47 protein-coding genes and 3 pseudogenes (2 of these 50 cut by a window edge) are annotated in these 56,174 nt (G+C 73.1%); 28 read left to right on the plus strand and 22 right to left on the minus strand.

Annotated features, from left to right (window positions below; translation table 11 throughout):
- On the minus strand, positions 1–2,131 hold the 5' portion of the coding sequence (locus ACIBAI_RS21875; protein WP_399036566.1) for a hypothetical protein. The gene continues 464 nt to the left of window position 1, outside the view; the window shows 2,131 of its 2,595 coding nt (coding positions 1–2,131); it begins with the start codon at positions 2,129–2,131; its stop codon lies beyond the left edge, outside the window.
- A complete protein-coding gene (locus tag ACIBAI_RS21880; protein ID WP_399036568.1) occupies positions 2,128–2,769 on the minus strand; it encodes an SMI1/KNR4 family protein in 642 nt (213 codons plus the stop codon). The genes ACIBAI_RS21875 and ACIBAI_RS21880 overlap by 4 nt, the downstream gene beginning before the upstream one ends.
- A 366-nt stretch (positions 2,770–3,135) precedes the next feature.
- Between ACIBAI_RS21880 and ACIBAI_RS21885 the strand changes: the two genes are divergently transcribed.
- Genes ACIBAI_RS21885 through ACIBAI_RS21900 form a run of 4 tightly spaced genes read left to right on the plus strand, consistent with a single transcriptional unit; the run spans position 3,136 to position 6,943 of the window.
- Positions 3,136–4,134 (plus strand): siderophore ABC transporter substrate-binding protein, encoded by a 999-nt coding sequence (locus tag ACIBAI_RS21885; protein WP_399036570.1) that lies wholly within the window; start codon positions 3,136–3,138, stop codon positions 4,132–4,134.
- A 40-nt stretch (positions 4,135–4,174) separates the two neighbouring features.
- Positions 4,175–5,149 carry an ABC transporter permease gene (locus ACIBAI_RS21890; RefSeq protein WP_399036571.1) on the plus strand — a complete coding sequence of 325 codons (975 nt, stop codon included), beginning with the start codon at positions 4,175–4,177 and terminating at the stop codon, positions 5,147–5,149.
- Positions 5,142–6,188 (plus strand): iron chelate uptake ABC transporter family permease subunit, encoded by a 1,047-nt coding sequence (locus ACIBAI_RS21895; protein ID WP_399036573.1) that lies wholly within the window; start codon positions 5,142–5,144, stop codon positions 6,186–6,188. Before ACIBAI_RS21890 ends, ACIBAI_RS21895 begins: the two co-directional genes overlap by 8 nt.
- A complete protein-coding gene (locus ACIBAI_RS21900; RefSeq protein ID WP_399036574.1) occupies positions 6,185–6,943 on the plus strand; it encodes an ABC transporter ATP-binding protein in 759 nt (252 codons plus the stop codon). The genes ACIBAI_RS21895 and ACIBAI_RS21900 overlap by 4 nt, the downstream gene beginning before the upstream one ends.
- Positions 6,944–7,268: 325 nt before the next feature.
- Here the strand turns inward: ACIBAI_RS21900 and ACIBAI_RS21905 are convergent, their stop codons facing one another.
- Positions 7,269–8,699, minus strand: coding sequence for an endo-1,4-beta-xylanase (locus ACIBAI_RS21905; RefSeq protein WP_399036576.1), 1,431 nt, complete (start codon positions 8,697–8,699; stop codon positions 7,269–7,271).
- Positions 8,700–9,725: 1,026 nt separating this feature from the next.
- Here ACIBAI_RS21905 and ACIBAI_RS21910 point away from each other — a divergent pair.
- Positions 9,726–11,150, plus strand: a complete 1,425-nt coding sequence (locus ACIBAI_RS21910; protein WP_399036578.1) for a non-reducing end alpha-L-arabinofuranosidase family hydrolase — start codon at positions 9,726–9,728, stop codon at positions 11,148–11,150.
- A gap of 243 nt (positions 11,151–11,393) precedes the next feature.
- Here ACIBAI_RS21910 and ACIBAI_RS21915 read toward each other — a convergent pair whose 3' ends face one another.
- Both ACIBAI_RS21915 and ACIBAI_RS21920 read right to left on the minus strand, forming a co-directional pair.
- Positions 11,394–11,618 (minus strand): hypothetical protein, encoded by a 225-nt coding sequence (locus ACIBAI_RS21915; protein WP_399036580.1) that lies wholly within the window; start codon positions 11,616–11,618, stop codon positions 11,394–11,396.
- 240 nt (positions 11,619–11,858) lie between these two features.
- Positions 11,859–12,770, minus strand: a complete 912-nt coding sequence (locus ACIBAI_RS21920) for a helix-turn-helix domain-containing protein (protein WP_399036581.1) — start codon at positions 12,768–12,770, stop codon at positions 11,859–11,861.
- A 496-nt stretch (positions 12,771–13,266) separates the two neighbouring features.
- On the opposite strand from ACIBAI_RS21920, the gene ACIBAI_RS21925 reads away from it, so the two are divergent.
- Both ACIBAI_RS21925 and ACIBAI_RS21930 read left to right on the plus strand, forming a co-directional pair.
- On the plus strand, positions 13,267–14,190 hold the full coding sequence (locus ACIBAI_RS21925; RefSeq protein ID WP_399036583.1) for an MBL fold metallo-hydrolase: 924 nt from the start codon (positions 13,267–13,269) through the stop codon (positions 14,188–14,190).
- A gap of 22 nt (positions 14,191–14,212) precedes the next feature.
- Positions 14,213–15,706 carry a carboxylesterase/lipase family protein gene (locus tag ACIBAI_RS21930; RefSeq protein ID WP_399036585.1) on the plus strand — a complete coding sequence of 498 codons (1,494 nt, stop codon included), beginning with the start codon at positions 14,213–14,215 and terminating at the stop codon, positions 15,704–15,706.
- A gap of 269 nt (positions 15,707–15,975) precedes the next feature.
- On the opposite strand, the pseudogene ACIBAI_RS21935 reads toward ACIBAI_RS21930, so the two are convergent.
- The 3 genes and pseudogenes from ACIBAI_RS21935 to ACIBAI_RS21945 form a co-directional block, all read right to left on the minus strand.
- A pseudogene (locus tag ACIBAI_RS21935) lies at positions 15,976–16,149 on the minus strand (IS5/IS1182 family transposase); the annotation flags it as partial.
- 70 nt (positions 16,150–16,219) lie between these two features.
- Positions 16,220–16,762 carry a DUF4232 domain-containing protein gene (locus tag ACIBAI_RS21940; protein ID WP_399036587.1) on the minus strand — a complete coding sequence of 181 codons (543 nt, stop codon included), beginning with the start codon at positions 16,760–16,762 and terminating at the stop codon, positions 16,220–16,222.
- A gap of 552 nt (positions 16,763–17,314) precedes the next feature.
- Positions 17,315–18,463, minus strand: a complete 1,149-nt coding sequence (locus ACIBAI_RS21945) for an SGNH/GDSL hydrolase family protein (protein ID WP_399036589.1) — start codon at positions 18,461–18,463, stop codon at positions 17,315–17,317.
- Positions 18,464–18,867: 404 nt separating this feature from the next.
- Between ACIBAI_RS21945 and ACIBAI_RS21950 the strand changes: the two genes are divergently transcribed.
- On the plus strand, positions 18,868–19,947 hold the full coding sequence (locus ACIBAI_RS21950) for a serine hydrolase domain-containing protein (protein ID WP_399036590.1): 1,080 nt from the start codon (positions 18,868–18,870) through the stop codon (positions 19,945–19,947).
- Positions 19,948–19,996: 49 nt separating this feature from the next.
- Here ACIBAI_RS21950 and ACIBAI_RS21955 read toward each other — a convergent pair whose 3' ends face one another.
- Positions 19,997–20,314, minus strand: coding sequence for a hypothetical protein (locus ACIBAI_RS21955; RefSeq protein WP_399036592.1), 318 nt, complete (start codon positions 20,312–20,314; stop codon positions 19,997–19,999).
- A 118-nt stretch (positions 20,315–20,432) separates the two neighbouring features.
- Between ACIBAI_RS21955 and ACIBAI_RS21960 the strand changes: the two genes are divergently transcribed.
- Positions 20,433–21,179, plus strand: coding sequence for a vWA domain-containing protein (locus ACIBAI_RS21960; RefSeq protein ID WP_399036593.1), 747 nt, complete (start codon positions 20,433–20,435; stop codon positions 21,177–21,179).
- Positions 21,180–21,442: 263 nt separating this feature from the next.
- Positions 21,443–22,969: an IucA/IucC family protein gene (locus ACIBAI_RS21965; RefSeq protein WP_399036594.1), complete on the plus strand. Its 1,527-nt coding sequence runs from the start codon at positions 21,443–21,445 to the stop codon at positions 22,967–22,969.
- Between the two features lie 646 nt (positions 22,970–23,615).
- Here ACIBAI_RS21965 and ACIBAI_RS21970 read toward each other — a convergent pair.
- Positions 23,616–25,040 carry an erythromycin esterase family protein gene (locus ACIBAI_RS21970; RefSeq protein ID WP_399036595.1) on the minus strand — a complete coding sequence of 475 codons (1,425 nt, stop codon included), beginning with the start codon at positions 25,038–25,040 and terminating at the stop codon, positions 23,616–23,618.
- A 355-nt stretch (positions 25,041–25,395) separates the two neighbouring features.
- Complete coding sequence (locus ACIBAI_RS21975) at positions 25,396–26,766, minus strand: amidohydrolase (RefSeq protein WP_399036597.1); 1,371 nt, start codon at positions 26,764–26,766, stop codon at positions 25,396–25,398.
- A gap of 158 nt (positions 26,767–26,924) precedes the next feature.
- Here ACIBAI_RS21975 and ACIBAI_RS21980 point away from each other — a divergent pair.
- Positions 26,925–27,095 (plus strand): annotated as a pseudogene (locus tag ACIBAI_RS21980) (IS5/IS1182 family transposase); the annotation flags it as partial.
- A 167-nt stretch (positions 27,096–27,262) separates the two neighbouring features.
- On the opposite strand, the gene ACIBAI_RS21985 reads toward ACIBAI_RS21980, so the two are convergent.
- Positions 27,263–27,790, minus strand: coding sequence for a hypothetical protein (locus ACIBAI_RS21985; RefSeq protein ID WP_399036598.1), 528 nt, complete (start codon positions 27,788–27,790; stop codon positions 27,263–27,265).
- 221 nt (positions 27,791–28,011) lie between these two features.
- Here ACIBAI_RS21985 and ACIBAI_RS21990 point away from each other — a divergent pair, with 221 nt between their 5' ends.
- Both ACIBAI_RS21990 and ACIBAI_RS21995 read left to right on the plus strand, forming a co-directional pair.
- Positions 28,012–28,413, plus strand: coding sequence for a hypothetical protein (locus ACIBAI_RS21990; RefSeq protein WP_399036599.1), 402 nt, complete (start codon positions 28,012–28,014; stop codon positions 28,411–28,413).
- Positions 28,414–28,459: 46 nt separating this feature from the next.
- On the plus strand, positions 28,460–28,915 hold the full coding sequence (locus tag ACIBAI_RS21995) for a hypothetical protein (protein WP_399036601.1): 456 nt from the start codon (positions 28,460–28,462) through the stop codon (positions 28,913–28,915).
- Between the two features lie 229 nt (positions 28,916–29,144).
- Here the strand turns inward: ACIBAI_RS21995 and ACIBAI_RS22000 are convergent, their stop codons facing one another.
- Both ACIBAI_RS22000 and ACIBAI_RS22005 read right to left on the minus strand, forming a co-directional pair.
- Positions 29,145–29,801 carry a hypothetical protein gene (locus tag ACIBAI_RS22000; protein WP_399036603.1) on the minus strand — a complete coding sequence of 219 codons (657 nt, stop codon included), beginning with the start codon at positions 29,799–29,801 and terminating at the stop codon, positions 29,145–29,147.
- Complete coding sequence (locus tag ACIBAI_RS22005; RefSeq protein WP_399036605.1) at positions 29,798–30,619, minus strand: ATP-binding cassette domain-containing protein; 822 nt, start codon at positions 30,617–30,619, stop codon at positions 29,798–29,800. The genes ACIBAI_RS22000 and ACIBAI_RS22005 overlap by 4 nt, the downstream gene beginning before the upstream one ends.
- 220 nt (positions 30,620–30,839) lie before the next feature.
- On the opposite strand from ACIBAI_RS22005, the pseudogene ACIBAI_RS22010 reads away from it, so the two are divergent.
- Positions 30,840–31,382: pseudogene (locus ACIBAI_RS22010) on the plus strand (transposase family protein); the annotation flags it as partial.
- 193 nt (positions 31,383–31,575) lie between these two features.
- Here ACIBAI_RS22010 and ACIBAI_RS22015 read toward each other — a convergent pair.
- Positions 31,576–32,760: a lysostaphin resistance A-like protein gene (locus ACIBAI_RS22015; RefSeq protein ID WP_399036608.1), complete on the minus strand. Its 1,185-nt coding sequence runs from the start codon at positions 32,758–32,760 to the stop codon at positions 31,576–31,578.
- A gap of 493 nt (positions 32,761–33,253) precedes the next feature.
- Here ACIBAI_RS22015 and ACIBAI_RS22020 point away from each other — a divergent pair, with 493 nt between their 5' ends.
- From ACIBAI_RS22020 to ACIBAI_RS22045, 6 genes are all read left to right on the plus strand, one after another.
- Positions 33,254–34,345 (plus strand): substrate-binding domain-containing protein, encoded by a 1,092-nt coding sequence (locus tag ACIBAI_RS22020; RefSeq protein WP_399036611.1) that lies wholly within the window; start codon positions 33,254–33,256, stop codon positions 34,343–34,345.
- A 123-nt stretch (positions 34,346–34,468) separates the two neighbouring features.
- Positions 34,469–35,803, plus strand: coding sequence for an ABC transporter substrate-binding protein (locus tag ACIBAI_RS22025; RefSeq protein WP_399036613.1), 1,335 nt, complete (start codon positions 34,469–34,471; stop codon positions 35,801–35,803).
- 25 nt (positions 35,804–35,828) lie between these two features.
- Entirely contained in the window at positions 35,829–36,818 is a 990-nt protein-coding gene (locus tag ACIBAI_RS22030) for a carbohydrate ABC transporter permease (RefSeq protein ID WP_399036614.1), read from the plus strand.
- On the plus strand, positions 36,815–37,678 hold the full coding sequence (locus ACIBAI_RS22035) for a carbohydrate ABC transporter permease (protein ID WP_399036616.1): 864 nt from the start codon (positions 36,815–36,817) through the stop codon (positions 37,676–37,678). The genes ACIBAI_RS22030 and ACIBAI_RS22035 overlap by 4 nt, the downstream gene beginning before the upstream one ends.
- Before the next feature lie 47 nt (positions 37,679–37,725).
- Complete coding sequence (locus ACIBAI_RS22040; protein ID WP_399036701.1) at positions 37,726–38,706, plus strand: hydroxyacid dehydrogenase; 981 nt, start codon at positions 37,726–37,728, stop codon at positions 38,704–38,706.
- Complete coding sequence (locus ACIBAI_RS22045; protein WP_399036617.1) at positions 38,703–40,595, plus strand: DUF2264 domain-containing protein; 1,893 nt, start codon at positions 38,703–38,705, stop codon at positions 40,593–40,595. Before ACIBAI_RS22040 ends, ACIBAI_RS22045 begins: the two co-directional genes overlap by 4 nt.
- Positions 40,596–40,723: 128 nt before the next feature.
- Here ACIBAI_RS22045 and ACIBAI_RS22050 read toward each other — a convergent pair whose 3' ends face one another.
- Positions 40,724–41,257, minus strand: a complete 534-nt coding sequence (locus tag ACIBAI_RS22050; RefSeq protein WP_399036703.1) for an AAA family ATPase — start codon at positions 41,255–41,257, stop codon at positions 40,724–40,726.
- A gap of 399 nt (positions 41,258–41,656) precedes the next feature.
- On the opposite strand from ACIBAI_RS22050, the gene ACIBAI_RS22055 reads away from it, so the two are divergent.
- A complete protein-coding gene (locus tag ACIBAI_RS22055) occupies positions 41,657–42,961 on the plus strand; it encodes a sensor histidine kinase (RefSeq protein ID WP_399036619.1) in 1,305 nt (434 codons plus the stop codon).
- Positions 42,958–43,689, plus strand: a complete 732-nt coding sequence (locus ACIBAI_RS22060) for a response regulator (RefSeq protein ID WP_399036621.1) — start codon at positions 42,958–42,960, stop codon at positions 43,687–43,689. The genes ACIBAI_RS22055 and ACIBAI_RS22060 overlap by 4 nt, the downstream gene beginning before the upstream one ends.
- On the opposite strand, the gene ACIBAI_RS22065 is transcribed toward ACIBAI_RS22060, so the two are convergent.
- The 3 genes from ACIBAI_RS22065 to ACIBAI_RS22075 all read right to left on the minus strand — a co-directional run bounded on the left by ACIBAI_RS22065 (position 43,651) and on the right by ACIBAI_RS22075 (position 47,619).
- Complete coding sequence (locus ACIBAI_RS22065; protein ID WP_399036622.1) at positions 43,651–44,874, minus strand: FAD-dependent monooxygenase; 1,224 nt, start codon at positions 44,872–44,874, stop codon at positions 43,651–43,653. The genes ACIBAI_RS22060 and ACIBAI_RS22065 overlap by 39 nt on opposite strands.
- Positions 44,871–46,283: an MFS transporter gene (locus ACIBAI_RS22070; RefSeq protein ID WP_399036705.1), complete on the minus strand. Its 1,413-nt coding sequence runs from the start codon at positions 46,281–46,283 to the stop codon at positions 44,871–44,873. Before ACIBAI_RS22070 ends, ACIBAI_RS22065 begins: the two co-directional genes overlap by 4 nt.
- A 514-nt stretch (positions 46,284–46,797) precedes the next feature.
- The gene (locus ACIBAI_RS22075; protein WP_399036623.1) at positions 46,798–47,619 is read right to left on the minus strand and encodes a class I SAM-dependent methyltransferase; all 822 of its coding nucleotides are present in this window, start codon (positions 47,617–47,619) and stop codon (positions 46,798–46,800) included.
- A 73-nt stretch (positions 47,620–47,692) separates the two neighbouring features.
- Between ACIBAI_RS22075 and ACIBAI_RS22080 the strand changes: the two genes are divergently transcribed.
- Positions 47,693–48,295, plus strand: a complete 603-nt coding sequence (locus ACIBAI_RS22080) for a TetR/AcrR family transcriptional regulator (RefSeq protein WP_399036624.1) — start codon at positions 47,693–47,695, stop codon at positions 48,293–48,295.
- Between the two features lie 181 nt (positions 48,296–48,476).
- Here ACIBAI_RS22080 and ACIBAI_RS22085 read toward each other — a convergent pair whose 3' ends face one another.
- Both ACIBAI_RS22085 and ACIBAI_RS22090 read right to left on the minus strand, forming a co-directional pair.
- Positions 48,477–49,259 carry a hypothetical protein gene (locus ACIBAI_RS22085; RefSeq protein ID WP_399036625.1) on the minus strand — a complete coding sequence of 261 codons (783 nt, stop codon included), beginning with the start codon at positions 49,257–49,259 and terminating at the stop codon, positions 48,477–48,479.
- 39 nt (positions 49,260–49,298) lie between these two features.
- Positions 49,299–49,988: a DUF4097 family beta strand repeat-containing protein gene (locus ACIBAI_RS22090; RefSeq protein ID WP_399036626.1), complete on the minus strand. Its 690-nt coding sequence runs from the start codon at positions 49,986–49,988 to the stop codon at positions 49,299–49,301.
- A gap of 222 nt (positions 49,989–50,210) precedes the next feature.
- Between ACIBAI_RS22090 and ACIBAI_RS22095 the strand changes: the two genes are divergently transcribed.
- Entirely contained in the window at positions 50,211–50,957 is a 747-nt protein-coding gene (locus ACIBAI_RS22095) for a helix-turn-helix domain-containing protein (RefSeq protein WP_399036707.1), read from the plus strand.
- A 1,340-nt stretch (positions 50,958–52,297) separates the two neighbouring features.
- On the opposite strand, the gene ACIBAI_RS22100 is transcribed toward ACIBAI_RS22095, so the two are convergent.
- Positions 52,298–53,125 carry an asparagine synthase-related protein gene (locus ACIBAI_RS22100; protein ID WP_399036628.1) on the minus strand — a complete coding sequence of 276 codons (828 nt, stop codon included), beginning with the start codon at positions 53,123–53,125 and terminating at the stop codon, positions 52,298–52,300.
- 83 nt (positions 53,126–53,208) lie between these two features.
- On the opposite strand from ACIBAI_RS22100, the gene larB reads away from it, so the two are divergent.
- The 4 genes from larB to ACIBAI_RS22120 all read left to right on the plus strand — a co-directional run.
- Complete coding sequence (gene larB / locus ACIBAI_RS22105; RefSeq protein ID WP_399036630.1) at positions 53,209–54,087, plus strand: nickel pincer cofactor biosynthesis protein LarB; 879 nt, start codon at positions 53,209–53,211, stop codon at positions 54,085–54,087.
- Positions 54,080–55,369, plus strand: coding sequence for a nickel pincer cofactor biosynthesis protein LarC (gene larC / locus ACIBAI_RS22110; RefSeq protein WP_399036631.1), 1,290 nt, complete (start codon positions 54,080–54,082; stop codon positions 55,367–55,369). Before larB ends, larC begins: the two co-directional genes overlap by 8 nt.
- A 106-nt stretch (positions 55,370–55,475) precedes the next feature.
- Entirely contained in the window at positions 55,476–56,150 is a 675-nt protein-coding gene (locus ACIBAI_RS22115; protein WP_399036633.1) for a cyclase family protein, read from the plus strand.
- Positions 56,140–56,174: the beginning of a DUF362 domain-containing protein gene (locus ACIBAI_RS22120; protein WP_399036635.1), read on the plus strand. 1,177 nt of this gene lie beyond the right edge of the window; only the first 35 of its 1,212 coding nucleotides appear in the window; its start codon is at positions 56,140–56,142; its stop codon lies beyond the right edge, outside the window. The genes ACIBAI_RS22115 and ACIBAI_RS22120 overlap by 11 nt, the downstream gene beginning before the upstream one ends.

Raw genomic sequence — 56,174 nt, forward strand, 5'->3', positions numbered from 1 at the left:
GGATCTCCTGGAACGTGCCGCGGCACAGCTTGGCGAACGGCAGGACGCGTCCGTACAGGGCCGGTCCCCGGACGTGGTGTTCCTGCCCGTCGGCGTGCCAGACCACGGCCGGTTCCCGGCGCGTGCCGCCCAGGACGACCGCGGGATCGGTGTCGAACCGGGTGAGCCGCGGACGCCCGGCCCCGCGGGACGTCCGTGCCAGTGTGAGGAGCAGCAGGCGGGCCAGATCCCGGTAGTGCGAGGCTTCGGTCGTCTCCGGGCTTCCCCGCCTGCGGTGCGTGAGGGTGAAACCTCGCGGGGAGCGGCGTACCGTCCAGTCGAGTTCCATGTCGCCGACCCGGAGCAGCGCATCGTCGCGCGCGGGAAGGACGTGCGTCCCGGACTCCTCGGCCAGCAGGGCGGCCAGTGCCGGGGCGTGCGCCTCGTCCAGCGGGTCCGGCGCGGCCGGGGGCGGCTTGGGGAACCTCTCGGGTGCCGTGCGCGCGCCGGCGCGGAACTCGCGCACCCCGGTGTCGAAGTCGACCGCCGGGCCGGCGTAGTACACGGTGCGGTCCGCGGCGACGTAGACCTTCCCGCCGCCGCGGGCCTGCCGGGTGACGGCGACGGCGTCGTCGCCGAGGGGCACGACGGCGGTGCCCGCCTCGTCGGACGCGGTGCCGGTCCCGGCGGCGAGCCTCGTGAGCAGGGACCGGCCGTGCGCGGCGAGTTGCCGCTGCCGCGCGGTGAGTCCGTCGTCGGGCACGGGCCGGAACGCCGTCGCAGGGGCCTCCGGGCCGGCGGGCGGTTCCGGGGGGAGAGCCCGGACCGTCCCGTCGGCCGCGACGCACACCTTCTCGCCGGTCCGCGACGAGGTGACGGCGACGGCGTCCTCCTCGGGCAGCACGGTGACGGGGTGCAGGGCGCGGGAGTCACCGAACGCGGGCACTCTCTCCAGGAATCGCCGGCCTCGTTCGGCGAGCTGCCGCTGCCGCGGCGTCAGCGCGGCCCAGGAGAGCCGTACCCGCAGCCACGTCGGCTGCTTGCCGGGGTCGCGGGGGAACCGCGCCAGATCCCGCTCGTACGCCTCCGGGGCGGCAGGAGGCAGGAGGAGCGGCTCGTCGTCGTAGTCGAAGGCGGCCTTGGCGAGGTCGCCGGGGGTGAAGGTGAGCCGCACGGTGAACCACGTCCCGGAGCCGGGGGTGTACATGGCGGCGCGCAGTTCGGCGAGGGCTTCCTCGAACGCCGCCGTCGCCGCCGCGGCCGCCGGCACGGGCGCTCCGCCGTGCTCGGCCAGGCAGTGGGTCTGCGTGCGGCCGTCCACCACGGACGCGGTGAACCGGATGCGGTCCCACTCCCCCGGTTGGGCCGCGGCCAGCTCCGTCGCCAGTGTCTCGGTCAGCCGGTCCGGCACGGTGTACGGGGGCCGGGGCGCGGGCCCGGGTACCGTCTCCGTCCCGGCCGGGCGGAAGTGCTCCAGGGGCGTGCGGCGCCCGGAGCGGAAGACCTCGATCGCCTCGTGCGGCGCTGCGGCCGAGCCGGCGAACAGCGCGGTCCCGTCCGCGGCGACGTACACGCTCCCGCCGCCGCGCACGCGGTGGGCGACCATCACCGCGTCGTCCTCGGGCAGCGCGGTGACGGCGAGCGGCACGTCCCTGCCCGCGGCCCGCCGCAGGAGCACACGGCCGAGACCGGCGAGCCGCCGCTGCCGCGGGGTGAGCGCCGCGTCGGCGAGCCGTTCCCGCAGCCACGGGGGCTGCTTGTCGGTGTCGCGCGGGAACCGGGCCAGGTCGCGCGCGTACGCCTCCGGTCCCGGCGGGACCCGGAAGCCGGGTTCGTCGTCGTAGGAGAAGTCCGTGACGGCGCGGCCGGCCGCGGTGACCGTGAGCCTCATCGTGAACCAGGTGCCGGCTCCGGGGGTGTGCATGGCGGCGCGCAGTTCCGCGAGCGAGTCGGCCGACGGGCGGGGCGCGGGCGTGATCCGCGCCACCGTCCCTCCGCCGCGCACCACCCGGCACCGGGCGGCCGTGTACCGGTCCACCACGGACGCCTCGAGGTCGACGCGCTCCCACTCGCCCGGCACCGCCGCCGCCAGCTCCGTCGCCATCGTCCCGATCAGCCGGGCCCGGACGGAGAGCGGTGGTTCGTTCGTCATCGAAGGTCCTCCGTGCGGCCGGTCCGTGTGCGCGGTGCGGGCGTCAGCCCGTCCTCGGGGCGGACGTGCCGCGGCAGCTCCCAGCGCAGCTCGCCGTCCGGGGTCAGGTGGGGAGCTGCGAGGCCCACCGTGCCGCCGTGCTCCAGTACGTCGGCGACCTCGGTCAGGTAGGCGCCGAGCGAGGGCCAGGTGTCCTGGAGTCCGCCTTCGTCGTGGTGGACGGTGCCGATCCGGCCGTACGTCTCACCGGGGCGCAGGTCGACGACTTGGACGTCGCCGTCGCTCTCCGCCCACGGCACCCACAGCGGGTGCCAGTCCGGTTCGTCCCCGTCCATCGGGTGGCCCTGCCGTTCGGACCACTCCAGTAGCTCCATTCCCCGGCGCCGGAACTCCACGATCCCGGCCACGGACAGCGGCTGCTTCTCCGGCAGCGCCGTCCAGCCCTCCGCGCCGTCGTGGCAGGCGAGGGAGTCCAGCAGGTCCTGCGGGAAGCGCAGCCCCGTCTCCCGCTGCGCCCGCTCGACGTCGGCGGGGTCCGCGGGCGGGGACAGTTCGGCGAAGGTCCGGGGCGCGTGGACCGCGAGCCAGGTGTCGATACGGTTCCAGGCCGCACGCACGACCGACGAGTGATCTGTCATGGCCGGGATTGTCTCCCGGCCCACTGACAACCGGCCGGTGCGTGCGTCGGGCAGGTCGATCACGGCGGTCCCGGCGACGGCCTCGTGCGTGTGGAGGGCGTCCTCGGCCCGGCGGGAGGCGACGAGGACGCCGCCGGGTCGATGACGTCCTTCGGGTCGCCCAGGAGGGTTCCGACCCCGTCGTCACACCGCCCACAACAAATTCATCTCATCCGTGACCGGCGGTTATGAGGCATCCCTTAGGTAAGGGTAACCTCACTGATACGTGTCACCGGCTCACCACGGGTGGCTCCGTCGTGCTCGGCGGTCCGCGGTCCGTGCCGGGCTTCCACGCCGCTTGCCGGCGTCCGAACCAGAAAGCAGGCCATGTACGACTCCCGGCCCCGCCCTGCCCGTCCGCTGATCGCCCTCGGTGCCGTCCTCGGCTCCGCGGCCCTGCTGGCCGCCTGCTCCTCCGGTACGGATTCCGGGCGGACGGCCGCGGGCGCGGAGCAGGTCACCCTGACCACCAACCTCGGCGAGAAGCAGTTCCCGAAGAACCCCGAGCGGGTCGCCGCACTGGACAACACGTCCTTCGCCACCCTCAAGGCCTTGGGCGTCAAGCCGGTCGCGGCGCCCAAGGAACTGCTGCCCGCCACCGGGTACGACGACTGGAGGAACGACGACTCCATCGCGGACGTCGGTTCGCACCGCGAGCCGAAGCTGGAGGAACTGAACGCCGCCGAGCCCGACCTGATCATCGGCGGTTACCGCTTCGCCGAGCAGCAGGACGAGTTGGAGAAGATCGCGCCGACCGTCGACATCTCCCCCTCGGACGAGGCCGGGGGCGGGTACGTCGCCTCGCTGAAGACGCAGACCGAGCAGCTGGGCGAGCTCTTCGGCAAGGAGAAGCAGGCCGCGAAGATCGTCGCCGAGCTGGAGTCGGCCGAGAAGGCCGCGATCGAGGCGACGGACGGCGAGACCGTCTTCCTGGCCGTCGCCAGCGGCGGAAAGATCGACAACGGCGCGAGCCGCATCGGCCGGCTGGCCGAGCCGCTGAACCTGAGGAATGTGCTCTCCGCCGAGGGGCAGGAGGAGACCTCGGTCCACAATGATTCCGGGCTGGCACCCGAGACCATCGCCGAGCTGAACCCCGACTGGATGATCGTGATGGACCGCGACACCGGCGTCTTCAAGGGCGAGGGCGAGGCGCCCACCCCCGCGAAGAGCCTGGTGCAGGGGCAGGACGCCTGGGAAAAGACCACGTTCGTGTCCGAGAACCAGATCGTCTACCTGCCCACGGACTTCTACGTGACCGAAGGCGCCCAGGCCTACACGGCGAGCTTCGAGCTGATCGCCGAGGCCTTCGCCGAGGCCGCCGAGTAGTCCCGGTCCCGTCTCTTCACAGACCCTAGCGGAGGTGCGCATGCTGCGCCGTCTCGCTCTGCCCTGCGCCGTTCTGGTCGTCCTGGGGTTGGTGGCGGTGTCACTGATGACCGGCGGTTACGACATGGACCCGCACTCCCTGCTGCACGACTCCGAGGCACGGCGGATGTTTCTGATTTCCAGGGTGCCCCGCACGCTGGCGCTCGTCCTGGCCGCGGCCGCCATGGCGACTTCCGGGGTGATCATGCAGATGCTGGTGCAGAATCGTTTCGTCGAACCGACCACCACCGGCACGGCCGAGTGGTCCGCACTGGGCGTGCTGCTGCTCACCCTGGTGGCGCCAGGTGCCTCGACACTGGCGAAGATGGCGTGCGCCTCGGTCTTCGCCTTCGCCGGGTCCGTGCTCTTCCTGAGCCTGCTCGGCAGGCTCGCACTACGCTCCCAGGTGGTCGTGCCGGTCGTCGGCATCATGCTGGGCGCCGTGGTCGGCGCGGTCACCACCTACATCGCCGCTTCCACCGACCTCATGCAGACGCTGTCCGCCTGGCGCTCCGGCGGCTTCAGTTCGGTGGTCAAGGGCACCTACGAGCCGCTGTGGGTGGTCGGCGTCCTGGTCGTCGTGCTGTACGTGGTGGCCGACCGGATCACCATCGCCGGGCTGGGCCGGGACATGGCGGTGAGCCTGGGCCTGTCCTACCGCCGGATCCTGTACCTGGGCCTGGCGATGGTGGCGCTGGCCACCGGTGTGACCTCCATCGTGGTCGGCTTCCTGCCGTTCCTCGGTCTGGTGGTGCCCAACCTGGTCTCCCTGGTGCGCGGCGACGACGTGCGTTCCAACCTGCCCTGGGCCGTGCTGGGCGGTGTCGCCCTGTTGACGGTGTGCGACCTGATCGGCCGCACCGTCGTCGCCCCGCTGGAGATCCCCGCCTCGGTGATCCTCGGGGCCGTCGGGGCCGTCGTCTTCCTGAGCCTGATCCTGCGCCGGTTCGTACGAGGGGGAGCCGTCCATGCCTGAGTCCGCAGTCGTTCAGGCGCCGGCCGCCTCCGGCCCGGCCGCGCCCGGCCGTTTCCCGCGGCCGGGCGCCTCGAAGGAGGGGCGGCGCGGTCCGAGTCCGCGGGTGCGCCTGATCGTCGTCGGCGGTGCCGTCGTGGTGGCGGCGCTCTGCTTCCTGTTCCTCTTCGTCAAGGGGTCGTTCGACTTCGCGATCGAGCGGCGGCTGACCCTGCTCGGCGCCATGGTGGTGGCGGCCTTCGCCCAGGGCGTGGGCACCGTCGTGTTCCAGACCGTCACCCACAACCGGCTCCTCACCCCGTCCTTGATGGGTTTCGACGCCGTCTACAGCCTGATGCAGACGCTGATGGTGTTCTTCTTCGGCGGCGCCACGCTGGCCGCGACCGACGGGCTCGCCAAGCTGGTCGTGCAGACGGCGCTGATGGTCGCCTTCACCACAGTGCTGTTCCGCTGGCTGTTCAGCGGCCCCACCGGCAGTCTCCACGTGCTGCTGCTGGCCGGCGTGGTGCTGGGCGTCGCCTTCCAGAGCCTGTCGCTGTTCCTGCAGCGCATGCTGGCGCCCGCGGACTACGACGTGCTCTCCGCGCGGCTGTTCGGCCGCCTCGGATCGGTGGAGGCGACGCATCTGCCGCTCGCCTTCGCCGTGTGCGCCGCGGCCGGCCTCTACCTGTGGCGGCGGCGGTACCGGCTCGACGTGCTGCTGCTGGGACGGGACGCGGCCACCGGGCTGGGCCTGAACCACCGCGGGGAGCTGACCGGTGCGTTGATCGTGGTCTCGCTGATGGTCGCGATGTCGACTGCGCTGGTCGGCCCGATGACCTTCTTCGGTTTCATCGCGGCGCTGCTCGCCCACCAGTTCTCGGGGACCCACCGGCATGCCGTCGTCCTGCCGATGGCCTTCCTGACGGGTCTGTTCACCCTGCTCGTCGGGCAGTTCACGATGGAGCACATCGTGTACGCGTCCGGCATGCTCACCACCGTCATCGAGTTCCTCGGCGGCGTGGTCTTCCTGGCCTACCTGTTCAAGAAGGGCACCCTGTGATCGAGTTCCACGATCTGGTCAAGTCCTACGGCGACCACACCGTCCTCGGCCCGGTGAGCGGTCGCATCGAGGGGGGCGGCATCACCTCGCTGATCGGGCCGAACGGCGCGGGCAAGTCGACGCTGCTCACCCTGCTCGGCCGACTGGTGGAGCCCACCGCCGGCACGGTGCTCCTGGACGGCACGGACATCCACCGCGCACCGTCGGCCGAGACTGCCCGGCGGCTGGCGATCCTGCGCCAGGACAACCACTTCACCGCCCGGGTCACCGTGCGGGAACTCGTGGCCTTCGGCAGGTTTCCGCACAGCCGGGGGCGGCTCACCGCCGCGGACCACGAGCACATCGACCGGGCCCTGGACTTCCTCGATCTGGGTGACCTGGCCGGCCGCCACCTCGACCAGCTCTCCGGCGGCCAGCGGCAGCGCGCCCATGTCGCCATGGTACTGGCCCAGGACACCCGCTACGTGCTGCTCGACGAGCCGCTGAACAACCTCGACATCAGGCATGCGGTCCAGATGATGGAGCAACTGCGCTCCGCAGCGGACGAGTTGGACAAGACCGTGGTCCTGGTGGTGCATGACATCAACATCGCGGCCGGCTATTCCGACCACGTCATCGCACTGCGGGAGGGCGCGATCGTCGCCCACGGCACCCCGGCCGAACTGATGGACCCCGATCTCCTCACCCGGATCTTCGACACCCCGGTCCGGGTCCATGAGGTCGACGGCCGCCCCCTGGCCGTCCACCACCGCTGACAGGCGATGTGTCCCTGATCGAACCGATCCGGTTCTCCCGGCTCAGGACGTCCACCGGTCGCCCCGCCCACCGAACGCTCAAGCCGCTGTCCGACACCCGCGCCGAACCCGTCACCGACACGGCGCGCGGGCCGGCCGAGCAGGCATGGACGTCCACCGTCGCCGCCTCGGCGGGCGCCGGATCCACCGCGGCGGGCATGCCGTTCGCGAGGGGCGCCGCCGCCACGGCGGCGCCCCGGGACCGTCGACGATGTCCGCCCGAAGGGGCGGGAGGAGCCGCACCGTGGGCCGTCATCGACGCGCCCTCTCGTGTGCGGCAGGTCCCTCAGGTGCGGGTCCAGCGCTGGTTGCTGCCGTTCGAGCAGGAGTAGAGCTGGATCAGGGTGCCGTTGGCGGTGCCGGCGCCGACGGCGTCGAGGCAGAGGCCGGACTGGACGCCGACGATGGATCCGTCGGAGTTGAGGCGCCACTTCTGGTTGTCGCCGCCCCAGCAGCTGTAGATCTGGACCTTGGCGCCGTTGCCGGTGCCGGCGGCGTCCAGGCACTTGTTGCCGTAGACCCTGAGCTCACCTGCGTCGGTGTACGTCCACTGCTGGTTGGTGCCGTTGCCGCAGTCCCACAGCTGGACCTGGGTGCCGTCGGCGGTGCTGGCGTTGGGCACGTCCAGGCAGCGGCCCGAACCGACGCCCTTGATCTGTCCGGCATCCGCGGGGGGCGTGGTGGAGCCGCCGTTGAGCGCGTTGAGGACGGCGGTGTAGGCGGGCTTCTTGCTGCCGTCGCCGTTGAACAGCAGCGGCGTGTCCCCGGACCGCCAGGAGTCGGTGTCGCGCACTCCCCAGACGGTGATGCCGAGGCAGCGCGGGACGGCCAGGCAGTCGTTGACCACGCTGGCGTAGGTCGAGGCCGGGGCGCCCTGGATGTCGAGTTCGGTGATGGCCACGTCGACGCCGAGGGCGGCGAAGTTCTGCAGGGTGGTGCGGAAGTTGCTGTTGTAGGGGCTGCCGCTGTTGAAGTGCGCCTGGAAGCCGACGCAGTCGATCGGCACGCCGCGCTGCTTGAAGTCCCGGACCATGGCGTACATGGCCTGGGTCTTGGCCCAGGTCCAGTTCTCGACGTTGTAGTCGTTGTAGCAGAGCTTGGCCGCCGGGTCGGCGGCGCGCGCGGTGCGGAAGGCGACCTCGATCCAGTCGTTGCCGGTGCGCTGCAGGTTGGAGTCGCGTCGGGCGCCCGAACTGCCGTCGGCGAAGGCCTCGTTCACGACGTCCCACTGGGCGATCTTGCCCTTGTAGTGGGCCATCACGCCGTTGATGTGGTCGATCATCGCCTGGCGCAGCTGGCTGCCGCTGAGGTTCTGCATCCAGCCGGGCTGCTGGGAGTGCCAGGCCAGGGTGTGGCCACGCACCTGCTTGCCGTTCTGCACCGCCCAGTTGTAGACGCGGTCGGCGGCGGTGAAGTTGAACTGGCCCCGCTGCGGTTCGGTGGCGTCGATCTTCATCTCGTTCTCGGCCGTCACCGAGTTGAACTCACGGTTCGCGATCGTCGTGTACGTCGAGTCGCTCAGCTTGCCCGAGGCGATGGCGGTGCCGAAGTAGCGGCCGCTCTGCGCCGCCGCGGCGCCGAGCGTGCTCTCGGCGGCGTGTGCTCCCGGCGGCGCGACCAGTGCGACGACCGCACCGAGGACGCCGACGACCAACGTCAGCAGCAGGGCGCGGAGCTTCCGGCGGACAACGGGTCTGGGAAGGGCGTGTGAGCCCATGACTGTGCCTCCAGGGTAGAGATCACGGAAGGACTGAAGTGCGGGGAGTTGCGTCGTCCGCTCCCCTTCGGCGGACGGAGGGGGCGGGCCGGAGCCCGGGCAGCACGGAAGTCACCGGAACCGCGGTCATGGGACGGGACGGTCTTCGACACAGGCACGGGGTACTCCGTCGCGGCTCGGCCGGGGGACCACCACGCGACGTCGCGTACCTCTCCCACTGTGGAAGAGCCAGGATGCGCGGGTGCGAACCTCACCGGAACGAAACGGGGTGGCGCGGGTGCTTGGGTGCGCGGATGCGCGGTGCGGTGGTGCGTGAACCTGCCGTGCGGCACGGACTGCCAGGGGTGGTGCGGCTCGAAATATCTGGCTACGGCCGGTTTCTCAGACAGGAATGATCGAGGTGTTGACGACGCATCGTCAATACTCCTCGCGGAAAAAGTTTCCGTTCCCTCTTCGAAACTTTCGAGGTCGCGGCAAGGCGGGTGATGGACCTCGGGTGCCGTGGCCGGCGGGCACCGTAGGGGCGAAGCCGGGATTGGTGTGCGGATGTGACGTTCCGTGTGCGGATTCTTTCGAATGTTTCGGGCTCGACGGCGATACGTGCGAGAGGTGTTGACGCCCTTCATCGGTTCCCTATCATTCAGGTTGCTCGACACTTCGACATTTGTTCGATACTGCGAACACACCGAGTCGCTCCCTCATCCAGCAGGGCAACTCCGGGTCGCAGCGCCCTGACGCAGAGCCGCAAGGAGCCGTGCCGTATGCATATGTCATGACCTCGCCAATCCTTTGTCGTTGCCCTCTTCGGCCGTGCCACCCGGGCGCCCGGCCGTCCGAACCTCCGCACCTGGCGTCCGTGCCGCCCGAGTCGCCGGGCGCCACCGGTCTTTCCGAAGGCCGCGAAGGACCGGGAAGCCACCAGCGGTCCGCCGCGGCGCTCACGGGACGCTGCGCACCGCACCGACCGTCCGGACAGCCTCCGACGAGGCCGACCGGAACCGCCCACTCGAGGTTGAGGAAGTCCCCATGCACAGAGGAAGTTCCAGTCGCAGGCACTCGTCTGCGGCGCTCGCCGCCGCGGTCGCGGTCCTGGCCGCGTTGGCGGCGATGCTCGTCGCCACCCCGGCTCAGGCGGCTTCCACCGGCGCCTTGCGCGGTGTCGGTTCGAACCGGTGTCTCGATGTGCCGGGCGCCAGTCAGACCAACGGCACGTATCTGCAGATCCACGACTGCTGGGGCGGGACCAACCAGCAGTGGACGCTGACGGACGGCAACCAGCTCACCGTGTACGGCAACGCGTGCCTGGACGTTCCGGGCCACGCCACCGCGTCCGGTACCCGGGTGCAGATCTGGACCTGTTCCGGCGGTGCGAACCAGCAGTGGCGGGTCAACTCCGACGGCACGGTCGTCGGCGTGGAGTCCGGGCTGTGCCTGGAGACCGCGGGCGCCGGCACGGCCAACGGCACGGCGGTGCAGATCGGGACGTGCAACGGCGGCAGCAACCAGAAGTGGACCGGCCTGACCGGGACGCCGCCGACGGACGGCACCTGTTCCCTGCCGTCGACGTACCGGTGGTCGTCGACGGGTGTGCTGGCGCAGCCGGCGAACGGGTGGGCCGCGGTGAAGGACTTCACCGTCGTGAAGCACAACGGCAAGCACCTGGTCTACGCGTCGAACGTGTCGGGATCGACGTACGGCTCGATGATGTTCAGCCCCTTCACGAACTGGTCGGACATGGCGTCGGCCCGCCAGACCGGGATGAACCAGGCCGCGGTGGCGCCCACGCTGTTCTACTTCGCGCCCAAGAACATCTGGGTGCTGGCGTACCAGTGGGGTGCGTGGCCCTTCATCTACCGCACGTCGAGCGACCCCACCGACCCCAACGGCTGGTCCGCTCCGCAGCCGCTGTTCACCGGGAGCATCTCCGGCTCCGACACCGGCCCGATCGACCAGACCCTGATCGCCGACGGCCAGAACATGTACCTGTTCTTCGCCGGTGACAACGGCAAGATCTACCGGGCGAGCATGCCGATCGGGAACTTCCCGGGCAACTTCGGCTCGTCGTACACGACGATCATGAGCGACACCAAGGCCAACCTCTTCGAGGGCGTACAGGTCTACAAGGTCAAGGGCCAGAACCAGTACCTGATGATCGTCGAGGCGATGGGCGCGAACGGGCGCTACTTCCGCTCCTTCACCGCCTCCAGTCTGAACGGCACGTGGACCCCGCAGGCCGCCACCGAGAGCAACCCCTTCGCGGGCAAGGCCAACAGCGGCGCCACCTGGACCAACGACATCAGCCACGGTGACCTGGTCCGCGACAACCCCGACCAGACCATGACCGTCGACCCCTGCAACCTGCAGTTCCTCTACCAGGGCAAGTCCCCCACCGCGGGCGGCGACTACAACCGACTGCCGTGGCGGCCGGGCGTCCTCACCCTGCGGCGCTGACCTTCCCGCTCCACCGCGCCCGTGATGCGGTGCGGTCCGCAGGCGTGTGGCCGAGCGGTTCGCGGAGTGGGCGCTCCCACCCGCCGACCGGCACCCGCCGCCTCGAGGGGCCCCGGCCGAGCGGCGGCCGGGGCCCTCTCGCCCCGGTGCCGTTGTCGCAGCCCGTGTACTCCGCCGGCGTCTCGGCCGGGGGCCGGTGACCGGGTGTGCCGATCCAACGGCTGATCTTGGTTGTCGAAGTGGTCAGTGGTCGGCCGGGGTGAGGCGGCCCTCGAAGGCGATCTGGAGGGCGTTCAGCGGCGCCTTCCAGCGCACGGTCCACCGCTTGCGGCCCTTGCCTGTCGGGTCCGGGCTCATCAGCGTCGTGTACACGCACTCGCGGGCGGCAGCCTCGGCCGGGAAGTGCCCGCGGGTCCGGCCGGCCTCGCGGGGGACCGGCTGTCCGCGCTTGCGGGAGCTTCGGCGCACGACCTCCACCGGCGCCGGGCCGCGTCCCCCTACGGCCGGGTGCGGGAGACGGGCTGCTGATCGCGGCCGAGGTGGACGAGCGCCTGGAGGCCGCCCCGCCGACACGGACCGTGGGCGGACTGACCGCCTCCGCCGCCGACCCGCCGTCCGTGTCGCGCGAGCCTTGAGGCGGGGCGGGGCGGGGCGGGGCAGGGGACGGGCGCCGGTGCGTCGAGGCGGCGCCCGGTGGCGGTGCGGGTGTCAGGCCCTGCCGGTGCGGGACCGTGGCTGTGCCGCGTCGGAGGACGGATCGGCCCGCGCGGCACCCCGGCCGGTGGCCTGGGCGAGCAGGGCGAGAGCGGCCTGCGACGGCGAGCCCGCCTCTGCGGTGGCGACCACGACGGTGGGGCCTCGCCCGCTGCTCATGGCCTGCTGGATGACGGTCAGCGGCCCGACCAGCGGATGGCGCATCTCGTAGTCGGTGGCGGTGCAGGCCTTGACCCGGTGGTCGGCCCACATCGAGGCGAACTCGGGGCTCTTCGCCGACAGTTCACCCAGGAGCGCATGCAGTGCCGCGTCCTCCGGGTGCTGGGCCGCCACCAGGCGCAGATTGCCGACCATGGCCCTGGCCTTGCTCGGCCAGTCCGCGTACAGGTCACGGGTATGGCCGTCGAGGAACACCAGCCGGGCCATGTTGGGACGCTGCGCCGGCCGGTCGGGGGCGCCGAAGTCCAGATGCCCGGCGAACAGCGCATGGCCCAGCCGGTTCCACGCCAGCACGTCGCTGCGCCGGCCGAGCACGATCGCGGGAACGTCGCCGAGCGCGTCCAGGAACTGACGTGTCGCCTCCGGGACCCGTTCCGGGGCCGGACGCCGGCCCCGGGTGCGCTGCCTGCCCACCCGGGCCAGGTCGTGCAGGTACCGCCGCTCGGACTCGTCCAGCCGCAGCGCCTCGGCGATCGCGTCCAGCACCTCGGGCGATGCGCTCAGCGACTGCCCCTGCTCCAGCCGCGTGTAGTAGGAGGTGCTCACCCCCGCCAGCAGCGCCAGTTCCTCGCGCCGAAGCCCCGGCACACGCCGGCGTTCCCCGTAGGTGGGCATCCCGATGTCCTGCGGGCGCAGTTGGGAGCGCCGCGCCAGCAGGAAGTCCCCGAGCTGCGTCCTTGCGTCCATGGTTTCGAGTATGGGCCGTCTCGCGGCACCGAGCCTGACCCAGTTGTGGATAGGAAAGAGCGGGTCTGGTTCCGCGCCCGCGTCCTGGGTGAAGTCGAAGGCGTCCGATCCGGTGCCCCGCATTCGCCCAGGAGGCCGCCTTGACCACTGCCACCACCGGGAACGGTCCCACCGAGGCCCTGGCTGCGGCCGGCTTCGCCTTCACCAGGCGCACTCGGGCCGACGCCGCGCCCGCCCTCGTCCACGAACCGGCCGGCGACCGGTCGATGCGCATCCGGCTCCGGCCCGCTGACCGCGACGGGGCCGCCACACATGCGCCGACGAGGCATCCAGGAAGGGAGCCCGGAACGGGAGCGGCCTCGCCTTCTCCCCCGGCCGCAAGAGGAAACACCCCGGGCTCAGGGCTGTGCACACAGGTCGAGTCACCTGACGGACACCGGGCCCGCCAGGGCCGCTCGCACGGCTGAGCAGATCCTCCGAACTCCAAGGACGTCCCATGGAACAGATCACCCTCGGCAATGTCTCCATCACCCGGGTGCGGGAGTACTTCGGCCCCGTCGACATGACGCCCGACACCTTCTTGCCGGAAAGCTCGAAGGAGGTCTGGGAGACCGGCGCCGACTGGCTGGTCCCGCACTTCCTGGATTCCGGGACCAACATCGTGAACGCGGCGGTCCAGACCTGGCTGCTGCGCAGCGAGGGCAGGACGATCCTGGTCGACACCGGTGTGGGCAACCACAAGGAGCGTCCCTACGCCCCGGTCTGGAGCCACCTCAGGACGGATTTCCTGGCCGGTCTGGCCCGGGCCGGTGTCCGGCCGGAGGACGTGGACATCGTGATCAACACGCATCTCCACATCGATCACGTCGGCTGGAACACCTGCCTGCACGGCCGGCACTGGGTGCCCACCTTCCCCAATGCCACCTACCTGATGCCGAAGGACGACTTCGACTTCTGGAACCCCGAGAACGGCCACCAGTCGAAGCTCGGCCGCGGCAACCAGAACGTCTTCGAGGACAGCGTCGCCCCAGTGCACCGGGCCGGCCTGACCCTGCTGTGGGAGGACAGCCACCGGATCGATGCGAACCTGCGCCTGGAGACCGCCCCCGGGCACACGCCGGGCAACTCCGTGCTGACCCTCACCTCCGGCACGGACCGCGCGGTGTTCGTCGGCGACATGCTGCACAGCCCGGTGCAGATCCTGGAGCCGGACGTCAACAGCTGCTTCTGCGAGAACCCGGCCGAAGCCCGCGCCACCCGCCGCAAGGTGCTGGGCTGGGCGGCCGACAACAACGCTCTGCTGATCCCGGCCCACCTGGGCGGCCACGGCGCCGCCGAAGTCGTACGCGAGGGGAGCGCCTTCGCCGTCAAGGGCTGGGCGCCCTTCACCCCGTACACCGAGTACACCGAGCAGGGCTGAAGTCCGCGGAAAGGCGCCAGAGATGAGCCACCACCCCGGCCCCGTCGTGACCACCGCGCAGGGAGCCGTCCGCGGTCTGCGCCAGGACGACGGCACCGCCGCCTTCCTGAACATCCCCTACGCCGCTCCTCCCCTGGGCGCCGGCCGGTTCGCGCCGCCGCAGCCGCACGAGCCGTGGGACGGCGTACGGGAGGCCACCGCGCCCGGCCCCGACGCACCGCGGTCCGAGCGCCGGCTCGGCAGCATCGACATGGTCCCCTACTTCGGCACCGGCTGGAGCCGCGGCGAGGACTACCTCACCGTCAACGTGTGGGCGCCCGTCGCCGCACGGGGCGGCCTGCCGGTCATGGTGTTCGTGCACGGCGGCGGATTCGTCGCAGGCTCGACCCGGGCCGCGCTGTACGACGGTTCCGCCTTCGCCCGTGACGGCGTCGTCCTCGTCACCCTCAACTACCGGCTCGGCATCGCCGGTTTCCTCGACCTGCCCGGGGCCCCCGCCAACCGCGGTCTGCTCGACGTCGTCGCCGCGCTGCGCTGGGTGCGGGAGAACATCGCCGCGTTCGGCGGTGCCCCGGACAACGTCACGCTCTTCGGCCAGTCGGCCGGGGCCACCCTCGTCGGCGGCGTCCTGGCCACCGCGGCGGCCGAGAACCTGTTCCGCAGGGCGATCGTGCAAAGCGGCAGCGGCCTGGGCGCGTTCACCACCGAGCAAGCCGCCCGGGTCACCTCCGCGGCCGCCGAGGTCCTGGGCGTCGAGCCGCACGTGGAGGCCTTCGCGAAGATCTCCGACGAGCGTCTGGTGGAGGCCGCCTCCAAGCTCGCGGGCATCGACCTGCGGACCGCCACCCACCGCGACCCGCTGATCGGCCTCAGCCCCTTCAGCCTGGTCCTGGACACCCAGCCCGCCGAAGCCGTCACCGCCGGACACGGCTCCGGCGTCGACCTGCTCATCGGCACCAACACCGAAGAGGGACACCTCTACCTGGTCCCCGTGGGCGAGTACGCCACCTCGACCGCCGAGGACGTGTACGACACCGCGGCCCGCGCGCACCCCGACCCGGCGCAGCTCGTCGAGACGTACCGCGGGACACGCCCCGAGGCGTCCCACGGCGAGCTGCGCTCCGCCATCATGACCGACGCGCTGTTCGGCGCGGGCAGCAGGGCGCTGGCCGCCGCCCACGCCGCCCAACCCAAGTCCGCGACCTTCGCCTACGAGTTCGCCTGGCGCTCGCACGCCCTGGGCGGGGAACTCGGCGCCGCGCACGCGGTCGAGCTGCCCTTCGTCTTCGACCTCGCGCACCTGCCGCAGCTGCTCGGCCCCACCGCCCTGCTCGGCCCTGGCAGGCCCCCCGTGGATCTCGCGGCCCGCGTGCACGAGACCTGGATCCGGTTCGCCACCACCGGCGACCCCGGCTGGGACCCGTACGACACCGAACGCAGGGCCACGATGCGCATCGACGCCGAGTGGTCCCAGATCGACGACCCCCGCAGCGAGGAACGGCAGGTCTGGAGCTGACGCCCGTACGAGTCCTGCCCGCTCGTCCGCTCCGGGGGCCGCCGGCGTACCGCCCCGCGTCCGTCCGACTCGTCGGGGCGGTCCTGGCCGAGCGGAACGACGAGTGGACCGAAGTCCGCCGCTCCATGGGCCGCGAACTTCCCGCCGAGGCCCGGCTCCATCCGATCGAGCCGGAAACCGACGGCACCGCCCCGCCCGTCGAACTCGCCGCACGGCCTCGAAACGGGATCACCGAGTGGCCGTCGATGCACCACTCCAGCGGACGTGACCCGAAGTCCGCCCTCACCTGCCAGATGGATCTCGCAGGTCAGCCCGCCCCTTGATCGGCCCAGGGCCTCGTCCGGTCGGTGCCGGACCGGCGTCCTTCGTCGGCCGGGCACTCGCGGCAGGCGCGAGCGAGCGCCTGCCGCGTGCTGATGGACCGGGCAGAAGGAGGAGTCCACACCGGCCGACTCACCGGAACCAGCACCCCGTTCGAAGCAGACCGGCCACGCGTGAACAGGGAACAGCCGGTTACATCCCGATCGGGTTGAGGTAGGTAGCCGGGCGGGTGGCACCGTCCTGCTTGAGGATCTGGCCGCCGAACGGCCACTTCAGGGTGAAGTGCTCCGTCTCGTTCGGCGGGGTGACCAGGAACTTCGCCGGAACGAACTTCTCCTTCTGCGGCGTGGACCCGGCCACCGGGAGCAGGGTGATGCTGAAGTCCACCGTGTCCCCCTGCTCCAGGGTCATCTTCACGGGCTTCTTGGAGGAGCGCGCCAGCGACCAGGTGCCGTCGGTCTTCTGAGCGCCGATCATGTCGACACCGGCGAAGCCGGACAGGGTGCAGGTGCGCTCGCTCCGGTTGGTGAACCAGATGTACGCCTGGGTCTGCTTCTCGGTCTGCTCCATCTCCGGCTTCGCGTCATCCCCCATGGCGAAGCCGGCCTCCAGGTCGGCGGTGTGGCAGCGGGTCGGCTCGGCCTTGGCGGAGGCGGCCGAGGCCGGGACGGCGGCAGCGGCAGCACCGGCGACGACGACGGACGCAAGGGCCACGGCGGTCAGCTTGCTCTTCATGTTTCGGATCCCCCTTGAATACGGATCGGCGCGCGAGGTCAGTGCGCGCTTACGCACCTGAAGATGCGCAGCGCCCGGGAACGGTTCGGTCCGGCGGAGATTTTTTCCGACAGCATGGCTCCCGACCGCGACCGCGTACGAGAACTCGTGCGGGCCGTTGCAGCGTCACGAGGAGGACACCGCGACGGCGCACGGCCTCGCCCAGCGTCCGGTGCGGTGCGACGGGACCGATGACAGCGGGCGCGACCTGGGCACTACGCCGAGCCCCAGGGCACGTGGCCCGCCGCTCGTCACCGACGCCCCGGCCTCAGCGGCAGCCGGAGCCGGACTCGTGCTCCCGTCGGATCTCGTGATCCGTCCCGCAAGCGCGGTCCCCACGGTCGAACACCGCGGTGGCCCTCCGCGACCGGTCCCCGGGATCCGTGCCGGAACCTGCGACTCGTGAACAAAGCCGGGCCCTGTTCGAAGTCCGCCGGCCACGGAGACGGACAGTCGTCGTGTCGTTCCGCGGTGGACGACCCGGGCCCTGCCCGGCCCGGGCCGTCCTGCCGGTCACCAGTCCAGCGGCAGGGTGGCGAGGTGCTGGTCGAGCAGGCCGGAGATGATCCGGTGGTCGTGGAGCGAGGGGTGCCAGTCGCAGCCGAGCCGGTCCAGGCCGGGGTCGTCGTAGTACCAGTAGCTGACCCGGTCGTCCCCTTGGGCGTTGCGCTCCCTGACGATGTCGCGGGCGGTTTCGGCGAAGGCGGTGCCGGCGACCAGGGTGGCGCTGACCACCAGGAACGTCCTGCTTCCGTAGCGGGTCCGCAGCTTGTCGAGGAAGCCGTGGTAGGCGTTCGTGTAGGCGGTGATCAGTTCGCTTTGCGTGGTCCACGGCTCGCCCGGGTGGAGCGGGGTCGAGAAGTCGTTGATGCCGAGGCCGATGACGACGACCTGCGGGCGCCAGTCGCGCGGTTTGCGCCAGACGTCGCCGTCGACGTTCAGCAGGGCCCGGTCGTAGTAGGTGCGGTAGTCGGTGCCGGGGTCGCCGCCGTTGTAGTTGCGGACCATGCCGCGGCCGGAGAAGGCGTTCTGCTGGTAGTCGGCGTCGAGCTTGCGGGCGGTGAGGGGGCCGAAGGCGAGGTCGGCGTTGCTGTTGCGGTCGACCCCTCCGTTGGCGGAGCAGTCGCGTGTGCCCGAGGCGTTGCCGTACCCGGCGGTGAAGGAGTCGCCGATGAACTCGATCTGCCTGCTCCGCGCGGCGGGGGCGGGGAGGATCTTTCCTCCCCGAGCGGCGAGGAACCCGCCGAAGCGGCCGACGGCCCACGGGCTCTCCGTCCGCTTGACGAGCCGTACGGTGTGCTCGGTGTCGGTGAGGTCCTTGACCCAGGACGTGGTGCGCCCGGGGGTCACCAGTGTGCCGACGGTCGTGCCGTCGATCTGGATGTCGTAGTCGTTGACGGAGTCGTCGAGGGCGATCCCGACGCCGGTGCCGCGGAACCGGCCTTCGAAGGCGATGCCGGGCCAGGTGTACTGCACCGAGCCGTCGGCCGCCCTCTTGACCCGGCCCGCCGTGCGGAACCCGGCGAAGGCGGCGGCCGGCAGGGAGCGGGGGGCGGCGGACGTCTGGGAGGGAGCGGCCGCGGCGGTGGCGATGCCCGTGGTGACGCTCGCGGCGGCGGCCGCGAGCAGGGCCCGCCGGGTGAGGTGGGGAGCGGTGCGCATGGGCGGTCCTTCCGGAGTCGGGAGTTCTGCGCGTGCGATGACATGGGAGCGCTCCCATCATGGCGGTGCCGGTGCGGCGTGGGGAGTGGTCGGTGGCGACGGATACGGAACTCCACCACCCGAGGAATCGCTGCCCCGCCGGCGCGGCCGTTTCTCCCCGTGGGCCGCGTCCCGCCGGTCCGGTTCCCTGCCCGCGGCGACGCCGACGGCGGGCCGTCACCGAATGCGCGGACGAACCCGGGCCGTGGACGTCTGCGCTGCCGTCAGGAGCGGTGCCGGTGCGGTGGGCCGTGATCCACCGCGTGCGGTCGCCCGCGAGGTGACTGTTGATGTTGACGGCTGATGCCGCTTCACTCGACGTCGGCGTGCGCATTCGCACCCCCTACCGAGCCGAGGAGCGGGACATGGACCGACGAAGGTTACTGGGTACGGCGGCGGCCGCGGCCGGCGTGGCACTGATACCGGGCAGGGCCGTGGCGTCCGGGGACGGTCTGGCCGCGCTGGTGCGGCCCTACCTCGACCGTGCCCTGGCCGCCGGCGCCCCGAGCGCGGTGTTCGGTGTCATCCGCGGTGGGCGTCGGTATGTGGCCGGCGCCGGCCAGGAGGGCCCCGCCCCCGATGGCGCAACCGTGTTCCAGCTCGGCTCGATCGGCAAGACGCTCACCGCCACCGCGCTGGCGCGCGCAGTGGGTGCGGGCCGGGTGCGCCTGTCCACGCCGCTCAGCCTGCCCCCCGGGTTCACCGTCCCGCGCGGGGAGACCCGGCGGATCACCCTGCGCGACCTGGCGACCCACTCCTCCGGCCTGCCCAGCCTTCCCGTCAACCTCCTGGAGGAGGCGGACCCGTACAACCCGTACGCGCACTACACGCTGGAGGACCTGGCCGCCGGTCTGCGCCGGACCCCGCTGGGTGACGAGCCGGGCAGCGCGTACACATACTCCAACCTGGGTTTCGGGCTGCTCGGCCAGGCACTGGCCTTCGACGGCGTGGACGCGATGCTGCGGCGCCGGGTGACAGCGCCGCTGGGCCTGTCGGACACGACCACGGTCCTGCGGCCGGACATGGCTTCCCGCAAGGCCATCGGCCATATGGCCGGGGAGGTGGTTCCCGACTGGCGTGACCGCGTCCTCAGCGGTGCGGGCACCTCGATGTACAGCACCGTCGACGACATGCTCCGGTACCTGGACGCCCAGGTGCGCCCGGAGCGCTCGCCGCTGCGGGACGCGATCGAGCTGACCCAGCGTCACCACTTCACCGACCCCGCCACAGGTCTGCGGCTGGGGCTCGGCTGGCACTTCGGCACGCTGTCCGACGGCCGGACGATGACCTGGCACAACGGCGGCACCTACGGCTTCAGCACCTGTGCGGCCTTCGAACGGAAGAGCGGGACGGCGGTGGTGATGATGGTGAACACGTACAGCGATGCCGCCCACACGTTTGACGCGCTGGTCTTTGCTCTGCTCGACGAGCTCGTCGGCTCCTGAGCCCGCCCATTCGCCGAGGAAGCCATCGGGTGGGCGATGCGCGGGAGCGTCACCACGGCCGGGCGCCTGAGTGCCGCGCCCGGGACAGGGCGCGGGCGTCGCGGCGCGCGGCCGCGTCGCCGATCCGGTTCCGCCGGGACCGGGGCCGGCGCGACTGCCCGGCGGCGAGGCGGCGACGTCCGGTGTCCCGGAGCCGCCGCCGCTGCTCGCGCGGCTCCCCCTGCTCGGCCGCCCTCGGTTCCGGCTTCCGGGGCCGCTTCCGGACCGGCTGCCGCATCAGGGGCTCATCGGGCTCGGGCTCCTGGTCCTCATCGAGTGCGGCAGCCGTCTTCTCGGCGACGGCGCGCGGTGCGTGCTCGCTCCGCACCCCGGCCGGGGCGGGGTGTGCCTCCGGACCGCGAGGGTGGTGCCGCGCCCCGCGGCGGCGAGCGCCTTCCGTGGGCAGACACCGCACCGGCCCGGAAGCGGGGCGTCACCATGGAGGAATGATTTCGACGAACGGCATGGAGCGTGCCGCGGCCATCAGTCTGGCCAAGGTACAGGAGAAGGCACCTGATCTGGTCAGTCTGTACAAGGCGGCGGGTGCCGGCGTGCGCAGGCATGGGCTGGAGGACGTGCGGGCTGCGGTGTATCTCGTGCTGGACCGCTCCGGGTCGATGCGGCCCTACTACCGCAACGGCACCATGCAGCACCTGGCCGAACAGGTTCTGTCCCTGTCGGCCCACCTCGACGACGACGGCACCGTTCCGGTGGTGTTCTTCTCCACCGACGTCGACGGATCCACGGAGCTGACGCTCGGCGGGCACCGCGGCCACATCAACGAACTGCACGAGAACCTCGGTCGCATGGGACGCACCAACTACCACTGGGCCATGGACGAGGTCATCGACCACTACACGGAATCCGGCAGCCGCTGCCCCGCCCTGGTCGTCTTCCAGACCGACGGCGGCCCCACCAGCAAGTCGGCGGCCGAGCGCTACCTGTGCAAAGCCGCTCGCCTTCCCTTGTTCTGGCAGTTCATCGGCTTCGGCGACCCCGACGACAACGAGTTCGCATTCCTGCGCAAGCTGGACGCCCTCGCCGTCCCGGACTGTCGCGTCGTCGACAACGCCGGCTTCTTCCACGCCGGCCGCACTCCGCAGGCCATCCCCGACCACCAACTCTTCGACCGGCTCCTGCAGGAATTCCCCGGCTGGCTGGCCGCCGCACGCGCCGCCGGCGTCCTGCGGTGAGCCGTGTCCCGCGTACACCGTGCGGATCGCGGCCGTGGGCCGCGCCGGGAAGGGCGTGCGCCCCCGGCGTCCGCGCGGCCGGGGGTCGCGGGCCCGCTCGTCGGCCCGGCCGTCCCCGTGGACGGGCGGGCCGTCGGTGGGCGGGGCGGGGGATCCACGCGCTCCACTCGTTTCCTACGGTCTGTCCCCGGGCGGGTACGGCCGGTATGTATGACGTCGTCCCCGGCGTCGTGACGCCCTGTCCATACCCGAGGAGCCCGCCCGTGCACCGTCTCCCCGCCGTCGAGGCCGAGGTCGCCGACGAGCTGGCCGCCGTACGCCCTGGACTTCTCCCCCGGTACGCGGCCGAACTGCCCGGCGCCCGCGCGGCCGTGCTGACCCGGCTGTGGCGGGCGCTCGCCCACGAGCCGCTGCCCTGGGTCCGGGAGCGCGAGCCGGGCCGGGACGAGCTCGTCCTGCGTCTGCGGGACGGGCGCACGCTGCACGGCCCGGCAGCCGATCCCTACCGCACCGACGCGTACGTCGGCGAGGTCCGTCTCGACGGCGTGCCGTACGGTGATCCGGCGCGGCTGACGGCGGACCTCGCCGTGCCGCACGGAACCGGCTACGCCGCCGAACTGGGCCACAGCGTGGCCTCGTTGGCGCTGGCACGGGCCGGGCAGGACGGGGACCGGGCCGCACCCGCGGATCAGCCGGGCGGGTGGCCGCGGCACGACTGGGAAGCGGAGCAGTGGGTGGTGGACGGGCATCCCTTCCATCCCAACTGCCGGACGCGGCCCGGTTTCTCGGTGGCCGAGCAGCTCGCCTACGCGCCGGAGCACCGGCCCGTGGTGGGACTGGGGCTCGTGCCGGTCCCGGCGGCTTCGTGCCTGGTGGCCGGTGTGTGGCCGGAGGGGCTGCGGGACGGGGAGTACGTGCTGGTGCCGGTGCACCCGTGGCAGGCTGCGCATGTGCTGGAGCGGCCGTGCGAGGCCCGGCTTCCCGCGCATCCGCTGATGTCCCTGCGCACCCTGGCCCTGCCCGGCGGGCCGCATGTCAAGACCGCGCTGAGCGCCCGGCTGACCTCCTTCGTGCGGGACATGTCCGTCGGCTCCGTGGTCGCCGCCGCGGCCCTGTCGGCGTTCGGGGAGGACCTGGCTGCGCGCATGGGCGGGCTGCTGCACGTGACGCGTGCCCTGGGCGCCGCCACGGACGGCTCGCCCGACCTGGCGGCGGTGGTGCGCGAGTCACCGGCGGCGTACGCGGCACGGGGGGAGCGTGTGCTGCCGGTGGCCGCGCTTCCCGCCACCGGACTGCCCGGCTCCCCCGCCTGGCTGGCCGCGTTCACCCGGCTCGCCCTGACGGTCGGGCTGCGTCTGCTGGAGATGGGCGTGGCCCTGGAGGCGCACGGCCAGAACCTGCTGGTCGTGCTGGACCGGACGGACGCCCCCCGGTGCCTGGTCTACCGCGATCTGGCCGACATCCGCGTCGGTCCGGCCCGCCTCGCCCGGCACGGGATCACCGCGCCGGATCTGCCGCGGCGGATCGTCGCGGACGACGACCGGGCCCTGCGCCGCAAACTGTTCGGGTCGTTGGTGGGCGGCGCGCTGGCCGCCACTGCGGCTTCCGGCGCGGCGCTGCGCGAGGCGCTGGAGACGGCCGTACGGGACCTGCCGCGTACCTCGGACCTGGCGGCGCTCCTCGGTGAACCGCTGCCGGTGAAGGCGCTGACGCTGATGCGGCTGTCACCGGGGACGGCCGGGGACCTGTGGGGCGAGCTGCCCAACCCGCTGCGGTTCGAGGCGCCCTGACGGCCGCTTCGGATCACGGCACCGGGACTCCGCACCGTCCGCCGACGGTCATAGGAGCCGATCCCATTCGGTGAGTCCCAAAACCGCATCCGCTGGTCAGGCGCTTCCTCCCGTTGCGGGACGCGGAGATCCGCCACAGCGGCCTGCCGGTCGTCCCCGTCCTGGCCGGGCCCCTGGAGCAGGCCCGGCCAGGACGGGGACGACCGTGAGGGTCTCTCATGACGCCCGGCCCGTCCGGACGGTCCTCGAAGACGCCATGGACGACGCCTGGATCCCCCCGCCCGAGGAGGAGCCCGGGGAGACGTCCGCGCCCAACGAGCCCACCCGCGGTGCCCCCGAGGGCGCCCTCGCGCGCGCCGACCTGCGCGTCGACGTCACCTGCGCCACGCCCATCCGCCACAACCCGATCGGGTGGCGCGTCCGGTGTCTTCGAGCCGCTCTGGGACGGCACCGGGCGGGCGGCCCGGCAGTACGGGCCGGCGAGGAGGCACGCCAGGGCGTACCGCATGCCGTGCGGCGCCGCGCCGGCGCCCACGACGTCCTCGCCGGCCCGTGCCGCGGAGGGTCCGCGTCGGTGGCGGAAGGGGGACGGCCACCCGCCGGCGGTCGGCTCCTCCGCCGAAGGGCGGCACATCCGTCCCGCCCCTCACCCGGCGCCGGTGACGCCCCGCCGTGCATGCCCGGGCTTCCGGTCCCGGATCGTGGGGAGCAGATCCGCGGCCGTGACGCGATGAAGGTGTATCAGCACGTCGTACTGGCGCCCGAGCGAGGTTCGGTAGGGGTCCTCCGGCCAGGCGTTCCCTATGGAGCGGGTCGGGCGCTTCGCCGTCAGCCAGCCCCGGGCCGGCTCGGGCACAGCTCGCAGGTCGACGTAGTAGTCCCGGCGCGAGACCCGCTCCAGCACCTCCTCGTTGCTGCCGGCGCCCAGCGGCCCCACGGAGAAACGGCGGTAGGGCTCCTGCGGATCCGTGAGGTCCATCGCGTTGAAGGAGCCCTGCCCGAAGGTGTAGCCGATGTTCGTGTACTCGGCCCCGACCATCTGGCGTATGAACTCCCCCTGGGTCTTCGGATACTGCTCGGGGTGGTCGGACTCGTAGGAGACATGGCCGTTGTGGGCCGACAGCAGCATCCGGTGGCCGGTGTGCCGCTGCCACCACACGGTGTTCTCCGCCATGACCTGGTCGCGGTGGAGCATGGCCCGAGCGATCTTCTCCGGGTCGGAGAAGTCGTAGTACGCGTAGAGGGTGGCGGTCTGGGAGATGGCCCTGGCGTGCTGGAGGACCCACGCGTAAGCCTGCCGGTCCCCGTCCGGCCCCTGCGCCCGCAGCAGCTCGTAGGCGCGCCGCGCGTCCGCGGCCGCCCGTTCGCGCTCGGCGACGGGCTTGGCCAGGTTCTCGTCGACGGTCTCCGCCACGCTCCCGGTCGGCCGGAGTTCGCGGTAAAGGCGGCGGAACTCCGGCAGCAGCTCCGGGTGGTGCGCGGACACGTAGTCCGTGACCTCGTCGAAGAGCCCGGGTCCCGCGTAGCCGTTGTCCTCCCCCATGAACTGCACGGGGCGGTCGGGGTGGCGGACGTTGTGGGCGCGCATCCACCTCAGCAGGTCGAGATACTCGTGGGTGTTCCAGATCCGGTACGAGCTCTGGAACTCCTCCCGCATGATCTTCTCCGGGTCGCCCTTCCCGTACAACACGTAGTCGTTGAGGACCAGGCCGGTGGACCAGGGCGCCTCCAGCGCGAACGTGGTGAAGCCCTTCTCCTCCACGAGGTACCGGAAGACGCGGTGCTTCGTCGTGAAGAACTGCCGGGAGCTGTGCGTGGCCTCGCCCAACCCGACGATCTTCGCCGAGCCGATCATGCGGCCGAGCGGGCGCAGATCGCTGCCGGGGGCGCCGGGCTCCGTGGTGCGCAGCCGCTGCGCGACGCGCGCCAGTTCGCGCACCGGATCGGTGGCGGTCGCCGCGTTCGCGTGCGCCGGCCCGGCGACGGCCGTCAGCGTGCCGGCTTCGAGCGCCAGCGCCAGCAGGAGCAGCAGCAACCGGTGCAGTCGATGTGATCTGTGCGAGACAGGCATGGATCAAGGCTGCCGATGGGCGGCAGGCCCCGGACAGCCTGCCGCCCTCAGTTCTCCCCCTGGGGAGAACCACAGGGCCGCTGTACCGCTGACGTCACCCCGGGGCCCGCCCACCTGCGGCACCCGCTCCCGGCAGCGCCGCGGCAGGCACCGTGGGCGAGGCGGGCACGGTCCAGCCGGCAGGTTTTCCGGAAGGCGCGCCCGATGCGGCGGGCCGCCGACCCGGGCCGCGGCCCGGGTCGGCGGATGCGGGCCTGGTCGAAGGGGGCGGGGCGGCCGGATTCGAACCGGCGTCCTCCGAGATGCTGTCGCGGCCGGGGAAGGGACGGCACCCGGGTCCCGGTGGGCGGCCGGGTCAGGTGTCGTACTCCTGGATGCGCCGTCCGTGGTCGCGCGCGGTCAGTCCGGGCAGCCGGTCCGTCAGTTCCCGTACGACGGCCTGCACGTCGAGGGTGAGCAGGACGCGGTCCCGCATCAGGACGCGGCCGTCGACGACCGTCGTGCGCACGTCGGCCGCGCGGGCGCTGTGCACCAAGGTGGCGGCGAGGTCGTGGACCGGCTGGGTGTGCGGGCCGGTGAGGTCGACGAGGACGAGGTCGGCGCGTCGGCCGGGCGCGAGGGAGCCGATCCGGTCCCCGAGGCCGACCGCGCGGGCGCTCTGCGAGGTGGCGTGGTGCAGGGCCTGGCGGGCGGTCAGCCAGCGCGGGTCGCCCTCGGCGGACTTCTGGACCAGGGAGGTGAGCGCCATGGTCTCCCACACGTCGAGGGAGTTGTTGGAGGCGGCGCCGTCCGTGGCGAGGCCGACGGGGACGCCGGCCGCGCGCAGGGCCCGGACCGGAGTGGTGGCCGGCCAGGCGAACTTCAGATAGCCGCGGGGCGCGGTGGCCACCGCCGTGCGGCCCTCCGTGCGTTCGAGCAGCGGCAGGTCCCGCTCCAGGATGCCGGTGCCGTGGGCGATGAGCAGGTCGGTGTCGAGCAGGCCGGTGCGGTCCAGGATCTCGATGGGGGTGCGGCCGTGCCGGGCCAGGCTGGTGGCGGTCTGGTCGCGGTTCTCGGCGGCGTGGATGTGGACGGGCAGGCCGTGCGTGCGGGCGAGGTCGGCGGTGGCGGCGAGGTCGGCGTCGGTGACGGTGTACGGGGCGTGCGGGGCGAGCGCGGTGGTGATGCGGCCGTCGGCGGTGCCGCGCCGGCGGAGCGCGAACTCCAGCGACGCCTCCCGGCCCCGGGGCCCCTGGCCGGAGAAGTACGCCTGGCCGAGGTGGGCGCGCAGCCCGCACTCGGCGACGACGTCGGCGACCGTGTCCATGTGGAAGTAGTGGTCGGCGAAGCAGGTCACCCCGCCCCGGATCATCTCGGCGCAGGCGAGCCGCGCGCCCAGTTCCACGTCCCGTTCGGTGAGGTTGGTCTCGACGGGCCAGACGACGTCGTTGAACCACTCCTGCGTCGGCAGGTCCTCGGCGAGCCCGCGCAGGGCCACCATCGGGGCGTGCGTGTGGCAGTTGATCAGACCGGGCAGCGCGATCTGTCCGGGTGCCTCGATCCGCGTCACGGCCGGCACGTCCCGCGCGGCGGCGGCCGTGGTGACCGCGTCGATCAGCCCGGCGCGGACGACGACCGCGGCGTCCTCGCGGAATCCGATCCGTTCCGCGCCGTCGTGCACCAGGACCGCGCACCCGGTGACGACGAGGTCGGCGGGAGCACCGCCCGGGGTTCCGGCATCGCTCATGCAGCCACCGTACGGGCCGCCGTACGGCACGGCCGGGAATTCCTCGGTGCGGCTACGACGGCACGGTGCGATCACCGCGGCCCGGTACGGCCATGCCACCGCCGGCAGTGGTGACGGGGCCGGTGACGGTGGCCCCGGCCTGGAGGGTGAGCGTCGCGCTCACGCCGTCGTCCAGGGCTCCGACGGCCCACCGGGCGCTGTCAGCGGCACGCGCACCGGTCGAGCGGAGTGTCGCGGGACTGACGTCCTGGCGGATCCTCCGCAGGGCCCGCTGCAGCCCGAGCCGCCTGTCGTCGGTCGCCGCAGCCGTCCTCGCCTTGGAGCGATAACGCCGGAAACGTCTGTTCTCTCCCTTCTCGGGTCTGCGGCCACGATCCAGACGGCCGCCATGCCCACGGCAAGAGGTCGGTGCCTCGGCGGAATGGGGACCGGGGTGAACGGCGGCGCCACAGGCGCGGATCCGGCTTCCGCGACCTGCCGCCGCCGTCACCATGCGTCAGCAGCGCTTGCTGGAGTAGCCCGCAACGGGTGCGGGATCGCCGGCGCCCCGTACGGAGCCCACAGCGGCCGTGCACTCGGCGACCGTGCCGGTCCCGCTGGACCAGAACTCCTGGGCGGTGGAGTCGGTCCAGGAACGCTCGCCCAGGACCTCGTCCTGCGCATAGCTGTAAACGGCGGCGGTCACGTCGTAGTCTCCGGCGACCTCACGGAAGCTCTGCCAGACCCAGACGTAGCCGTAGTTCTCGGCGCAGGACGGCGAGTAGAACTGCTTGACGGAGGCGATCGTCCTGCCGCTGCGCGTGACGTACCCGGTGCTTCCGATCTGGTATGCGTCCGCGCACACCCCAGCGGCCCGCGCCCGCGGGCTCGCCGGGTTCCCGGCCGGGGACGGTGCGGTGGACGCGGCCGAAGTGCCGCGTGCGGCCGGCGCGGGGGCCGGGCCGGTCCCCGCGGAGGCCATCCCGGCCGGAACGAGCACGAAGGAACAGGCGAGCGAGGCGATGGCGGTTTTCAGGTAACGCATGCGATGAATTCCCCCTGACTGTGGTCACGGCACCTGGTCCGGAACGGGGGACGCCCGAAGAGGGTGTGCGTGGTCAGCACGGGTCCCCGCCGCCCGAAGCGGCAACTGCCGGACAGTCCGTAACGTTTCGGACGCCTGATGAGACCCACAGCGCATCCGAAGGGTTGTACTCGAGCTTCCAGCGCCCCGACGAACGGGCTGTCGAACAGGACCCGCAGGCCGTGGCGCGCCGGCACCGGGAGACCTGGACGGAGATCCACGCGCGGGCGAGGAAGGACGGCGGCGGGATCCTCCTCGCCGGCCGGGCCGGCATCCGCTCCGACCGGGTTACCGGCCGCACCTGGGGTGAGAGGGGCAGAACGCCCGTGGTGCGGCACAGCGGGAACCGGTTCCCGGTGAGCGCCGTGCCGGCGGTCGGCACCAAGGGCCGGACGCACTTCACGGTCCTCACCGAGCGCTTCACCGCCGAGGTGAGGTGCCGCTTCCCGGACCGGCCGGCCGGCCACGTCGACCGCAGGGTCCGCCTCGCGGTCGACGGCACTCCGCCCGCCGTTCCAGGAAGGTCCGCGACTGAAGCGTGTCGCTTTGATCCGTCGGTTCTTGGAGCATCGGCCTCCACCTGACGGTTCACAGTCATACGCGTGAGATTCTGTCGGGGTGGACACATTCATGGCCCGGCTGGACGGCGCATGGGAGTGGTGGTCGGCCGCTGTCGAGGAGGCGCAGGAGGGGCGCTGGGTTCGTGATCCCGTGGAACGGCAGGTGGTGGCGGACATCATGGCCGCGACCGATGCTCTGCACGGCGGCCGACTGGCTCCGTTCACCGAGGACTCGTGGCACGTACGTATCGGGCGGATCGCCAATTGGGCTGGGGTACTCCGGCTTGCCGCCCGAGCAGGGGGCTGGGAACTCCAGCCTGTCGTCGGGCGCAGTCCGCAGCACCCTGCGGGTATGGCCGAACTGCTGTCCGGCATCTATGCGATCGGCGAGCAGGGCGAGAAGTGGATGACACAGCTTCTTCGAGAGCATCGGGTACCACCGGAGAAGGAGATCGCCCAGGCGGAGGGATTCCTGACCGGTCCAGGGTCCATGGAGGATCTCGAGCTCTTCTTCCACGACAGCTGATGGACGTCCCGCTCGGTCGGCACCGCGCCCGGAGGGGGATGGCGGCGCATGGGGTGCGGCCCGGTACACGATGGCGAGCTTGTCCGCCCCCATGGCCAGGTCACGCCGTTGCTCAAGCCGGCTGATGCATCGTTCGACCGTGTTGCGCTGCTCGAACCTTTCCCATGATGTTGGGCCCTGAGCCTTTGCCGACCTGCTCCGCGCCGGTTCGGGCACACCGGCGCACGGCTCATGCGTTTCTGCGGGTGATCGCCTGTGTGATGGCCGCGCCGACCACCAGGAAGCCTGCGGCGACGGCGAGCAGGGCACTCGTGGGCACCAGGGCATCCGCCGAGTCCGGCGCGTTCTGCAGGTGGGTGAGCATGATGTTGACCGGGGAGACGCCTTTGCCCAGCAGCACGGCCAGCAGGAGCACCAGGGTCAGGACGAGCGCGTAGCCCTGCCGTCGGAACACCAGCCGTGAGCTGACCAGTCCGATAGCCATGCCGGTGAAAGCGCAGGTGAGTTGGGCCTCGGTTCCCAGTGCCAGGTCCGCGAGGCCGGGTGTGCGGGTTCCGGACATCAACGGCAGCACCAGGCCGGCGACCGTCAGCAGCAGGCACCATACGGCGGCCGTCCCGACCGTCGCGAGCAGAACGCGTAGGTGGCTGCCGGCGCTGACGACGACGATCGAGCGGTGCGGCTGATCCTCGAGACCGATCAGTGCCACGGTCAGCCAGGCCGAGCACGGCAGCATGACCCCGGCCACCGAGGCGTAGGTCGCGGTGAGCGGGCCGGCGTCGCTGCTGGTCAGCACGGCCACCAGACCGACGAACAGCAGCAGCGGCGCGAGGTGGCGCTGGGAGAGCAGCAGCGCCGTGGACAGGTAGCGGACCAGGGCGATCACCGGGCGGCCCTCCGCGCATCGAACCGGTGATCGCGTCCACCCACGGGTCCGGTGAGGTCCGCCACCGACCACCGATGCCGCAGTGCCGTCAGCAGTACGGCGTCCGAGTGCTCCCGCGTCACCCGCAGGACGACCTCTCCGCCGCGTAGGACGGAGTCCACCACACCCGGCAGCGCCGACCAGTTCGTCTCGACCGGCACGACGCCGGTGGGCGGCGCCGTCAGGACCAGCTCGACCATCGATGCCCGATCCCCGGCGTGCCGGCTGCCGTGCAAGGTGATCCGGCCGCCGCTGATGACGTAGACGCCGCCGGCGTGCGTTTCGGTGATTGCCTCGCGGTGGTCGGTGAAGACCACCGCGCCGCCCTGTGCGGCCGTTTCGTCGATGAACTCGGAGAGGACTCCGTGGGCCGAGGTGTCCAGACCCGACCAGGGTTCGTCCAGGACCAGCAGGTCGGGCCGGACGAGCAGAGCCTGGGCGAGCGCCACCTTCTGCGCGTTGCCCTTCGACAGGGTGCGCAGCGGCGCGTTCCGCCCTCCCACCAGGGACAGCCGCTCCAGCAGGTGATTGCCTCGGGCACGGGCGGCGGAGGCCGACAGGCCGCGGATGCGCCCCATGTGGGTGAGATAGGAGATCGCCGAGATGCGGTCGTGGGCGGTGAAGCGGTCCGGTACGTAACCGATGTGCGACGGCCGGCCCGACACGCTTCCGGAGGTGGGCTGGGACAGCCCGACGAGGATCTTCAGCAAGGTCGACTTTCCGGAACCGTTGCCGCCCACCACCGCGAGGACGTCACCGGCCGCGACCTCCATGTCCACGTCGCGGAGGATCCACCGCCCTCTGCCGTGACGTTTGCCGACCGCTTCACAATGTAACAACTCGTTCCTCCCTGTGGCCTGCGCGCCGGCCGTTCCAGCCTAACGGGCGGGCTCGACGGTTGAGCCGGCAGGCGGGTGAAGCTCCGGCAGACGGCTTCTCGGCCAAGAGAACCGTCTCCGGCAGAGGCTTTGCGGGCTTGTTCACCCGCCGGGTGTCGACGTGTCCAGCTCCGCCCTTCGCTTCCTGTCCGCCCGGCTGCAAGCGCGTCGTCACGCTCCCGGCACCCGATGGCGACGCCTGAACGCGGGTCGGCAGACCCTGTTCGCCCTCCCCCGTCTCCGCAACGGACACACCTGCCCCCAGCTCGCGGCCGGTTCCGGCGTCGGTACCGCTACCGCCTGCCGCCGCGTCACCGAGGCCGTCGAACTTCCGGCCGCCCTCGCACCCATGCTCGCCGAAGCCGTACGGGCCGCTTCGATGAACGCGTATCCGATTCTGGACGGGACGCTTCTGCCTGTCGACCGGATCGCCGCCGACCGGCCCCTCCACTCGGGCAAGCACAGGAAGCACGGCATGGCCGTGCAGATCGTCGCCGATCCGAAGGGCCGTTCGCCGTGGGCATCACCGGCCCTGTCCGGAGCCGTCCAGGACGTCCGGGCGGCACACGAGCGCGGCGTCGTCGGTGCTCCCGCCGAGGCAGGCATCGACTGCTGGGCCGACAAGGGCCACCAGGGCGTCGGCGGCACCGCTCGCACTCCTTTCGACCGGGCGGCCCGGCTGCCCGCCCGCGGCGCCCTCTCCCACGGCCTGTGCACGGACTTCTGCGCCCCGCTGGTCAAGGGCAGCCACGGCGCCGGTACGGGGCGGAGCCGTTCCGGGCGGTCGGCTCAAGGGCGTCGTTGCAGGTCCGCGTCGACGCCGCCGGGCCGGGCCACGGCTCCTCGGCCGCCGCGGGTCACCGCGGCGGGCGCCAGGCGTCCCGGGGGTGGGCGGGCGGGTGCTCGACCGGTGCGGCGGACCCGTCACCCGGTGACGGTGCGGGCGCGGTGCCGTACGTTCCGGTCGGCGGCGGCGTGTACGGCCCGGCGGGGTACGCGACGGGTGCCGGGTACTGCGGCCCGGCGGGGTACGCGGCCGGCGCCGGGTACTGCGGCGGGGCGGGGTACGCGGCCGGCGCCGGGTACTGCGGCGGGGCGTAGGCGGCGAACGGGTGGACCGCGGACGCCGGGGCGGGGGTCGCGAGGCGCTGCGGAGGGTTGCGGCGCGCGAGCCACAGCACCGCGGCGGCGTAGAGCAGGATCATCGCCGTGTCGACGAGGGCGAGCTGCCAGGGCAGGTCGGCGGCGGTCTCGTCCGAGGAGAGTCCGTCGACGACCGCGGCGGCGACTCCGAAGCCCATCAGGTTGTTGAGCACGTGCAGGGCGACCGCGGCCTCGAGCCCTCCGGTGCGGACGGTCAGCCACCCCGCCACCAGGCCGAACACCAGCAGGTCGGCGAAGCCCCACGGGGTGCCCCAGCCGTGCGCGGCGGCGAACAGCGCCGCCTGCGGCAGCATCGCGCACCACGGCGAGCGCAGGAGACCGCCCACCGCCTGCAGCAGCCAGCCGCGGAACGCGTACTCCTCCGCGGCCGCCTGGAACGGCACGAACACCGCCAGCACGGCCAGTGAGACGAGGAGCGCCGGCAGACCGACCCACTCGGCCGGTGCCGAGGACTCGGGGTCACCGCCGGGCAGCACCATCGACGCCAGGGCCAGCAGCGAGACCGCCGGTACCGCGACCGCCAGGCAGCGCGCCAGCCAGCCCCAGCGCAGTCGGCCGGCCACCGACGAGACGCTGCCGGCCGGCCTGCGCTCCGTCCAGCGTACGGCCAGCAGGACCAGGGGCAGCAGGAAGGCGATGTACGACAGTTCCAGCGCGGTGGTGGGCAGCGGGCCGAAGTCCACCGAGCCGTCGGGCAGTTCCGGCCGGCCCGATGCCTTGCCGACGGCGTAGGTGACGGCGTCGACGAAGCCGACGCCGAGTATCCAGCCGCCGAGCACCAGCAGCAGGCCCAGCAGCGGCCGCCACCACCGGTGGCGGCCGGTGAGGCGGGCCAGCCGGTGGTACGGGAGGGACGGTGAGGGAGCGGGTGTGGTCATGTCCGACAGCATCTCGTCATTGTCCGCATGGGACGTCCACCATCGGCAGGAACGCCGTCTCCCTCTCCGGTTGCAGACGCCGCCCGGTCTCCGGGCGGCGGGGGGCGTTCGACGCCGGCGGGACGGTCGGACGCCGCCCCGGTGCGCCGCTTCGCAATGCTGGGCAGGGCCTCCTCGGGAGCGGGCCGGCCGGGCCTCCGCGGCGATGTCGGCGCGGCGCGTCCGAGTCCGTCCCGGCGCCGCCGCTTCGATCCGGGCGACGACGCCCCGGGGACGGGAAGGAGGCGGGCCGGCCGACCGCCGGGCAGCCGGCGCTCGTCGCCCCCGCGCCGATCACGATCGCGGCTCCGTACCGGGCGCTTCCGAACGCCGGGGCCAGGGGGCTTCGAGCGGATCGCCCCGGGCCGCCGGTCCCGGTCCGTGATCCCGCCATCCGGACGATCGATAGGATGACGCTTATCGTTCAAACGAACATTCTCGGGCGGGAGGCTCGATGCGGGAGCCGGTCGATCTCAGGCGTCAGCGGATTCTGGCCGCGGTGCAGGCACGCGGCGCCGCACGGGTACGTGATCTCGCCGAGGAGCTGCAGGTCTCGGTGGTGACCGTGCGCCGGGACGTGGAGGAGCTGACCCGCGCGGGCCGGCTGCGCCGCGGTCACGGCGTCGTCCGTTCGACGCTGCCCGCCGAGGAGGTGCCCGCCCGGGCCGGCGCCGCGCCCGGCGACCGGGTGGCCGTGGTGGTCCCGGAGCGGCACTCGTATCTGACCGAGACCCTGCACGGCGCCCGCACGGTGCTGGAGGAGGCCGGGCTGCGCATCGCCCTGCACATCGCTCCGCAGGTGCCCGGCGCCGAACGGCCGCTGGTGGAGCGGGCGCTCGCCGACGGGGCACGCGGGCTGCTGCTCGCCCCGCGGTGGCGCAGCCGGGCCGACGAGGAGGCCGACGAGGGCTGGCTCGCCGAGCTGACGGTACCGACGGTGCTGATGGAGCGCCGCCCGCGGCGCGGCAGCGCGGCGCAGGCCCTGGACTCCGTGTGCTCGGACCACTGGTACGGCGCGCATCTGGCCGTCGAGCACCTGGTGGGCCTCGGTCATCGGCGCCTGGTGTTCGCGACGCGCGACGACAGTCCCACCGCGCGCTCGTTGCGCACCGCCTTCACCGGGATCGCCGGGGAGCATCCGCTGGTGGAGTGGTGGGCGTGGGCGCTGAGCGCGCCGGAGGCCGGGGCCGGGGGACCGTACGCCGCGGACGAGACCGCCCAGTTGCCGGCGCTGTTGCGCGAGGTGGGCGCGACCGCGATGGTGCTGCACGGCGACGTGGACGCCCTGATGATCGTCCAGCGGCTGGCGGACGAGGGGGTGCGGGTCCCGCAGGACTGCTCGGTGGTGGCCTACGACGATGTGGTGGCCGGTCTCGGCGCGCCGCCGCTGACCGCCGTCTCCCCGCCGAAGGCCGAGGTGGGACGGGTGGCCGCGGAGCTGCTGCTGCAGCGGCTGTCCGGCGCGCCGGGCGGCCGGTCCGTCCGGCGGGTGGAGTTGCTGCCGCGCCTGACGGTGCGGGGTTCGACGGGCACGCCGACCGTGTGAGCGTTTGATCGTTTCATTTTCTTCTGAGCGATCTATTGACCGCTTGTTCCCGGGAGTTCAGGATTCCCCTGTCCCGAAGAGCCGTGTCGGGGACGACGACACGCAGGAGCCCCGGGAGGCGCCATGCCCGGTCGACGCAGCCGTCGATCCGTGCTCGCCGCGATGGCCGCCGTACCGCTGTCAGGAGCCGTGAGCGCCTGCAGCGCCGGACGTGACGGCCGGTCGCGTGGCAGCAGGAGCAGAACCACGCGCATCACCTTCTGGTCCGCCCTGCGCGGCAGCCAGGAGGTGGTCGACGCGTTCAACCGCACCCACGACCGCATCCAGGTCGACTTCCAGCAGATCCCCTCCGGCGGGCAGGGCGGCTACGCCAAGCTCAGCAACGCGGCCCGGGCCGGCAACGCCCCCGACATCGCCACGATCGAGTATCCGCAGGTCCCGGGGTACGCCATCGACGGTGTGGCCCGGGACATCACCGACCTGGTCCCCGACGGCCTGCGCCGCGCACTGCTGCCGCAGGCGCTCGGACTGACCACCTTCGAGGGCCGGATCTTCAGCGTGCCGCTCGACGTCGAGCCGATGGTGATGCACTACCGGGCCGACCTGTTCGACCGCTACGGACTCACGGTGCCGCGCACCTGGGACGAGTTCGCCGAACAGGCGCGCGTGGTGCGCCGCAAGGCGCCCGGCCGGCGCCTGGCGCTCTTCCCGACCGACGGGATGACCCAGTTCGCGGCCTACGCCTGGCAGGCCGGCGCCCGGTGGTTCGACACCGCCGGCGGCGCCTGGAACGTCTCGCTCGCCGACGCGCCCTCCCGTAAGGTCGCGCACTACTGGCAGCGGCTGATCGACCGGGACGAGGTGTTCGTGAACGCCGTGGAGAGCCGGCAGGCGGACGCGCAGATCGGCAACGGCCTGGTGCTCACCCGGCTCAGCGGCGCCTGGGACGCCGGCGCGCAGATGAACGCGCGGCCCGGTCAGAAGGGCCGGTGGCGGATCGCCCCGCTGCCGCAGTGGGATCCCGGCCGCCCGGCCGTCGGCACGCACGGCGGCTCCACCTTCGCCGTCACCAAGGACAGCCGCCATCCCGAGGCCGCGATGGAGTTCATCGCCTGGCAGGTCTCCCACCCCGACGCCCTGCGCGCCCGCCTGTCCAGCGGCACCAGCAGCCAGTACCCGGCCGCGCCCGGCCTGGTCCCCGTCGGGCGCGAGGCGTTCGACCGGTCGTACTACGGCGGGCAGGACATCTACGCCCTGTTCGAGCAGGAGGCCGAGAAGATCGGCGCGGGCTGGGTCTGGGGGCCGCGGATGAGCGCCACCCAGAAAGTCATGCAGGACTCCTTCGCCCGTGTCGGCGGCGGTCAGGGCACCCTCGTCGGGTCCCTGCGGGCGGCCCAGGAGGGCACCATGCCCGACCTGAAGGCCCTCGGCCTGTCCACCACCCAGCACAGCACCTGAGCCGTCGAAAGGCAGGTGACACCCCATGACCGCGACCACCCACCGGCGGGTGCCGACCGGCACGCCGTGCCCCGCTCCCCCGGCCCCCTCCCCGGCCGGCCTGCGTGCCCGCAGAGCCGCCCGGCGCCGTCGGCTGACCGCCTGCGGCGTGCTCATGACGCCGTTCTTCGCCCTGCTGCTCACCGTCTTCCTGATCCCCGTCGGCACGGCCGTCCACCTCAGTCTCTACAGCGACGACCAGCCCGGCCTCGGCTTCGGCCCCGAGCGCACCGTCTTCGTCGGCCTGCGCTCCTACGCGGCCGTGCTGACCGATCCGACCTTCCTCGGCGGCCTCGGCACCGTCGCCCTGTACTGCCTGGTCTACCTGCCCCTGATGGTCGTCGGCGCGCTCGCTCTCGCCCTGCTGCTGGACTCCGGCATGGTCCGGCTGCGTGCCCTCGCCCAGCTCGGCCTGTTCCTGCCGCACGCCGTGCCCGGCATCATCGCGGCGCTGATCTGGCTGTACCTGTACACCCCCGGCATCAGCCCGGTGATCGACCTGTTCGCCCGGGCCGACATCACCGTCGACTTCCTGGGCGTCCACACGGTCGTCCCGTCCATCGTGAACATCGCCCTGTGGAGCAACCTCGGCTACAACATGGTGGTCTTCTACGCCGCCCTGCAGGCCGTGCCCCGCGAGGTGATCGAGGCGTCGGTGGTGGACGGCGCGGGCCCGGTGCGCACCGCGCTCCAGGTCAAGACGCCGCTGGTGCGCGCCTCCATCGTGATGGTGTCGATCTTCACGCTGATCTGGGCGCTGCAGCTGTTCACCGAGCCGATGCTGCTCAGCCAGTCCTCACCGATGATCAACTCCCGGTTCTCGCCGAGCATGTACATCTACGACGCGGCGTTCACCCGCAACAACTACAGCCTGGCGGCGGCGGCCTCGGTCGTCCTGCTGGTGTGCACCATCGCCCTGTCCTACGGCGTGACCCGCCTCACCAGCCGCGCCGACACCGCCGAGGAGGCCCGATGAGCGCCGCCGGCAACGCCCCGCGGCGGCCGAGGCTGCTGAGCGTCACGACGGTCAACGCGGTCGTCGCGGTCTTCGTCCTCTACACGCTGCTGCCCGTGGCGTGGCTGGTGCTCGCCGCCACCAAGGACCGGGACGCGCTGTTCCGCAGCGACCTGCTGTCGCCGAGCGGCTTCTCCTTCGCGCAGAACCTGCGGGACCTGTTCGCCATGGACGGCGGGCTGTACGGCCGCTGGTACGTCAACAGCCTGCTGTACGCGGTGCTCGGCGCCGCGGTCGGCGCCCTGCTGAGCGTCGCCTGCGGCTACGCCTTCGACAAGTACCGCTTCCGCCACAAGGAGAAGCTGTTCGGCCTGGTGCTGGCGGCGGTGATGGTGCCGCAGACCGTGCTCGCGCTGCCGCTGTACCTCATGGCCTCCGAGGCCGGCCTGGTCAACACCTTCTGGGCGGTGTTCGTCCCGGTGCTGTTCAACCCGTTCGGCGTCTACCTCGGCCGGATCTTCGCCCGGGGCTATGTGCCCGACGAGGTGCTGGAGGCGGCGCGGGTCGACGGCGCGGGGGAGCTGACCACATATGCCAGAGTGGCGCTGCGGATGCTCGGGCCCGGCCTGGTCACCGTGTTCCTCTTCCAGCTCACCGCCATCTGGAACAACTTCTTCCTGCCCATGGTGATGCTGTCCGACCAGAGCCTGTATCCCGTCAGCCTCGGCCTGTACCAGTGGAACAGCGCCGCGTCGGTGTCACCGGAGTACTACCCCGTGGTCATCACCGGGTCGCTGCTCGCCGTCGTCCCGCTCATCCTCGCCTTCGTCCTGCTCCAGCGTTTCTGGCGCAGCGGGCTGACCGCCGGAGCCGTCAAGTGACCCCCCGCGGCCCCGGTCCCGGTTTCCGTCCCCGGGCGGCCGTGGCCATGTCCCGGGACGCCGCCGGGGCCGTCCTCGACCCCGAGACGCTCCGTGCTTTCCGCACGGTCTGCGACCTCGCCCCGCCGCCGGTGCTGGACGAGCTGACCACGCCCCGCGCGCGGTCCGTGCTGGCCGACGTGGACCTGCTGATCACCGGCTGGGGCTGCCCGCCGCTGGACGCGGAGGTGCTGCGGGCGGCGCCCCGGCTGCGGGCGGTCGTCCACACCGCGGGCAGTGTGCGCGGGCATGTCACCGACGCCTGCTGGGAGCGCGGCATCGAGGTGTCCTCCGCCGCCGCGGCCAACGCCGTGCCGGTGGCGGAGTACACGCTCGGCATGATCCTGCTCACCGGCAAGCGGGTCCTGGAACGGGCCCGCGACTACCGCGCGTCGAGGTCGCGGGACGACTGGCTGCGCACCCCGCGCACCGTCGGCAACCACCGCCGCACCGTCGGCATCCTGTCCGCGTCGCTGATCGGCCGCCGGGTCATCGAACTGCTGCGCCCGCACGACCTCGACGTCCTGCTGTACGACCCGTACGTCGACGACGCGGAAGCCGCCGCTCTGGGCGCCGAACGCGTCGGGCTGCCGGAGTTGTTCGCGCGCTGCGACACCGTCAGCGTGCACACGCCGCTGCTGCCGCGGACACGCGGTCTGGTCAGCCGCGACCTGATCCGCTCGATGCCGGACGACGCGGTGCTGATCAACACCGCACGGGGGGCGGTCGTCGACCAGGAGGCGCTCACCGAGGCCGTCCTGGCGGGACGCATCCGGGCGGTCCTCGACGTGACCGATCCCGAGGTGCTGCCACCGGACCACCCCCTCTGGGAGTGCGACAACGCGCTGATCACCCCCCACCTCGCCGGTTCCCAGGGCAACGAGTGGCGCCGCCTGGCCGACCTCGCGCTCGCCGAGACCGCCCGGTGGGCGTCCGGCTCCGGCTTCCTCCATCCCGTACGACGCGAAAGGCTGGCCTTCCTCGCATGAGCATCCCCTTCGACCTGCCCGCCGAGGACCGCGTGTCCAGCCCGTACACCGGGTACACCCGCGCCCACTGGGAAGCGGTGGCCGACGGGCTGCTGGCCGCCGCCTGGCGCTGGAGCACCCCCGGCTGCGCCCTGCTCGACCTGCCCGGGCGGCCGTCCCGGTCGGGCGTGCGCTCCGACGGCCTGGAGGGGTACGCGCGGACGTTCCTCGCTGCGGCGTTCCGGGTGGCGGGCGCCGGCGGCGCCGATCCGCACGGCCTGCTCGACCGCTACGCCCGCGGCCTCGCCTCGGGCACCCGCTCCCCGGGGCGGGACGACACCGAGTCCTGGCCCCTGATCCTCGACCACGACGTGCAGGGCCAGCCGATGGTGGAGTCCGCGTCGGTCGCCCTGGGGCTCAGGCTGACCGCGCCCTGGCTGTGGGAGCACCTCGACGCGGACGTCAAGGACCGGGCGGAGGCGTGGCTGCGCGGGGCGCTCCGGCACACGCCCGCACCCAACAACTGGTACCTGTTCCCCTACACGGTCGCCGGGTTCCTGGAGTCGGTGGGCCGCGGCGACGCCGAGACGGCGGCGGCCCGGCAGCGGGCGCTGGAGCTGCTGGAGGGCTGGTACCGGGGCGAGGGCTGGTACGCCGACGGGGACGGGCGCGCCTTCGACCACTACAACGGCTGGGCGCTGCACCTGTACCCGGTGCTGGACGCCCATCTCGCCGGTGACGCCGAGGCCCTGGAGCGGTACGGCGCCCGGCTGCGCGCCCACCTGGCCGGCTTCGGCCTGCTGTTCGGGGCCGACGGTGCGCCCCTGCACTTCGGCCGGTCCCTGACGTACCGCTTCGCCGCCTCCGCCGCGGTGAGCCTGGGCGCGCTGACCGGGCACACCCCGCTGACGCCGGGCGCCTCCCGCCGACTGGCCAGCGGCAGTCTGCGCTACTTCACCGAGCGCGGCGCGCTGACGGACGACGGCCTGCTGAGCCTGGGCTGGCACGGCCCGCACGAGGCCACGCTGCAGCCGTACTCGGGCCCGGCTTCCCCGTACTGGGCGTCGAAGGCGTTCGTCTCCCTGCTGGCGCCCGCCGGCCATCCGCTGTGGACGGCCACGGAGGAGCCCGCGCCGGTGGAGGAGGAGGACCGGACGCTGGCACTGCCCGTGCCTGGGCTGCTGGTGCAGGCGACGCGGGAGGACGGGATCGTCCGGCTGCACAACCACGGCAGCGACCACGTGCGCCCCCACGAGGGCGAGTCCGCCGCCGAGGACGATCCGCACTACGGCCGCCAGGCCTACTCGACCAGGACCGGCCCGACGGCCGTGCGGAACGTGGCGGACAACCATCTGTCGGTCGAGGTGGCCGGCCGGCACAGCGTCCGGCGCCGTGTCCATCCGCTCGGGGCGGGGCACGGCGACGGCTGGGGCTGGGCGGCGTCCTGGCACCGGCCCGTCTTCACCGACGGGCCCCCGATGGTGCCGGGGCTGCGGGTGGAGAGCGTGACGGTGGCGCGGGGGCCCTACGAGGTGCGGGTGCACCGGGTGACCGGGGCGCCGCCCGGGGCCCGGGTCACCCAGACCGGCTGGGCCACCGGCCCCGACGAGCTCCTGGTCTCCGGCCTGCACGGGCTGCACGGCTGGGACACCGCGTCCGAGACGGTACGCGCCCCGCAGGGCACCGCCTATGCCCGCTGGGCCCTGGTCCCCCGCCTCACCGGCCCGGCGGCGGGGACCTCCCTGCACGTCAGTCTGGCCGTCCTCGCCGCCGCGCCGGGCCCCGGCCCGCTGGCCGACGCCGTCGCCGAGGTCGTGCCCGGGGACGCGGCCGTCGAGGTGGTCTGGGCGGACGGGGCGCGCACGCGGGTGGCGTTCGGCGACGCGGTGCGCGTGACGCACGGCGCATGACGCGGGCCGGCTGAGCGGCTCCCCGGTCCCGGCCGCACCGCCCGTCCCCGTCCCTTCCTCCCGCTCCGGCCGGGGGCGTCGGCCAGCGGGCCGGGGTCCGGCGCGGCGGCCGTCGCGCCGGGTCCCGGTCAGCGGTCCGGTGCGGGCAGGCGGGCCAGGCCGGTGTCGAGCATGATGCGGTCGACGGTCTCGTGCAGGGCGCTGTCGGCGCCGATGACGGTCTCGAGGCCGCCGGGCAGCAGATCGCGCTCCCGGTACCAGCCGCGCAGCTGCGTCTCGTCGACGTCGTCGGCGATCGGCTTGGTGGCGTGCCGGGCGAGGGTTTCGTCGAACGGCACGTCCAGGTAGTAGGCGTGGGTGGGACCGCGGTGGTCGGCACGCAGCGCCGCGAGCATGTCGCCGTAGTGGTCGGCGTAGAGGATGCCCTCGACCACGACGTGATAGCCGGCGTCCAGGGCGTAGCGGGCCGTCAGGTCGATCAGGCCGATGTTCGCCGCTCCCGGCCGGTCGTGCTCGCGCAGCACGGTGCGGCGCAGATTGTCCTGGCCGACCACGGCGAGGCCGCGGCCGAACCTCTCGCGGAGGCCGGCCGCGACGGACGACTTCCCCGAGGCGCTGTTGCCGCGCAGCACGACCAGCCGGGTTCCTTCGTTTCCCACCATCACGGCGGTCACGTTACCGGCGGCCGGTGACACCGCCCGGGCGTTCCGGGGACGGGTCCCGGTCCCGGGTCCTGGACACGGGTCGCGCGGCCGGCGCCGGCGTGGTCGAGGTCGCTCGGGACGCCGCCCCGTAAGCGCTCGGGCGGCGCCGCCCGAGCCGGGAGCGACGGCGCCGGATGGTGCGGCGGTGCGGCCGGCGGCACGCGCCGAGGCGGGCCTCGCGTTCGCCGTTCCCGGCGCCGTCCGGCCGCCGGGCCCGGTGGCCGCCCCGTATCCTGAGCCGTGTGCTGCCGAATGTCGATGTCGAGGGTGAGGCACTGCGCCGGCGCATGCCGGTCTTCGCGACCGGGCCGGACGTGATGATGCAGCGGCTCCCCGCCGGCCGGGGCTGAGCCGGCCATGACGAACACGGGTAGCGGTGGTGGGCGGCCGCGCGGCACGTGGTGGCGTGAGGTGGCGATCACGGCGACGGCGCTCGCGTCCTGTCTGCTCGGCGGGATGATGCAGGTCGACGACACGCTGTCACCGCCGCCCGCCGCCGCCTGTTTCATCGCCGTGGTGTCCTGTGCCGTGCTGCCCGTGCGGCACCGGGCGCCCCTGGCCGCCCTGGCGGCCACGACCGCGGTCGGCGTGCTGGTGCCGCCCCTGGGCCTCCTGATGACCCCGCTCGTCGTGGCCCCCGCCGGGATCACCGCCTACTCCTACGCGCTCGCCGCGCGCACCGAACGCCGCGCGGCGAGCGCGGTGTTGCTCGCCTCCGCGGCGCTGGGCACCGTCACCCCCCTGTCCGGGGACTTCTCGTGGAAGGACGCGAGCAGGATGGCGGTGGTGGCGGCCTTCCCGCTGGTGGCCGGCGTGCTCGGGCACTCGGTGCGAAACCGGCGGGCCTACCTGGCGGCCGTGGAGGAGCGGGCCCGGCGGGCCGAGGAGAGCCGGGACGGCGAAGCCCGCCGGAGAGTGGCCGAGGAACGGGTGCGCATCGCCCGGGAACTGCACGACCTGGTGGCCCATCAGATCACCCTGGCCAACGCGCAGGCCACGGTCGCCGCCCACTTCTTCGACGCCCGCCCGGAGCAGACCCGCAAGAGCCTGACGGAACTTATCGAGACCACCGGCCACGCGCTCGACGAACTGCGCGCCACGGTCGGCCTGCTGCGTCAGTCCGGGGACGCGGCCGCGCCCGCCGAGCCGGCGCCCGGGCTGTCCCGACTTCCCGCGCTCCTCGACTCCTTCCGCCGCGCGGGACTGGAGGTGTCGGTGCACCAGGAGGGCACGGCCAGACCGCTGCCGCCCGGGGTGGACCTCACCGCCTACCGCATCGTCCAGGAGGCCCTGACCAACGTGACCAAGCACGCCGGCCCCGGCGACGCCCGGGTGCGCCTCGACTGGAGCCGTGATCGCGTGACCATCACGATCGCCGACGACGGGAAGGGCTCCCGTACGGCGCCGTCCGCGTCCACGGGGCCGGTCGCCTCCCCGGTCCCGGACCGCCCGCCCGGTCACGGTCTGATCGGGATGCGCGAGCGTGCCGCCGCGGTCGGGGGACGCCTCTTCGCGGGCGGGCGCCCGGAGGGCGGCTTCCTCGTCTCCGCCGAGCTGCCCCTCCCGCCCGCCGAGGACACGACGCGGACGGCCGACGGAGCGGTCGGGGAGCGGACGGCCGACGCGGCGGCGGGCGACGCAGAGGCCGGGGGTGCGCCGTGACGCTCCGGGTGCTGCTCGCCGACGATCAGGCCCTGCTGCGCGGCGCCTTCCGGATGCTGCTCGACAGCGCCGACGACATCACCGTGGTCGGGGAGGCCGGCGACGGCCGGGAGGCGGTGCGGCTCACCCGGGAACTGCGCCCGGACGTGGTGGTCATGGACATCCGGATGCCCGGGGTGGACGGCCTCACCGCCACGGCGGAGATCTGCGCCGACCCGGAACTGCGGGCCAGCCGCATCCTGATCCTCACCACGTACGAGACCGACGAGTACGTCGCCCGGGCGCTGCGCGCGGGGGCCGGCGGCTTCATCGGCAAGGGCATCGGGGCCGGGGACCTGGCGGACGCCGTGCGGACGATCGCCGGCGGCGACACCCTGCTGTCCCCGGCCGCGACCCGCTCCTTGGTCGCCCGTTTCCTGGCCACACCGCAGGACGCCCCGTCGCGCCGTGCTGAGGAGCTCGCCGTGCTCACCCCGCGCGAACGCGAGATGGTGGCGCTGGTCGCGACCGGCCTGTCCAACCAGGAGATCGCCGAGCGGATGTCCCTCAGCCCCTTCACCGTCCGCGCCCATGTGCAGCGCGCCATGACGAAACTGGGGGCCCGCGACCGGGCGCAACTCGTCGTCGTCGCCTACCGGACGGGTCTGGCCCACATCGCCCCCGACGGCGGCACCGACCGCCTGCCGCAGTCACGGCACCGGGGCGAATCCGGGCAGCGCAAGGGCTGAATAGGCCGGTCGTGCCGGCGCGGCGGGCATGGTGCCGAGGGCGCGCAGCAGGGTGTTGCGTTGCTCCAGGGCCCGCGCCGTGGTGGGGAGGAGCGTGGTCGTGCCGTTGTCGACCAGTGCCTGGTTCACGGCCACGAAGGGGCGGAGGCCGCGTTCGTAGGCGGCGAAGGCGGCCGTGTGGTCCCGGTTCGTGGCCAGGGCGTGGGCGAGCATGTAGGCGCCGACCAGCGCCAGGCTGGAACCTTGTCCGGTGAGGAACGAGGGTGCGTACGCGGCGTCGCCGACGAGCGCGACGCGGCCGCTGGACCAGTGGGGCATGCGGATCTGACCGGCCGTGTCGAAGAACAGGTCGTCCGCGTCGCGCAGGGCGTCGACCATGCCGGGGACCTCCCATCCCGCGCCGGCGAAGACCCGGGCGACCAGGTCCCGCTGGGCGTCGGGGTCCCGGAGGGCGTCGACCGGCGGGTGCGGCCGGTGGAAGGCCAGCAAGGCGTGCAGCTCGGCGTCGTCCCCGACGGCGTAGAGGGCCGCGGCCCTGCCCGGGGTGTTCCACAGCACCAGTTCGTGGGAGAGCCCGAAGGTGTTCGGCATGGTGAACACGGCGAAGCAGTGGCCGAGGGGGCGGTGGAACTGTTCCTCGGGGCCGAACAGGGACTTCCGGGTGGCCGAGTGCATGCCGTCGGCGCCGACCACCAGGTCGAACGTGCGCCGTCGCCCGCTGCGGAAAGCGACGTCGACTCCTCGTTCGGACTGGTCGAGGGTGTCGATGGAGTCGCCGAACAGGAATTCCACGTCGTCGCGGACCACCGCGCGGAGGATCGCGGCCAGATCTCCGCGCCGCACCTCCAGGTCCCGTCCCTCGACGGCGCCGGCGACGACGCGCGGGGCGACCGAGGCCACCGTGCCGCCGTCGGCGTCGAGGAAGGTGCAGCGGCGCGAGTCGATGTGCGCCTCCCTCAGCTGCGGCAGGATCCCCATCCGCCGGGCCACCTCCGTCGCGGTACCGCGGACGTCGATCGGGTAGCCACCGTCGCGCGCCGATCCCGCCTTCTCCACCACGGTGACCGCGCATCCGGCCCGGTGCAGCCAGTACGCCAGCGCGGGCCCGGAGATACCGGCTCCGCAGATCAGCACGTCACGCTTCGCGCCGGCAGTCACGTCCTTCGACGGACCGGTGGGTGTCATGCCTGGGCTCCTCTTCTCGTGACACGGACGACGAGCAGTGACAGCGCGGCGACGACGCCGGCGACGGCGAACCCTGTGACGAAGGCCGATTCGGCCGGCTGGCCCGTCGTCGGATCGACCCCGGCGACGAGGATCGCGCCCGCGCCCTGGGCGCCCAGGGCGGCGCCGATCACGCGCGTCACCACGAGCAGGCCGGTGGCGATGCCGACGTCCTCGGCCTCGACGGCGGTGGCGGTGCCGGCGAGCAGCGCCGTGGTACCGACGCCGGCGGCGAACGCGGTCAGCGCCTTCGCGAGGGCGAGCTGCCATTCCGCGCTGTGCAGCGCGGCCAGGGCGATCATCGTGGCCGCCGTGACGACGGCGCCCGCGACGACCACGGCACGCGGACCGAAACGCCGCGCCGCGATCCCGCCGACCGAATCGCTGACCGCCCCGGCGAGGACGCCGGGCAGCAGGAGCAGTCCGATCTCGGTGGTGCCGGCTCCGAAGCCGTACCCGTCGGCGGACACCCCGAACAACTGCGGCAGCAGGAGGGTCACCATCCCGTAACCGGTGGTGATGACGAGGGTGAGCACGCACGCATGCCACATCGCGGGCTTAGCCAGCATGCGGAGATCGACCATCGGTGAGGCTGCCCGGCGCTCCACGGCGACCCATCCGGTGGCGAGGGCGGCCGCGCCCACCGCGAGGGCACCGACCGCGAGCGGCGGCAGGCCGCCGTCCCCCGTCACCGTCACCAGCCCGAGCATGAACGCGAGCAGCGTGCCGCTGAGCAGAACCGCGCCGGGCCAGTCGATCCCCGGGGCCGACCGGACCGGCGGATCATGCGGCATCAGCAGCGCGACGGCCGACGTCGCCGCGATGACCGCGAGCGTCGGCAGCGTGAACATCCACTGCCAGGACAGTGCTTCGGCGATCGGCCCGGCCATCGCCGTTCCCACGATGCCGCCGCCCGTGAACAGCGCGACGACCAGTCCGATCGCCGCCTGTGACGTCCCTGCGGCCAGGTGGGTGCGCACCAGGATGAAGGAGAGGGGCAGCGCACCCACCATGGCGCCCTGCAATATCTGACCGAGCAGCAGCATCGGCAGGTTCGGCGCCAGGCCGGCCAGCAGGCCGCCCACCGAGACCACGGCCATCAGCCGGACCAGCACCCGCTTCCCGCCGTGACGGTCGCCGAGCTTGCCCGCGACGGGGGCGATGACCGCGCCGGTGACGAGTAACGCGTTGCCGACCAGGGCCCCTTCTGCGGGGCTGACCCCCAGCTCGCGTTGCAGCAGCGGCAGAGCGGGCTCCACCACGGACTGCAGGGCGCCGAGGGCGAGCGCCAGGATGCCGAGGGCACCGATCCACAGCCTCCCGGTGCGGACCGGGGAGACCGCGGCTTCGGGGGGAGACGTTCTTTCCATCATTCAGCGATCACTCCAGGCGTCGTCGGGCAGGGGGAACGCGCGAGATGCGCGCGCCTCCCACGGTTCCCTCCGGCGCCCCCGCGGGGCATCGTCTCCCGTCACCGTCTTTTTCTGGTGCTCCCGCACCAGCCGCGCACGCGTCCTGGTGCCTGCGCACTACAGCCGGGCCGCGGGCCTCGCGCGCAGGCAGCACGCCGGCGAGGGCCCCGCGGGCGGAGCCCCGGCCGAGTCGGGGCCGCGGAGGACCGGCGCCCCGGGCCGGTCCTCGACGCCTTCGTACTGTTCGACGCCCGGTGCATGGACGCCGCGGTGAACCGGCCGGCGCGGGCGGCTTCGGTGTCCGGGGCGAGGACGTGGCCCGCTTCCCGTCGTCCGTGCGGCACCACAGCACCGTGCCCGGCCGGTGTTCCTTGCAGTCCCCGAGCTGCCGGGGGCCTGCGTCCGCCGCGCGGCCCGGGCCCGTCCGAGGACGAGCACCGGGCACGGGCCTGCGCGACCGCGCGGCAGCGGATCAGGGGGCGCCGACGCGTACGGCGGTGGTCGCCAAAGTGGTGTAGCGCATCGTGAAGCGGCCGCCCAGAGCGTCGATGGCACGGCCGACCGCGTCCAGTGTCTCGGCCAGCTGGTCGGGACGGAGCCGGGTGAGGCCGCCGGTGGTGGGGAGCAGGTCCAGCCATTGGTCGCGCGTGTAGGACCGCTCCCAGTCGAATCGCCACTGTTCCGGGTCGCTGAACCGCTCGGTCTCGCGGATCCTGTCGGCGATCTTCGCGTACCCCGCTCGGTACGTCTCCAGCGGACGTCGCGCCGGCTGGTCGGCGAACGGGGAGTCGGGCGCCACCCGGCGGTAGGCGGCCGCGAACGGCTCGGCCACCTCGGCGGGCGGCTCGAATACGTGCCCGAAGATCGCCAGGCGCCCGTTCGGACGCAGCACCTCGGCCGCCTTCACGGCGCCGGCGACCGGATCCACCCAGTGCCACGACTGGGCGGCGATCAACGTGTCGAACGCTCGGCCGGCCGGTTCCCAGGCCTCGAAGGTCGCCACCTCGACCCGCAGGCCGCGGGCGCGTGCGAAGTCGGCCATCCGGGGATCCGGCTCGACGCCGAGCACGGCGCAACCGGCGGCCCGGAACTGGCGGGCCGCGATGCCGGTGCCGCAGCCGACGTCGAGCACGTCGGGCCCCGGGCTCCCGGCGACGATACGCGTCACCAGGTCATCGGGGTATCCGGGGCGGGCCCGGTCGTAGCGCTGCGCGTCCGTGCCGAACGATTCGGCCGTCCGCCGTGCCTGATGCGACTGTGCCGGGTCCGGTTGCTCTCGCGGTAAAGTGGGCATGCGTTCACTTTAGTGGGCAAGCGCCCACATGCCAATGGGCGCCTGGAGTCCGACGTACGAGAGGATCCGTCGCGTGCCGACCGGGGTACACCTTCGCGACGCGCGGCAGCAGTTGTTCGACGCCGCCGAACGCGTGCTGCTGCGGGACGGCCCGAACGGGCTGACCAGCCGGGCCGTCACCGACGAGGCGGGCTGCGCCAAGGGCGTGCTGCACCGGCACTTCACCGATTTCGACGCTTTCCTCGCCGAGCTCGTGCTCGACCGGGCCGCGCAGCTGGAGACGCAGGCGCAGGCGCTGCGCGCGGCCGCCGGCACCGGCACCGTGGCCGACAACCTCACCAGCGCGCTGACCAGCCTGTTCGGACCGGTTCCCGTGGCGATCATCCCGCTCGTCACCTTCCGGGACGGGTTGCGTGCGCGGTTGCGGCAAGCCCGGCCCGGGGGCGGCATCGCGATCCTCGAGCAGGTCACGACCGCGGTCTCCGCTTACCTGGCCGACGAGCGCGCACGGGGCCGCATCGCGGCCGACGCCGACATCGACTCGCTCACCCTCTCCCTGGTCGGAGGCGGGCACCTCCTGTTCGCGGACCGTGACTCCGGCCCGCCGACCACGGCGACCGTCGACAAACTGGTGACCGCGGTGCTCGCCGGCGTCGTGCAACGACGGCCACGCTGAACCCGGCCTGCAGCCCGCGGCGGTCCGCGGCGGAAGGAGGCGCCAGCGTCGGCTGTCGCCGGGCGCGAGCGGGCTGGTGAGCCCGGCCATCTCCTCGGGGAAGGGCCCGAGGCGGCGTCGGAGGTTCTCCGGCTTCTCGTGCCGGGCCTTCGCCGTCCGCCTCGGCGGCGACGCGCCCCGCTCACCCGGACGGCTCGGGGCGGAGCGGCGGTACTCGTGCAGACCGCGCCCCGCAGCGGGTCACCGCGCAGCGCATCCTGCCCGCCCGGCGCCGCCTGGAGGCCGCCGACGATCCGATCACCGTGATCGCCGGGCGGACCGGCTTCGGAACCGTCGACGACCTGCGCCACCCTTTCGTCCGGCGCGTGGGCATCACGCCCCCGGGCTGTCGGCGCACCTTCCGCTCACCGCGCAATCGCCCCTCTCCCCCGCCGGATCCGGTCGGGCAGTCCTCCTCCTGGCGTTCGCGACGCCGACGGACCGGTGCCCGGCCGGAGGTACGGAACCGGCGGCCGTACGGCCCGGCCGCGGCGGGGGCGAAGACGCAGCGGCGCAGGACGGGGAAGCGGCCGGTGCCGGCGAGGCCGGAGGCGCCGAGGTGGACGAGCTGCTCGGTCAGCGGGCCGGGGGAAGGCCGCAGCAGGTACAGGACCCGTACGGCGACGCTGGTGGCCAGGTAGGCGGCCGTCGCCGGGCCCGCGGACCGCCAGTGCTCGCGCCGTCGGGCGCCCCGCCCTTCGGCGCAGGTGAAGCGGGCGTGGAGTTCGGTGCACAGCAGGGCCGAGGCGACGGTGACGACCGCGTTCGCGACCGCCCAGGGCACCGCGGCCGCCGGCAGCGGCACGGTGAGGCCGCAGAGGACTCCGGCACCGCCGCCGAGAACTGCGAACCGGAGGAAGGAGGCGACCGGGCCGGGGCCGGCCGGAGCCGCCGCAGCGGGCGGGTGTGCGAGCGGCGGCGTCATGGCGGCGTCCTTCCTCACGGGGCGGGTGCCGGGGCGCTGTTACAGGCTGCGGGCGGTGATGTCGCCGTAGGTGGTGGTGGCGTGGATGACCAGGTCCGCGGCGGAACCGGCGGCGTTGTAGAGGGAGTTGCCGATCCGGCCGTGGGTGGTGCCGGCGTCGAGGGTGGCGGAGGTGCCGCGGGCGGCGCCGACGGTGATGGAGCCCTGCTCGGTGCGCAGGGTGAGCGTGCCGCGCACGGCCTCGGTGACGGTGAGGTCGCCCTTCTGCGTGGTGATCTCCGCGGATCCGTCGAGGCGGCCGACGAGGACGTCGCCGGCCTGGAGGGACAGCCGGGCGTTCGCGGTCTCGTCGAGCTTGACCGTGCCGTGCGCGCCCTCGAAGTCGACGTCGCCGAGCCGTCCCACGCCGCGGAGTTCGCCGCTGGCCGCCTTCGCCCGGACACTCGAGCCGGCGGGCAGCTGGACGGTGACCTCCAGCGTCCCGGACGGACCGAGGAACTGGTTCCCCACCGGGGTCTCGACGCGCAGGACGCCGTCGCGGTACTCGACCGCGGTCTCCTCGGCCGTCTTCACGTCCCGGCTGCGGGAGGGGTCGGCGGGCAGGATCTCGACGGTCGCGTCGGCCCGGTCGGCGGCGATGAACCGGATGCGTCCGGCAGGGACGTCCAGGACGGCCGTGATGGGGGCGGGGGCGGCGAACGTGTGCGTCGTGCTCTGGGTCTTCTGCATCGTGGACTCCTCGACTCGCTGTTTCCGACGAATGAAACGCTACGTTGCGTTCAATTATCTGGCAATAAATTTGTTGCACTGAAATCACAAAACACCAGGTGACAGCCCATAAATCATTGCAATGGTCTCGGAGTTAACGCAACAGTCCCTCACTCTCTCCGTTGCAACGATTCGAAGATGAACGCTACGCTGCCCTCACCGCGCACCACGAAGGAGACCGCGATGCCGGGAGGCAGACTCACCCAGCAGGAACGCCAGCGGATCGCGCTGGGACTGGCCGACGGCCTCCCCTACGCGGAGATCGCCAGGCGCCTGGACCGGCCGACCTCGACGATCACGCGCGAGGTGATGCGCAACGGCGGCCCCACCGCCTACCGCGCCGACCTGGCCCACCTCGCCGCCGAACGCCGTGCCCACCGCCGCCGGCAGGCCGCGCCCCGGCGCGGACAGCAGACGCCCGAGCAGCCCCACGGACGCGACCCCGAGGCCGTGCGCGCGTACGAGGAGACCCTCACCGCCGTCTTCATGCGGTCGGGCGTGCCCAAGATGATGTCCCGGGTGCTGGTCTGCCTCTACACCACCGACGAGGGCAGCCTCACCGCGTCCGAACTCGTCCAGCGCCTCCAGGTCAGCCCGGCGTCCATCTCCAAGGCGATCGCGTTCTTGGAGGGCCAGGGCCTCGTCCGCCGGGAACGCGACGAACGCCGCCGCGAGCGCTACCTCGTCGGCGACGACGTCTGGTACCAGGCGATGATCGCCAGCGCCACCTCCCTCGCCCAGGTCGTCGAGGTCTCGCGGCAGGGCGTCGGCGTCCTCGGCCCCGGCACCCCGGCCGCCACCCGCCTGGAGAACATCGCCCGCTTCCTCGACTTCATCCGGGAGAGCACCATCCGCGCCGCGGAACAGGCCCGCGAGGTCCTCCACACCAAACCCGAAACGGCTCCGGAGGACACCGCCGGGCGGCCCTGACCGCGCCGCGGCCCGGCCGATCGAGACGGACTCGGACGGGCTGGTCCCGGTCGACACCGGTCTCGGCACCGCCGACCTGCGGCACCCCGAACGGTCGCTGGGTGCCGACCGGGTCGCCCACGCCCAGCCCGCGCCGGATCCCGAGGAGCGCGCGCTGCGGCAGGTCGTCCGCCTCGGGTACGCGCCCCGGGACGTGCGGCACATCGTGCCCACCCACCTGCATCGCGACCATACGGAAGGGCTGCCGGACTTCCCTCACGCGCAGGTGCACGTCCACCCCGACGAGTACCGGGCCGTCACCGGCCCGACGGCAGCGCACCACCAGCACAGCCTCGACCGCTTCATGCCGGCGCACCGGGCGCACGACCCGCCGCTCACCGCCGCGCCCATGGCGGACCGCACGGAGTGGTCCGGCCTCCCCGGCGTGGCCCGGCCACAGGGACCGGCATGCGACCTCCCGCTGGTGCCGCTGCCCGGCCACTCGGCGGGGCACTCGGGTGTCGCCGTGCGCGACGGCGACGGACGGTGGCTGCCGCATGCGGGTGACGCGTACACGTATCACGGCGGGCCCGAGCGCACGCCGCCCCTCTCCCACCCCGTCCTCGAACCGGTCCGGCAGGGAGCGCAGACCGACGCCGAGGCTCGTGACGCGACTCGCGACCGGCTGCGCTCCCTGCGACGCGACCACGCCGATGGGATCACCGTCTTCAGCGCACACGACCCGTGGGAGCTGACCCGCTTCACCGCCTCCGAGAGCCAGGCGCGTCGGTCCGGTCCTGATGCGGCTGAGCCATGTGATGGCGTCGTCGCAGGTCGTCCAGGTGTTCTGGAGCGGCCGTCCGGGAGAAGAAAACCCGCACCTCCGCCGCCGTCGCCTCGTCGCGTCCGTCCCGGAGCCGACCGTGCTGACGGACGGCCCGCTCCGCGGACCGCCGCTCACGACCAGCGCGAGCATCGCCCGCGGCGGGCAACGCGTCGTCCGGTAGGGACTGCCCCGGGTTCCCGGGTCAGCACCCCCGGGAACCCGCGCGGCCCGATCCCGGGCCGAGTGCCGGCTTCGCCCATGGCGAGGCCATGAAAGGGCTTCCTCCTCCTGATCCTCATTCTCCGGGACAGTTCTTCCGCCCTCCTCGTCCGCCACCTGCCGGACCCGGTGGCCGGTTCGCGGCGTGCGTGCCCGGCGCCAGGGGACCTGTCCCCGCTGCTGTCCCGGGGTCCGCGGAGGGGCGTCCCCTCGGGCTTCGGCGAGGAAGCGGGCGTCGTGGTCGAGGACGGACTCCGAGGTGATGCGTCGCCCGCCGTGACGGTGAGCGCCCCCGAAGGCCCCCCTCGCGGCGCACCTAGGACGCGCCGGTGGCCACGGAGCCGGACCGGTACGGGGCGATGCTGCCGGACGCCGGAAGTCCGGCGGTGGCGAGGTGGTCGAGCACCGTCGCGGACAGGTCCCGGGTGAGGATGCCGGCGTAGGTGGGTGTGTCGACCTCCAGGCGGAACCCCTCGGGGAGCAGGCGGACCCGCAGGTCGCGCGGGGTGAGGGAGTGGCCGGCCAAGAAGGTGCGGGCCGCCGTCTCGGCACGTTCGACGGTGCTGAGGCGTTCGAGGGTGACCGGGACGCCGACGGAGACGCGGGAGGCAAGGCAGGGGGCGGCGGGTTTGTCCGCCACGTCGAGGTCCCACGAGCGGGCCAGGGCCCGTACGTCGGCCTTGGTGAGACCGGCTTGGGCGAGGGGTTCGACGACGGAGAGTTCCCGTGCGGCCCGCAGCCCCGGGCGGTGCGGGGCGCGCAGGTCGTCGGCGTGGGTGCCGGTGGCGACGTGCCGCAGGCCCCGGGAGGCGGCGAACGCGGTGAGCACGGTGAGCACGGTGTGCTTGCAGAAGTAGCAGCGGTCGCCCCGGTTGGCCCGGTAGCCGTCGACGGCGAGTTCGTCCGTCGGCAGGGTGACGTGCTCGGCGCCCAGCAGGGCCGCCAGGCGCCGGGCGTCCGCCAGTTCGCCGCGGGCCAGGCTGGGGGAGTCGGCGGTGGCGGCGACGACCCGGTCCGGGGGGAGCGCGCGGAGCGCGGCGGCCAGCAGCACGGTGGAGTCCACTCCCCCGGAGAAGGCGACGACCAGGCCGTCCAGGTGCGTCAGACCGTCCAGCAGCCGGTCGACGGCGTCGGGACGGGGCACAGAACTCGCTGAGGCCATTGCGCTGACTCCGGTATCTACCTAAGTTGACTCTAGTGAATGATCTGCGGTTCGATAGTCAACGCGTGGTGCACGTCGAGTCAATAGCCCGCCTCGATCCCGACCGGCGGCGGCGGACCGGCGTGCCGGAGGTGGTCTTCGCCGAGGGCAAGACCCCGGAGCAGACGTTGCGCCTGCTGGCCGGGCTCCGGCGGACCGACCCGGGCGGGCCGGCGCTGGCCACCCGGTGTCCCGCCGAGGTGCTGACAGGGGCGGAGGAGTTCTTCGCCGGCCAGGACGGCCCGGTCACCGTGGACCGGCTGGGCCGCACCGTCGTGGTGGGCGAACTCCCGGAGCCGCACGGCACGGTGGCGGTCCTCGCGGCGGGGACCTCGGACCTCGCCGTCGCACACGAGTGCCTCACCACGCTCGCCGTGCTCGGCGCCCGGGGCCGGCTCGTCGCCGACGTCGGCGTGGCGGGCCTGCACCGGCTGCTGGACGCCCTGCCGGAGCTGGAGGGAGCGGCCTGTGCCGTGGTGATCGCGGGCATGGAGGGCGCGCTGCCGAGCGTGGTGGCGGGCCTGGTGGACATGCCGGTGGTCGCGGTGCCCAGCCCGGTGGGGTACGGGGTCGGCGCGGGCGGGCTGGTGGCTGCGGCGGCGATGCTGACGTCGTGCAGCCCGGGCGTGGCGGTGATGAACATCGGCAACGGGTTCGGAGCGGCCGTGCACGCCGCGAGGATCGCGCGGCTGAGTGCGGCCGCGAACGCCGCGGCCCCCGCGCAAGCGGCGCCCCCGGCGCGAGAAGCCTCCTCCGCGAAGGCCGCGCCTCCCGCGCACTCCGCGCCCTCCGAGACGCCGGCGCCGGAGGCGCGGACCGCGCCCGGAACCCCCGGCGGGCACACCACGCCCCCGGCCGCGGGCTCCGTCGACGCCCCCACCGCACAAGGGACCCCTCATGTCTGACCTCCCCGGCGCAGGCGGCGGCGCCCCGCTGACGGCTCACCTCGACTGCTCCACCGGGGTGGCGGGCGACATGCTGCTCGGCGCCCTGCTGGCCGCCGGCGCCCGGCCGGAGCGCGTCAACGAGGCGATCGCCTCCCTCGGCGTCCCCGGCCTCGCCGTACGCGCGGAGTCCGCCCGGCGCGGCGGGCTGGCCTGCACCCGGGTCGAGGTGCTGATGCCGGCCGTGGCCGACCGCGAGCGCCACCTGCGCGACGTGCGGGAGCTGCTCGCCGGAGCCGGTCGGCTCACCCCCGCCGCAGCGGCGTTCGCGCTGCGGACGTTCGAGCTGCTGGCTGACGCGGAGGCGGCCGTGCACGGCGTCGGCCGGGAGGAGGTGCACTTCCACGAGGTGGGCGCCTTCGACGCGCTCGCGGACGTCGTGGGGTGCGCGGCGGCCTTGGACGACCTCGGGCTGCTCGCCGACGGGGTCCGGGTCACCTGTTCCGCCCTGGAGGCCGGCAGCGGGCAGGTCCGCGGGGCGCACGGCGTGCTCCCCGTACCGGTGCCCGCGGTGCTGGAGATCGCCCGGGCGCACGGTCTGCCGCTGGCGGGCGGCGCACTGCCCGGGGAGTGCACCACGCCGACGGGCGCCGCCCTGGTGGCCGCGCTGGCCCGGCCCGGACCGGCGGGGGCGATGCGGGTGACCGCCGTCGGCTGCGGCGGCGGCACCCGGGAGCTGCCCGACCGGCCCAACGTGACCCGGGTGACGATCGGCCGCTCGTCGGCGGCGCCCCGGCCGGACACGGGCGGGACCGCGGGGACGGACGAGGTGGCCGTGGTGGAGAGCACGGTCGACGACATGGACCCCCGGCTGTGGCCGGGCGTCCTGGAGGCGCTGCGCGCGGCCGGGGCCTGGGACTGCTGGACCACGCCGGTCACCGCGCGCGGCGGGCGGCCCGGCCGGCAGGTCACGGCGCTGTGCCCGCCGGAGGCCCGCGGCGTGGTCACCGACGTGCTGTTCGCGCACACCTGCACGCTCGGGGTGCGGTGGTGGACGGCGCGGCGGAGCCTGGCGGTCCGGCATCTGACGCGGGTCGCCGTAGGGCCCGTCGGCGACCGGCAGAGCGTCCGCGTGAAGGTGTCCGGCGACGGACCGGGCCGCACGGTGCAGCCGGAGTTCGCCGACATCGCCCGCGCCGCCGCGGCGCTGGGCTGGCCGGAGCGAGCGGTCGCCCAGGAGGCGCTCAGGGCGTACTGGGCCGGGTGCGAGCGGCCCGCCGAGGCAGGCCGCGACCCTGATTGATGACTACAGTCAACATCAGTTGCCCGATGGGCTCAACCACTGTTGACAGAAGTCAACTCCGTGGTGGAGTGTTGTGCAGCCGTGACCGCGAATCCAAGGAGGCATTGTGCCGCGGTTGATCGATCTGACGCACGGTTTCTACGAGGGAATGCCCTCCTACCCCGCCCCGTGGTTCCCGAAGTTCACCACCGAGCGGGCGATGACACCGGACGACGACCCGAACGGGACGGAGCGCACCTTCTCCACGCTGCACCTGTTCCCGCACAATGCCACGCACATCGAGTACCGGCTGCACTTCTTCCCCGGTGCCGAGGGCATCGACGCCGTGCCGCTGGAGACCCTGGTGGGGCGCGCCTGCGTCGCCGACCTGTCCTACAAGGGCGACCTCGACCCGGTCACGGCCGACGACTTGGACAAGGCGCTCGGCGAGGTCTGGCAGCCCGGCGACCGGCTGCTGATCCGCACCGACTACGTGCGCCGCGCCTGGGGCCGCGAGGACTACTGGGACAAGCCGCCCTACCTGACCCCGTCCGCCGCGCAGTGGGCCATCGACAACGGCGCCCGCCTGGTGGGTTTCGACTGCCTCACCGAGCGCCCCGGCGACCGCGAGTCCCCGGTCCACCACGCGCTGCTGGGGGCCGGCATCCCGCTCATCGAGTACATGACCAACATGCACGAGCTGAGCCGGCAGGTCGTCCAGCTCATCGCCCTGCCCGTCAAGGTCTCCGGCGTGGAAGCCGCCCCGGCCCGCGTCATAGCCGTGGAGAACGATGATGACTGACGCGTCCGGCCGCGCCCGGGGCAC

Origin of the sequence: Streptomyces sp. NPDC051041, from assembly GCF_044456065.1 — a bacterium.
GTDB classification, from domain to species: domain Bacteria; phylum Actinomycetota; class Actinomycetes; order Streptomycetales; family Streptomycetaceae; genus Streptomyces; species Streptomyces glaucus.

What these genes read in the sequence shown, in the direction of transcription:
- ACIBAI_RS22020 (WP_399036611.1), top strand. Translation starts at nt 33,254, where the DNA reads ATGCGGGAGCCGGTCGATCTCAGGCGTCAGCGGATTCTGGCCGCGGTG.
- ACIBAI_RS22070 (WP_399036705.1), bottom strand. Translation starts at nt 46,283, where the DNA reads ATGGAAAGAACGTCTCCCCCCGAAGCCGCGGTCTCCCCGGTCCGCACC.
- ACIBAI_RS22055 (WP_399036619.1), top strand. Translation starts at nt 41,657, where the DNA reads ATGACGAACACGGGTAGCGGTGGTGGGCGGCCGCGCGGCACGTGGTGG.
- ACIBAI_RS21930 (WP_399036585.1), top strand. Translation starts at nt 14,213, where the DNA reads ATGAGCCACCACCCCGGCCCCGTCGTGACCACCGCGCAGGGAGCCGTC.
- ACIBAI_RS22075 (WP_399036623.1), bottom strand. Translation starts at nt 47,619, where the DNA reads ATGCCCACTTTACCGCGAGAGCAACCGGACCCGGCACAGTCGCATCAG.
- ACIBAI_RS22090 (WP_399036626.1), bottom strand. Translation starts at nt 49,988, where the DNA reads ATGCAGAAGACCCAGAGCACGACGCACACGTTCGCCGCCCCCGCCCCC.
- ACIBAI_RS22025 (WP_399036613.1), top strand. Translation starts at nt 34,469, where the DNA reads ATGCCCGGTCGACGCAGCCGTCGATCCGTGCTCGCCGCGATGGCCGCC.
- ACIBAI_RS22030 (WP_399036614.1), top strand. Translation starts at nt 35,829, where the DNA reads ATGACCGCGACCACCCACCGGCGGGTGCCGACCGGCACGCCGTGCCCC.
- ACIBAI_RS21890 (WP_399036571.1), top strand. Translation starts at nt 4,175, where the DNA reads ATGCTGCGCCGTCTCGCTCTGCCCTGCGCCGTTCTGGTCGTCCTGGGG.
- ACIBAI_RS21995 (WP_399036601.1), top strand. Translation starts at nt 28,460, where the DNA reads ATGGCCCGGCTGGACGGCGCATGGGAGTGGTGGTCGGCCGCTGTCGAG.
- ACIBAI_RS22095 (WP_399036707.1), top strand. Translation starts at nt 50,211, where the DNA reads ATGCCGGGAGGCAGACTCACCCAGCAGGAACGCCAGCGGATCGCGCTG.
- ACIBAI_RS22045 (WP_399036617.1), top strand. Translation starts at nt 38,703, where the DNA reads ATGAGCATCCCCTTCGACCTGCCCGCCGAGGACCGCGTGTCCAGCCCG.
- ACIBAI_RS21945 (WP_399036589.1), bottom strand. Translation starts at nt 18,463, where the DNA reads ATGCGCACCGCTCCCCACCTCACCCGGCGGGCCCTGCTCGCGGCCGCC.
- ACIBAI_RS21985 (WP_399036598.1), bottom strand. Translation starts at nt 27,790, where the DNA reads ATGCGTTACCTGAAAACCGCCATCGCCTCGCTCGCCTGTTCCTTCGTG.
- ACIBAI_RS21925 (WP_399036583.1), top strand. Translation starts at nt 13,267, where the DNA reads ATGGAACAGATCACCCTCGGCAATGTCTCCATCACCCGGGTGCGGGAG.
- ACIBAI_RS22065 (WP_399036622.1), bottom strand. Translation starts at nt 44,874, where the DNA reads ATGACACCCACCGGTCCGTCGAAGGACGTGACTGCCGGCGCGAAGCGT.
- ACIBAI_RS21880 (WP_399036568.1), bottom strand. Translation starts at nt 2,769, where the DNA reads ATGACAGATCACTCGTCGGTCGTGCGTGCGGCCTGGAACCGTATCGAC.
- ACIBAI_RS21920 (WP_399036581.1), bottom strand. Translation starts at nt 12,770, where the DNA reads ATGGACGCAAGGACGCAGCTCGGGGACTTCCTGCTGGCGCGGCGCTCC.
- ACIBAI_RS22050 (WP_399036703.1), bottom strand. Translation starts at nt 41,257, where the DNA reads ATGGTGGGAAACGAAGGAACCCGGCTGGTCGTGCTGCGCGGCAACAGC.
- ACIBAI_RS21895 (WP_399036573.1), top strand. Translation starts at nt 5,142, where the DNA reads ATGCCTGAGTCCGCAGTCGTTCAGGCGCCGGCCGCCTCCGGCCCGGCC.
- ACIBAI_RS21970 (WP_399036595.1), bottom strand. Translation starts at nt 25,040, where the DNA reads ATGCCTGTCTCGCACAGATCACATCGACTGCACCGGTTGCTGCTGCTC.
- ACIBAI_RS21960 (WP_399036593.1), top strand. Translation starts at nt 20,433, where the DNA reads ATGATTTCGACGAACGGCATGGAGCGTGCCGCGGCCATCAGTCTGGCC.
- ACIBAI_RS21975 (WP_399036597.1), bottom strand. Translation starts at nt 26,766, where the DNA reads ATGAGCGATGCCGGAACCCCGGGCGGTGCTCCCGCCGACCTCGTCGTC.
- ACIBAI_RS22015 (WP_399036608.1), bottom strand. Translation starts at nt 32,760, where the DNA reads ATGACCACACCCGCTCCCTCACCGTCCCTCCCGTACCACCGGCTGGCC.
- ACIBAI_RS21910 (WP_399036578.1), top strand. Translation starts at nt 9,726, where the DNA reads ATGCACAGAGGAAGTTCCAGTCGCAGGCACTCGTCTGCGGCGCTCGCC.
- ACIBAI_RS21885 (WP_399036570.1), top strand. Translation starts at nt 3,136, where the DNA reads ATGTACGACTCCCGGCCCCGCCCTGCCCGTCCGCTGATCGCCCTCGGT.
- ACIBAI_RS22085 (WP_399036625.1), bottom strand. Translation starts at nt 49,259, where the DNA reads ATGACGCCGCCGCTCGCACACCCGCCCGCTGCGGCGGCTCCGGCCGGC.
- ACIBAI_RS22040 (WP_399036701.1), top strand. Translation starts at nt 37,726, where the DNA reads ATGTCCCGGGACGCCGCCGGGGCCGTCCTCGACCCCGAGACGCTCCGT.
- ACIBAI_RS21905 (WP_399036576.1), bottom strand. Translation starts at nt 8,699, where the DNA reads ATGGGCTCACACGCCCTTCCCAGACCCGTTGTCCGCCGGAAGCTCCGC.
- larC (WP_399036631.1), top strand. Translation starts at nt 54,080, where the DNA reads ATGTCTGACCTCCCCGGCGCAGGCGGCGGCGCCCCGCTGACGGCTCAC.
- ACIBAI_RS22035 (WP_399036616.1), top strand. Translation starts at nt 36,815, where the DNA reads ATGAGCGCCGCCGGCAACGCCCCGCGGCGGCCGAGGCTGCTGAGCGTC.
- ACIBAI_RS21950 (WP_399036590.1), top strand. Translation starts at nt 18,868, where the DNA reads ATGGACCGACGAAGGTTACTGGGTACGGCGGCGGCCGCGGCCGGCGTG.
- ACIBAI_RS21940 (WP_399036587.1), bottom strand. Translation starts at nt 16,762, where the DNA reads ATGAAGAGCAAGCTGACCGCCGTGGCCCTTGCGTCCGTCGTCGTCGCC.